General features: G+C 40.4%; 50 protein-coding genes and 12 pseudogenes. 45 read left to right on the forward strand and 17 right to left on the reverse strand.

Annotation, left to right across the window (positions count from 1 at the left end; all coding sequences use genetic code 11):
• Nucleotides 1-223: 223 nt before the first annotated feature.
• From PI20285_RS11940 to PI20285_RS11050, 3 genes and pseudogenes are all read left to right on the forward strand, one after another.
• The gene (locus tag PI20285_RS11940) at nt 224-331 is read left to right on the forward strand and encodes a DUF536 domain-containing protein (RefSeq protein WP_245080727.1); all 108 of its coding nucleotides are present in this window, start codon (nt 224-226) and stop codon (nt 329-331) included.
• 311 nt (nt 332-642) lie between these two features.
• A complete protein-coding gene (locus PI20285_RS11045) occupies nt 643-981 on the forward strand; it encodes a site-specific DNA-methyltransferase (RefSeq protein ID WP_245080744.1) in 339 nt (112 codons plus the stop codon).
• Nucleotides 982-1054: 73 nt separating this feature from the next.
• A pseudogene (locus tag PI20285_RS11050) lies at nt 1055-1872 on the forward strand (glycosyltransferase).
• Between the two features lie 271 nt (nt 1873-2143).
• Here the strand turns inward: PI20285_RS11050 and PI20285_RS11055 are convergent.
• Nucleotides 2144-3895 carry an ABC transporter ATP-binding protein gene (locus PI20285_RS11055; protein ID WP_014386903.1) on the reverse strand — a complete coding sequence of 584 codons (1752 nt, stop codon included), beginning with the start codon at nt 3893-3895 and terminating at the stop codon, nt 2144-2146.
• Nucleotides 3896-4118: 223 nt separating this feature from the next.
• Here PI20285_RS11055 and PI20285_RS11060 point away from each other — a divergent pair, with 223 nt between their 5' ends.
• Genes PI20285_RS11060 through PI20285_RS11070 form a run of 3 tightly spaced genes read left to right on the forward strand, consistent with a single transcriptional unit; the run spans nt 4119 to nt 6722 of the window.
• Nucleotides 4119-4895, forward strand: coding sequence for a lysophospholipid acyltransferase family protein (locus tag PI20285_RS11060; RefSeq protein ID WP_105782281.1), 777 nt, complete (start codon nt 4119-4121; stop codon nt 4893-4895).
• Between the two features lie 17 nt (nt 4896-4912).
• Complete coding sequence (locus PI20285_RS11065) at nt 4913-5863, forward strand: glycosyltransferase family 8 protein (RefSeq protein ID WP_057775586.1); 951 nt, start codon at nt 4913-4915, stop codon at nt 5861-5863.
• Entirely contained in the window at nt 5853-6722 is an 870-nt protein-coding gene (locus PI20285_RS11070) for a lysophospholipid acyltransferase family protein (protein ID WP_236698852.1), read from the forward strand. The genes PI20285_RS11065 and PI20285_RS11070 overlap by 11 nt, the downstream gene beginning before the upstream one ends.
• Before the next feature lie 104 nt (nt 6723-6826).
• On the opposite strand, the pseudogene PI20285_RS11075 reads toward PI20285_RS11070, so the two are convergent.
• The 3 genes and pseudogenes from PI20285_RS11075 to PI20285_RS11085 form a co-directional block, all read right to left on the reverse strand.
• Nucleotides 6827-7345 (reverse strand): annotated as a pseudogene (locus PI20285_RS11075) (IS30-like element ISLpl1 family transposase); the annotation flags it as partial.
• A 94-nt stretch (nt 7346-7439) separates the two neighbouring features.
• Nucleotides 7440-7742, reverse strand: coding sequence for a type II toxin-antitoxin system YafQ family toxin (locus tag PI20285_RS11080; RefSeq protein WP_005917927.1), 303 nt, complete (start codon nt 7740-7742; stop codon nt 7440-7442).
• Nucleotides 7732-8010 carry a plasmid mobilization protein gene (locus PI20285_RS11085; protein WP_057775598.1) on the reverse strand — a complete coding sequence of 93 codons (279 nt, stop codon included), beginning with the start codon at nt 8008-8010 and terminating at the stop codon, nt 7732-7734. The genes PI20285_RS11080 and PI20285_RS11085 overlap by 11 nt, the downstream gene beginning before the upstream one ends.
• Before the next feature lie 103 nt (nt 8011-8113).
• Here PI20285_RS11085 and PI20285_RS11090 point away from each other — a divergent pair, with 103 nt between their 5' ends.
• The 13 genes and pseudogenes from PI20285_RS11090 to PI20285_RS11140 all read left to right on the forward strand — a co-directional run bounded on the left by PI20285_RS11090 (nt 8114) and on the right by PI20285_RS11140 (nt 17189).
• Nucleotides 8114-8701 (forward strand): site-specific integrase, encoded by a 588-nt coding sequence (locus tag PI20285_RS11090; RefSeq protein WP_057775600.1) that lies wholly within the window; start codon nt 8114-8116, stop codon nt 8699-8701.
• 359 nt (nt 8702-9060) lie between these two features.
• Nucleotides 9061-9273 carry a hypothetical protein gene (locus PI20285_RS11095; protein ID WP_025016517.1) on the forward strand — a complete coding sequence of 71 codons (213 nt, stop codon included), beginning with the start codon at nt 9061-9063 and terminating at the stop codon, nt 9271-9273.
• A gap of 718 nt (nt 9274-9991) precedes the next feature.
• Complete coding sequence (locus tag PI20285_RS11100) at nt 9992-10927, forward strand: replication initiation protein (RefSeq protein ID WP_054712681.1); 936 nt, start codon at nt 9992-9994, stop codon at nt 10925-10927.
• Nucleotides 10917-11399: a DUF536 domain-containing protein gene (locus PI20285_RS11105; RefSeq protein WP_420892116.1), complete on the forward strand. Its 483-nt coding sequence runs from the start codon at nt 10917-10919 to the stop codon at nt 11397-11399. The genes PI20285_RS11100 and PI20285_RS11105 overlap by 11 nt, the downstream gene beginning before the upstream one ends.
• A 39-nt stretch (nt 11400-11438) precedes the next feature.
• A complete protein-coding gene (locus PI20285_RS11110) occupies nt 11439-12230 on the forward strand; it encodes a hypothetical protein (protein WP_158694997.1) in 792 nt (263 codons plus the stop codon).
• Nucleotides 12231-12388: 158 nt separating this feature from the next.
• Entirely contained in the window at nt 12389-12559 is a 171-nt protein-coding gene (locus tag PI20285_RS11725; RefSeq protein WP_169790705.1) for a hypothetical protein, read from the forward strand.
• A gap of 53 nt (nt 12560-12612) precedes the next feature.
• A complete protein-coding gene (locus tag PI20285_RS11115) occupies nt 12613-12855 on the forward strand; it encodes a transposase (protein WP_003572054.1) in 243 nt (80 codons plus the stop codon).
• A 45-nt stretch (nt 12856-12900) separates the two neighbouring features.
• On the forward strand, nt 12901-13551 hold the full coding sequence (locus tag PI20285_RS11120) for an ABC transporter ATP-binding protein (protein ID WP_042253113.1): 651 nt from the start codon (nt 12901-12903) through the stop codon (nt 13549-13551).
• Nucleotides 13548-14303, forward strand: coding sequence for an ABC transporter permease (locus PI20285_RS11125; RefSeq protein WP_060391888.1), 756 nt, complete (start codon nt 13548-13550; stop codon nt 14301-14303). Before PI20285_RS11120 ends, PI20285_RS11125 begins: the two co-directional genes overlap by 4 nt.
• A gap of 70 nt (nt 14304-14373) precedes the next feature.
• A pseudogene (locus PI20285_RS12100) lies at nt 14374-14469 on the forward strand (IS30 family transposase); the annotation flags it as partial.
• A gap of 164 nt (nt 14470-14633) precedes the next feature.
• Nucleotides 14634-15128 (forward strand): FMN-binding protein, encoded by a 495-nt coding sequence (locus PI20285_RS11130; RefSeq protein WP_057775622.1) that lies wholly within the window; start codon nt 14634-14636, stop codon nt 15126-15128.
• 20 nt (nt 15129-15148) lie between these two features.
• The gene (locus PI20285_RS11135; RefSeq protein ID WP_105782282.1) at nt 15149-15922 is read left to right on the forward strand and encodes an FAD:protein FMN transferase; all 774 of its coding nucleotides are present in this window, start codon (nt 15149-15151) and stop codon (nt 15920-15922) included.
• Nucleotides 15906-17189, forward strand: coding sequence for an FAD-binding oxidoreductase (locus tag PI20285_RS11140; RefSeq protein ID WP_105782283.1), 1284 nt, complete (start codon nt 15906-15908; stop codon nt 17187-17189). Before PI20285_RS11135 ends, PI20285_RS11140 begins: the two co-directional genes overlap by 17 nt.
• A gap of 79 nt (nt 17190-17268) precedes the next feature.
• Here PI20285_RS11140 and PI20285_RS11945 read toward each other — a convergent pair whose 3' ends face one another.
• Together PI20285_RS11945 and PI20285_RS11145 are read right to left on the reverse strand one after the other, a co-directional pair.
• Nucleotides 17269-17658, reverse strand: a complete 390-nt coding sequence (locus tag PI20285_RS11945) for a GNAT family N-acetyltransferase (RefSeq protein ID WP_245080730.1) — start codon at nt 17656-17658, stop codon at nt 17269-17271.
• Nucleotides 17650-18564 (reverse strand): annotated as a pseudogene (locus tag PI20285_RS11145) (IS30 family transposase); the annotation flags it as partial. The gene PI20285_RS11945 and the pseudogene PI20285_RS11145, both read right to left, overlap by 9 nt.
• A gap of 208 nt (nt 18565-18772) precedes the next feature.
• Between PI20285_RS11145 and PI20285_RS11150 the strand changes: the two are divergent.
• Nucleotides 18773-18901, forward strand: a pseudogene (locus PI20285_RS11150) (DNA-binding protein); the annotation flags it as partial.
• Nucleotides 18902-19212: 311 nt separating this feature from the next.
• Here the strand turns inward: PI20285_RS11150 and PI20285_RS11155 are convergent.
• Together PI20285_RS11155 and PI20285_RS11160 are read right to left on the reverse strand one after the other, a co-directional pair.
• A pseudogene (locus tag PI20285_RS11155) lies at nt 19213-20040 on the reverse strand (IS3 family transposase); the annotation flags it as partial.
• 14 nt (nt 20041-20054) lie between these two features.
• Nucleotides 20055-20315 (reverse strand): transposase, encoded by a 261-nt coding sequence (locus PI20285_RS11160; protein ID WP_057775365.1) that lies wholly within the window; start codon nt 20313-20315, stop codon nt 20055-20057.
• 400 nt (nt 20316-20715) lie between these two features.
• Here PI20285_RS11160 and arsC point away from each other — a divergent pair, with 400 nt between their 5' ends.
• The gene (gene arsC, locus PI20285_RS11170) at nt 20716-21132 is read left to right on the forward strand and encodes an arsenate reductase (thioredoxin) (RefSeq protein ID WP_010276791.1); all 417 of its coding nucleotides are present in this window, start codon (nt 20716-20718) and stop codon (nt 21130-21132) included.
• A gap of 238 nt (nt 21133-21370) precedes the next feature.
• Here the strand turns inward: arsC and PI20285_RS11685 are convergent.
• A pseudogene (locus PI20285_RS11685) lies at nt 21371-21542 on the reverse strand (type II toxin-antitoxin system YafQ family toxin); the annotation flags it as partial.
• A pseudogene (locus tag PI20285_RS11750) lies at nt 21534-21671 on the reverse strand (IS5/IS1182 family transposase); the annotation flags it as partial. The pseudogenes PI20285_RS11750 and PI20285_RS11685, both read right to left, overlap by 9 nt.
• 280 nt (nt 21672-21951) lie before the next feature.
• Between PI20285_RS11750 and PI20285_RS11180 the strand changes: the two are divergent.
• Entirely contained in the window at nt 21952-22383 is a 432-nt protein-coding gene (locus PI20285_RS11180) for a CopY/TcrY family copper transport repressor (RefSeq protein ID WP_002816262.1), read from the forward strand.
• 250 nt (nt 22384-22633) lie between these two features.
• On the forward strand, nt 22634-24829 hold the full coding sequence (locus PI20285_RS11185) for a heavy metal translocating P-type ATPase (RefSeq protein ID WP_057775367.1): 2196 nt from the start codon (nt 22634-22636) through the stop codon (nt 24827-24829).
• Nucleotides 24830-24903: 74 nt separating this feature from the next.
• Here the strand turns inward: PI20285_RS11185 and PI20285_RS11190 are convergent.
• From PI20285_RS11190 to PI20285_RS11200, 3 genes and pseudogenes are all read right to left on the reverse strand, one after another.
• Nucleotides 24904-26116: pseudogene (locus tag PI20285_RS11190) on the reverse strand (MFS transporter).
• Between the two features lie 142 nt (nt 26117-26258).
• The gene (locus PI20285_RS11195) at nt 26259-26615 is read right to left on the reverse strand and encodes a type II toxin-antitoxin system YafQ family toxin (protein ID WP_002834562.1); all 357 of its coding nucleotides are present in this window, start codon (nt 26613-26615) and stop codon (nt 26259-26261) included.
• On the reverse strand, nt 26615-26893 hold the full coding sequence (locus tag PI20285_RS11200) for a type II toxin-antitoxin system Phd/YefM family antitoxin (RefSeq protein ID WP_003586674.1): 279 nt from the start codon (nt 26891-26893) through the stop codon (nt 26615-26617). The genes PI20285_RS11195 and PI20285_RS11200 overlap by 1 nt, the downstream gene beginning before the upstream one ends.
• 76 nt (nt 26894-26969) lie before the next feature.
• On the opposite strand from PI20285_RS11200, the gene PI20285_RS11205 reads away from it, so the two are divergent.
• From PI20285_RS11205 to PI20285_RS11240, 7 genes are all read left to right on the forward strand, one after another.
• The gene (locus PI20285_RS11205) at nt 26970-27557 is read left to right on the forward strand and encodes a site-specific integrase (RefSeq protein WP_105782285.1); all 588 of its coding nucleotides are present in this window, start codon (nt 26970-26972) and stop codon (nt 27555-27557) included.
• A gap of 12 nt (nt 27558-27569) precedes the next feature.
• Nucleotides 27570-27929 carry a hypothetical protein gene (locus PI20285_RS11210; protein ID WP_015474693.1) on the forward strand — a complete coding sequence of 120 codons (360 nt, stop codon included), beginning with the start codon at nt 27570-27572 and terminating at the stop codon, nt 27927-27929.
• Nucleotides 27930-28303: 374 nt separating this feature from the next.
• Complete coding sequence (locus PI20285_RS11215) at nt 28304-28516, forward strand: hypothetical protein (RefSeq protein ID WP_170045922.1); 213 nt, start codon at nt 28304-28306, stop codon at nt 28514-28516.
• Between the two features lie 708 nt (nt 28517-29224).
• Nucleotides 29225-30160, forward strand: a complete 936-nt coding sequence (locus PI20285_RS11220; protein ID WP_057775603.1) for a replication initiation protein — start codon at nt 29225-29227, stop codon at nt 30158-30160.
• Between the two features lie 290 nt (nt 30161-30450).
• On the forward strand, nt 30451-30954 hold the full coding sequence (locus PI20285_RS11230; protein ID WP_046870764.1) for a DUF536 domain-containing protein: 504 nt from the start codon (nt 30451-30453) through the stop codon (nt 30952-30954).
• A gap of 21 nt (nt 30955-30975) precedes the next feature.
• Complete coding sequence (locus tag PI20285_RS11235; RefSeq protein ID WP_052694457.1) at nt 30976-31449, forward strand: site-specific DNA-methyltransferase; 474 nt, start codon at nt 30976-30978, stop codon at nt 31447-31449.
• A gap of 13 nt (nt 31450-31462) precedes the next feature.
• Nucleotides 31463-32341, forward strand: coding sequence for a glycosyltransferase (locus PI20285_RS11240; protein ID WP_105782286.1), 879 nt, complete (start codon nt 31463-31465; stop codon nt 32339-32341).
• A 271-nt stretch (nt 32342-32612) separates the two neighbouring features.
• On the opposite strand, the gene PI20285_RS11245 is transcribed toward PI20285_RS11240, so the two are convergent.
• A complete protein-coding gene (locus PI20285_RS11245; RefSeq protein ID WP_014386903.1) occupies nt 32613-34364 on the reverse strand; it encodes an ABC transporter ATP-binding protein in 1752 nt (583 codons plus the stop codon).
• A 223-nt stretch (nt 34365-34587) separates the two neighbouring features.
• On the opposite strand from PI20285_RS11245, the gene PI20285_RS11250 reads away from it, so the two are divergent.
• Genes PI20285_RS11250 through PI20285_RS11260 form a run of 3 tightly spaced genes read left to right on the forward strand, consistent with a single transcriptional unit; the run spans nt 34588 to nt 37191 of the window.
• Complete coding sequence (locus PI20285_RS11250) at nt 34588-35364, forward strand: lysophospholipid acyltransferase family protein (protein ID WP_105782281.1); 777 nt, start codon at nt 34588-34590, stop codon at nt 35362-35364.
• Between the two features lie 17 nt (nt 35365-35381).
• On the forward strand, nt 35382-36332 hold the full coding sequence (locus tag PI20285_RS11255; RefSeq protein WP_057775586.1) for a glycosyltransferase family 8 protein: 951 nt from the start codon (nt 35382-35384) through the stop codon (nt 36330-36332).
• Nucleotides 36322-37191, forward strand: a complete 870-nt coding sequence (locus tag PI20285_RS11260) for a lysophospholipid acyltransferase family protein (protein WP_236698852.1) — start codon at nt 36322-36324, stop codon at nt 37189-37191. The genes PI20285_RS11255 and PI20285_RS11260 overlap by 11 nt, the downstream gene beginning before the upstream one ends.
• Before the next feature lie 104 nt (nt 37192-37295).
• Here the strand turns inward: PI20285_RS11260 and PI20285_RS11265 are convergent.
• The 3 genes and pseudogenes from PI20285_RS11265 to PI20285_RS11275 all read right to left on the reverse strand — a co-directional run.
• Nucleotides 37296-37814: pseudogene (locus PI20285_RS11265) on the reverse strand (IS30-like element ISLpl1 family transposase); the annotation flags it as partial.
• Between the two features lie 94 nt (nt 37815-37908).
• The gene (locus PI20285_RS11270) at nt 37909-38211 is read right to left on the reverse strand and encodes a type II toxin-antitoxin system YafQ family toxin (protein WP_005917927.1); all 303 of its coding nucleotides are present in this window, start codon (nt 38209-38211) and stop codon (nt 37909-37911) included.
• Nucleotides 38201-38479, reverse strand: a complete 279-nt coding sequence (locus PI20285_RS11275; RefSeq protein ID WP_057775598.1) for a plasmid mobilization protein — start codon at nt 38477-38479, stop codon at nt 38201-38203. The genes PI20285_RS11270 and PI20285_RS11275 overlap by 11 nt, the downstream gene beginning before the upstream one ends.
• A 103-nt stretch (nt 38480-38582) precedes the next feature.
• Here PI20285_RS11275 and PI20285_RS11280 point away from each other — a divergent pair, with 103 nt between their 5' ends.
• From PI20285_RS11280 to PI20285_RS11755, 12 genes and pseudogenes are all read left to right on the forward strand, one after another.
• Nucleotides 38583-39170 carry a site-specific integrase gene (locus tag PI20285_RS11280; RefSeq protein ID WP_057775600.1) on the forward strand — a complete coding sequence of 196 codons (588 nt, stop codon included), beginning with the start codon at nt 38583-38585 and terminating at the stop codon, nt 39168-39170.
• A 359-nt stretch (nt 39171-39529) separates the two neighbouring features.
• Nucleotides 39530-39742 carry a hypothetical protein gene (locus PI20285_RS11285; protein WP_025016517.1) on the forward strand — a complete coding sequence of 71 codons (213 nt, stop codon included), beginning with the start codon at nt 39530-39532 and terminating at the stop codon, nt 39740-39742.
• A 718-nt stretch (nt 39743-40460) separates the two neighbouring features.
• On the forward strand, nt 40461-41396 hold the full coding sequence (locus tag PI20285_RS11290) for a replication initiation protein (RefSeq protein ID WP_054712681.1): 936 nt from the start codon (nt 40461-40463) through the stop codon (nt 41394-41396).
• Nucleotides 41386-41868 (forward strand): DUF536 domain-containing protein, encoded by a 483-nt coding sequence (locus PI20285_RS11295; protein WP_420892116.1) that lies wholly within the window; start codon nt 41386-41388, stop codon nt 41866-41868. Before PI20285_RS11290 ends, PI20285_RS11295 begins: the two co-directional genes overlap by 11 nt.
• 39 nt (nt 41869-41907) lie before the next feature.
• Nucleotides 41908-42699 carry a hypothetical protein gene (locus PI20285_RS11300; RefSeq protein WP_158694997.1) on the forward strand — a complete coding sequence of 264 codons (792 nt, stop codon included), beginning with the start codon at nt 41908-41910 and terminating at the stop codon, nt 42697-42699.
• Between the two features lie 158 nt (nt 42700-42857).
• Nucleotides 42858-43028 (forward strand): hypothetical protein, encoded by a 171-nt coding sequence (locus tag PI20285_RS11730; protein WP_169790705.1) that lies wholly within the window; start codon nt 42858-42860, stop codon nt 43026-43028.
• 53 nt (nt 43029-43081) lie between these two features.
• Nucleotides 43082-43324: a transposase gene (locus PI20285_RS11305; RefSeq protein WP_003572054.1), complete on the forward strand. Its 243-nt coding sequence runs from the start codon at nt 43082-43084 to the stop codon at nt 43322-43324.
• A 45-nt stretch (nt 43325-43369) separates the two neighbouring features.
• Nucleotides 43370-44020, forward strand: coding sequence for an ABC transporter ATP-binding protein (locus PI20285_RS11310; RefSeq protein ID WP_042253113.1), 651 nt, complete (start codon nt 43370-43372; stop codon nt 44018-44020).
• Complete coding sequence (locus tag PI20285_RS11315) at nt 44017-44772, forward strand: ABC transporter permease (RefSeq protein ID WP_060391888.1); 756 nt, start codon at nt 44017-44019, stop codon at nt 44770-44772. The genes PI20285_RS11310 and PI20285_RS11315 overlap by 4 nt, the downstream gene beginning before the upstream one ends.
• A gap of 69 nt (nt 44773-44841) precedes the next feature.
• Nucleotides 44842-44937: pseudogene (locus PI20285_RS12105) on the forward strand (IS30 family transposase); the annotation flags it as partial.
• Between the two features lie 450 nt (nt 44938-45387).
• Nucleotides 45388-45588, forward strand: coding sequence for an FMN-binding protein (locus PI20285_RS11320; RefSeq protein ID WP_280523943.1), 201 nt, complete (start codon nt 45388-45390; stop codon nt 45586-45588).
• A gap of 473 nt (nt 45589-46061) precedes the next feature.
• Nucleotides 46062-46286, forward strand: a pseudogene (locus PI20285_RS11755) (FAD:protein FMN transferase); the annotation flags it as partial.
• Between the last annotated feature and the right edge of the window lie 24 nt (nt 46287-46310).

The raw sequence follows: 46310 nt of genomic DNA on the forward strand, positions 1-46310 counted from the left end.
ATTCGACAACTTTCAGAAGAATTGAAATTATCAAACAAGCTATTAATCAACGTATTAATAGTATTAATGGCTTTCGAAGCAAACACACTTATAAAGTCAAAAACCATCTAGAAATAGACAACCAAGGCGTTAAAATGCTTGCTAACTTTGGCAAGCAAAAACGGCAAGACCGACAACCAAATCAGCAAGATAAAACGACAAGAATGACAAGATTGATCACATCTTGCTGAAACAACTTGATGTTAAAGATCAACAAATTGCAAATTTACAACAAGCCTTAGACCAGCAACAAAAATTACAGATAGCAACGGTAACAGAAACCATCGATTAAAAGAGCACATTCGGAAATTGAGTGGATTGCTTGAACCTTCTAGTGCAACTCAACAGCAACAATCAAACGACAAGCAAGATCAAAGTCATATTGTCGATGAAAAGAAAAAAGAATACATAAAAATAAAGTCAATAAGAGTTGGTGCATTTTTGGTAAAAATTAAAGGTGAATTAAGAATGGAAATAGAACCTAAGATAATGTCTCAAGTCAAAAGTATTTTAGGAGAGTTTGGAAACAAGTATTTAACTAGTAAGGGTTCTCTGAAACGAAATAATGTAATTAATGACTTGGATAAATTTGACCGTGAATTGATGACAAAGCTATTTAAAGATCCTTTAATACATAAAAATTATGTAGAAAAAATTGCTGACACTGAAGTATTTAGACTCAATCAATTTATTGAAATGTTTGAATATAAAGAATTTTGGGAAAACAGTTACACCAAATATACAAATAAAATTGGTTTAACAGCTAATGGAAAATTTATTGATGAATCTGCTGATGTTGTTTTGGATTTTCCCTTTAAAGATACTGTTTTAAAAGCTGGTATGACTAAAGAAGATCTGGATAAAGATGAATCTGCTGATGAACCATTTTTAAACGAAATCATTGCTAAACCTGAATTGGTTGCCATTTCTCTGGAAATATGACACACTTTGATTGATGAGACACGAATTGGGGGATGAATGCGGTTTGGATATTTTATACTGTGGAGATGACCACATGTTTTCGGGTTGATTATTTCAATCCTCTCACTGACAAAACACGCGCAAGAACCACTCAACATCTACATTTTAACTGGACAATTGTATAATCGTCATCAGCAATTTCAAGCGCTGACTGACGATCACGCAGCCTTTTTGAATCAACTGGTCAAGCGGGAAAATGTCGATAGTGGCGTTACCAAAATTGACATTACCACTCAGTTTGAGGCGGATTTGCCCAAGGCGAACATCAACACGTTATGCACGCCCTATAGTATGTTGCGGCTGTATAGTGATTTGGTGCCGCAATTTTCCGATCGGATTCTGTATTTGGACGCTGACGTTGTGTGTCGCCGGCCGTTTGAAGATTTTTATCATCAATCACTGGCAGGAACTGATTTTGTTGGCGTATTGGATCATTACGGTCGTTGGTTCTTCCATCATCAACAGAGAGCATTTGATTACATTAACTCGGGGATGCTCCTGATGAACCTGGATATGATCCGACAAGACAAATTACTGGCCCGCTGCCGGGAATGCTGCCGAAAATGGCCGATGATTATGCCGGACCAGTCCGCGATGAATAAGCTGGCCAAGCACAAGGCTTTTGCCCCTGAAAAATACAATGAGCAACAGGATGTTCAATCTGACACCGTTTTTCAGCATTTCTCCACCCGCTGGAAATTATGGCCGATCGTCCACACGGTTTCGGTCAAGCCTTGGGAAGTTGATAAAGTTCACCAGCAACTTCATTTGCATGAATATGATGATATTTTAGCCGAGTATCAGGAGATTATGGCTGAATTGGATGCTGAAGGGGAATTGGAAACTGAGTGAGGGTGCGATGCGAGATGTGTTGCTCTTAGAATCTTAATGAACGAGCTGATTATTCCTGTTTTTGGAATGATTGGCTCTTTTTATATTTTGTCTTGATTGGATTGGTGTGCAGGAAGTGGAAGAATTATCGATTGGTTGGTGGGGTTAGGGGATTTTGAGATCCCTCCGGCCTTTAAAATACGCTCCGACGCAACTGAGGCTAACTTCTAAGTGCACTTTAATTAAAGTCCCAAACCCAGGGACTTCAATCAAATTACCCTTAGAAACCGCCTCACCCGTTGCTCGTCGCGCTCTGATTTTTCACATACTCCCTATACAAAGGAGTCGTTTTCACTAACTGTTGGTGGGTTCCCTGGCCCGTTACCCTGCCGTTTTCTATGAAATAAATTTCGTCGGCGTTGGTAATTGTGCTTAGCCTGTGGGCGATCACCAATGTTGTTCGATTGGCCATCAACTGGTCCAGCGCTTTTTGGACCATCATTTCGGACTCAGAATCCAGGCTCGCCGTTGCTTCATCCAACATTAAGATTTTTGGATTACGCAGGAAGGCCCGGGCAATCGCCAATCGTTGGCGTTGGCCCCCCGATACCTTGACTCCACGCTCACCGACTTCCGTGTCCAAGCCCCGAGGCATCTTCTGGACAAATTGCGTTGCGTAAGCCATTTCCAAGACATGCCAAAGCTGTTCATCGGAAAAATGCCCCGGCAAACCATAGGTTAAATTGTAACGAATCGTTCCAGACATGATCGCAGCGTCTTGGCCGACCAGGCCGATTTGCTGGCGCCAATCGGCAAGTTGAATATCAGTAATATTGGTATTGCCAATCGTGATGCTGCCCTCGTTAGGTTCATAAAAACGTTCAATTAAGCTGAAAATGGTTGATTTGCCACCGCCGGATGGTCCGGCAAAGGCAATGACCGAATTGGGTTCTGCCGTAAACGACACGTCGGATAAAATGGGGTGATGCTGATCATAAGAAAAACTGACGTGGTTCATCTGAAGTGTTTGATCGCCAATATCCAAATCCGTTCCAGTCAGACGATCTTCTTCATGAGTTTGCAATAATGCCTGGATTCGAGTGGTTGAGCCACTTGCCTTGGCAACATCAGACATGAATTGGCCGAGAACCGCAAATGGACTAATCATTTGAACCAGGTACATCAGAAATGAAAATAAGGTCCCAATATCAATGGCACCTTCCCGAACCCGGATCGCACCATAGCCCAGAATTCCCAGGACCATGGCCATCATGACCATGCCCATTACAGGTCCGGCAATTGAATCATAGATCGCTTCTTTTAACCCGATGCGATAAAGGCGATACATCCGTTTATCGCCGGCTGTTCGTTCTAAGTTTTCTGCGGTAGACGATTTGACTAGACGGACTTCGCCCAGCATTTCACCGGCTTTACCATTGAGATCTGCCAGTGCGTCCTGTCTCGCTCTGGCAACTTTGTGGGATTGGCGGACAATTGGCAGCAGGCAGATCAAGACGAGCGGAACGGCGATAAACATAATGATAGCCATCCGCCAGTCCATGATGAGCATTAAGACCAATGCGCCAACCAGTTGCAGAATCGAAGTTGCGGTTTTGGGAACCGAATTGGCCAACAGTTCCTTGACCTGTGTGGAATCATTGACCAACCTGGACGTTATTTCGCCAGATTTGGTTTGGTCAAAATAACCCACCGGCAGGGTTAAGATTTTATCCCAAAGTGTTGTTCGCAGCTTATAGACGACGTCTTCACCGAAGAAGCCTAAAATACTGCCGGAAAAGGCTCCAATAATGGTACTGAAAACGAATAGTAAAATGACGGCAACGATTAGGCCGACATCCATTGAATGACCGATTGAGTTGATGATCCCCTTGGCGATGCCGGGAACCATCAATTGCATCGCCGTTGCGACAACTCCTAGAAAAAAGCCAAGCAGCAGTTGCCAGTAACGGGGGTGAATTCGGTTGATTAGGCCCATAAATGTTTTAAAGTTAAACTTGGTATTGTTCTTGGACTGAGCTTGCATCAAAATTATCCCCTAAATCCTTCTAATGATGTGTATACATCCATTGTTATCCCAAATATCCTAGCATAGCAAGCCTTAATTTTACACCAATTTCATCATTTAAAGGGCGATTTTTAGTGAATTGCCATTTTTAAACGTCCCGTATGATGAAATAATGTCATATTTGGGGTAGAATGGTTCTGTTCATGATTTTAACTTCTCGGAAGAAAGGATGACATTGGTAATGACTAAACGGACATCAAAAGTGTTTACGTATCATGATTTTGATGATGACGTGGTCTTTACCAAAAATCAAAATGCCACCATTCCTGAGGGCTACATTTGGCTGCATCAAAATTGGTTTTACCGCGTAACGGCGACGGTCGTCTACTGGGTGGCGGTTGTTGTCAGCTTCGTTTATTGTCGGCTGTATTTGCGGACGTCTTTTCGAAACAAACGGTGTCTGCGCACCCAAGGCAAACGGGGCGCCTTCATTTATGCCAACCATACCCAGCCGACGGGGGATGCACTTTTACCGATGCTGGTCGCAATACCCCGGCGGGCGTATCCGATTGCGGAACCTGCCAACCTTGGTATTCCAATCGTCGGTCGTCTCTTGGCGATGGGTGGTGCGTTGATCCTACCCGCGAAATTATCACAAATGATCCAATTCCAGCGGGCGATGAATGCTCGATTGGACCAGCATCAACGAGTGTTTATCTATCCCGAAGCCCATGTTTGGCCGTATTACACCAAGATTCGTCCGTTTCCAGTTGGCGCATTCCATTATCCAGTCGCTGCCGACCTGCCCAGCTACAGCATGACGATTACATATCAAAAAGGCCGACTGTTGAGCCGACCCAAGGAGGTGGTATACTTCGACGGTCCGTTTATGCCGGACAAGTCACTTCCGCGTAAACAACGCCAACAAAAACTCCACGATCAGATTCATGCCCAAATGGTGACCCGCAGTCACCAAAGCAACGTGTCATTTATGACCTACCAGCATCAATCACATTAATTTAAGGGGGATTCATTATGGAAAATCAAACCGTGCCAATTTTTTACGCTGTCGATGACAATTATGCACCTTATCTGGCAGTTTCACTGGCTTCACTGGTCGCGCATACATCACCGGACAGGCATTACCAGGTGATTGTGTTGTGTGATGATCTCAATACCGACAATCAAGGGCGGCTTAAAGCCTTTGAAACGGACAACCTCAAAATTCAGTTTGTTTCAATTAATGACCGCTTGAAGCAAGAAATTACTGATAAGAATAACAAACTACGCAGTGACTACTTTACCTTTACAATTTATTTCCGGCTGTTTATTGCTGAATTGTTCCCCAAATTGGATAAGGCGCTCTACCTGGATGCGGACACGGTGGTTTTAAAGGACGTGGGTGAATTATTTGATACCCAGCTGGGGGATAACCTGGTTGGCGCAGTGCCGGATCACTTCGTCGGCCAAACTCCGGAAACGATTGACTATGTTGAACAAGCCGTTGGGATTGATTCACAGAAATACGTTTGTTCCGGCGTGTTGTTGATGAACCTGGCTGAAATGCGCCGTTTAAAATTCGCTGAACACTTTTTGCAGCTCTTGAACAAGTACCATTTCAAGTGTTTGGCCCCGGATCAGGACTACATGAATGCCATCGCGAGAAATCGAATTTATTATTTGAACCCGTCATGGCACATCCAAATCACCACGCCACAGGATGTTGACCCCTGGCTGATTCACTATAACTTATTTGCCAAGCCGTGGCGCTATGATGATGCCCCTCGACAAAGCTATTTTTGGACCTATGCCAAACAAACCGATTACGAGACCATGTTAAAACAGCAGCTCGCAGATATGAATCCTAAAGAAGTTGCCCGTGATCAGAAGAATCAGTCCGATTTGATTCCATTAGCCGTTGATATTATTAAGACCCCAACGACATTTTACGCCATGGCCAAGCAAGGAGTAAAAATTGCCCTATAACTTTTACTCCTTGGTTGGCGAGCGTGACAAAGTGATTCAAAACATTGCTGAAAACGTCCGTCAGGGAAAATTTAATCAAAAAGTCGAACTACATGATCCAGTACTGACACTTACCGAGCAGCATGAGGTGTTGGACCACTTCTTGAAGCTTCACCAAACTAAACGTTATCATTGGCGGGCAGCCGAAGTCCGGTCGGTCATGAATATGGCTGCGAGGATGATGAATCCCAATTTAAAAGTTGAGGGGACTGACAATTTAAAGGCATTGGAATGGCCGGCAATCATTACCTGTAACCACTTTTTTAGCCCGATTGACAACCTGCTGGTTCGATCAGCCCTGAATCAACCTGATTTGTCGGTTGTCGTTCAGCTCACCAACCTTAAAATGCCCGGGAAGCTGGGATTTTTTATGACATACGCTGATACGATACCTGTCAGCGACAGCGTCAATTACATGGGCAAGGGGTTTATTGCCCTTTTGCAAAGTAGCTTGGCACGCAAACAGTCAATTCTAATTTATCCGGAACGGGAAATGTGGTTCAACTATCGCAAACCGCGGCCGCTTGAACGGGGAGCGTACTACTACGCCGTTAGATTGAATGTGCCAATCGTGTCCTGCTTTGTTTCGATGGTTGACGCCCCGACCAAATCGGATCCGCATGGCATCAATTATACGGTCCATGTGTTACCGCCAATTTATCCGGATGCGGTCGAAAAGTCGGCCACATCACAGCGGGAAGCTACCGAAAAGATGCGCCAAATTGATTACCAACAAAAAGTTGCTGCCTATGAAAAGGCCTATGATCGTCAATTCACTAAGGATTTTAGTCCAGACGACATTGCTGGTCATTATCAATAACTAAATGGACAACAAAAAGGCATGACCGTGAACAAAATGATCTTTCATTCACAGTCATACCTTTTTTAGGGTCGAATAACGAATTAGTTAGGTAGATTGCAAATTTAATCCGAATTTTTGGACAAATTTGTCAGCATAACCTGATACGGTGTTTGCCAGTCGAGTATTTTAAGCGGTCGCTGGTTAATTTGGAGTAACGTCGTCGTTAAATCTTGAGCACTAATGTGCTCAAAACGAGTCCCTTTAGGATAAAAATAACGTAAATTCCGATTAAAGCGTTCATTACTACCACGTTCAGCTGGAGTATAAGCATGGCAGTAATAGGTCTTAATACCATATTGTGATTCAAGTGATACTAGCCCACTAAACTCAGTGCCACGGTCCACAGTAAAGCTGTGCACCGGATCATTAAAAGTGGTTAGGAACTTAGTTAGTGCTTCATTAACAGTCGCTGTCGTCCGATCTTTTAACCGGTATGCCCAAAGGAACCGTGATTTTCGATCGATTAAAGTTAATAAAACTGCCTTACTATGCCCACGAGGACCAACGACTGTATCTAGTTCAAAATCGCCGATGCGATTACGTTGATTAATCATCATGGGACGCTGTTCAATAAATAACCCCTCAAAAACATTGAAAGAATAGCCCCTAATATCTATAATGTAGATATTGGGGGCTATTTTAATTTATTTTTTTATAAGTGCCCCTAAACTATAGCTATTGATTCAAGATTTCATGGGAGCCAGTTGCAACCAATAACAAAATCAATTCATCATGATCTAGCTGATAAATAACAATCCAGTTGTCATAATTTTTACCATAGTTGCCATATCTGGCAGGGTGAAATTCACGATAGCCACGCCAATTTCCTTTTAATGCATGATCTTTAATCTGTTTCAAAACAAGTACATCTTGTTCAACAATTGCTTCTAAACAAGGCTTCAAGACAGTTATTGGGAAATGTTTTTTGACTAGTTTTTTTAATTCACGTTCAAAAGATTTGGTCTGTTTAATTTGCATCTAACTTATCGATCCAATCTTCAAAGTCAGTCAATGAACCCATGTTTTTGACCTGCCCTGTTTCTGCTTCTTTTTTAGCGGCTAAGGCTTCCGGAGAATCTAAAAAGCTGACTAATCGAACTTCATTATTGGCCGCTTTAACTAACGATAAGCGTATATACTCAGAAACGGTTAGCCCTTGTTTTGCTAGATTAGCTTTAGCCCGTTCACTAATGTCAGGTGTTACACGAGTTGAAATTGTCTTGTTTTTAATAATAGTATTACTCATTCTAATCCGCCTCCTTTAAGTTTACCATCGTACTACATTATAATATTCGATTTTTAGGTTTTCTGCAACTAAATTAATTTTAAAGTAAAGGAACTAACAGCTTATGCAACAAATTGTCCTACCCATCAAAGATTCAAACGTTCTTAAAGAGGTTCAAGATACGTTACTCAATAACTTTAAAGCTGGCCGACGTAACTATACGATTTTTCAAGTTGGTAAAGCGACGCTACTGCGAGTGAGTGACGTTATGGGCTTAAAACAGGCCGATATTTTTAATCCGGACGGTTATATTAAACAAGATGCGTTCATTCACGACCGAAAAACAGGCAAGCCTAATACCTTGTACCTTAAACCAGTTCAAACAGAGCTTTTATTGTATCGTCAATGGCTGCTTGATCATAAACTAGAATCTGAATGGCTCTTTCCGTCCATTCAACACCCAGAACGGCATATTACGGAAAAACAGTTCTATAAAATCATGAGCAAAGTCGGCGATCTTTTAAGCATTAATTACCTTGGTACCCACACTATGCGCAAAACTGGGGCTTATCGCGTTTATACGCAATCCAATTACAATATTGGCTTAGTCATGCACTTATTAAATCATTCAAGTGAAGCCATGACTTTAGCTTATTTAGGCTTAGACCAAGCCAGTACCGAAACTATGTTAGATCAAATTGATTTTGGTTAGTTTTATTTGGATTTTTAGTTGTTGCCGAAGGCAACTTCTGAGACAGATTTTAAGCACAAAACCTCCACTAATTTTTAGTGGAGTATAAGTGCGCATTAAACTCATTTCATTCCGTTTAACGACGCTAAAAAATAGCTAACTTGATCATTAAACTAAAAGGTTTTTTTTAGTTCAATGTGCATTTACACGTCAACTAACTTTGACGTGTTTCGATATCCCAAAAATTGTATTAGATTTCGCTGCGCTCAAACAAATCTTTTTAATTGCTTTACACCGTTTTTCTTTCTAAACTTAATCACAATCTTTGAATAACTAACTATAAAAAGATGCCTTTAATTTAAACCTGAAATAATTAGCTAATGTTAGGAGTAACTCAGATGGACGAAAAGAAAGTATTAAAGCCCATTGATGAAATGCTTGCTGATCCATGGCAAGTTGATATTCAAGAATTGTTTGAAGCTTCTGTCAATGAACCTGACGAGATTAAAAAGAATTTGTATGATTCCTTATACACTTATATTTTGCAAAAAAGGCAAGAAGATATTATTAGTCGTCCAGGTTTCGTCATTTAGCCCTCTAAGAGCCTGTTGAGGGCTTTTTATTTTTCCTTTGGTATAAATATATAAACAGTCTTAAAACCGCTAGAAACGAGAAATAAGGCCCTTAAAAACGAACATAGCCGCTAAATTCTTGTTAAGATTCAGAAAAACTAACTGTTTGCTGTCAATGGTAGCGGACGAGCGCAGCGTGGGAGCATAAGGAATTGACAGCTCTAAACCAGTCTTAACACTGAATTGGCGAAAGCCAAAGTTTCTATAAAACTTTGCTTTCCTGCCTAACGGCGAGTGAAAAAGCAGTCAAGCTGGCTCAGCTTGGACGGGGTTCGGGGCGTCAGCGCCCGAATTAATGTGGCTTGCCACACCTTTTAAGCAACGAACAGCGTGAGGCGCAAGGAGCTGTGCGACTGGAGTTTAATGCGAGCCGTTTTTTGGCTCACTCCTTTGTGTTTTTTTTGTTTTAGGTTTGTATCTCGTACAGTGGTGCCTCTTATATACCTCTTTTATAAACCTCTTTTAAACCTCTTTTAGACCCCTCTTGCGCCTTACTCTCCCAAGGCTCACAGAAGGTTATCAAGTACCTTTTGTCTGTTTATCAAGTACCTTTTGTCTGTTTATCAAGTACCTTTTGTCTGTTTATCAAGTACCTTTTGTCTGTTTATCAAGTACCTTTATAAGTTCTGTACTTGATAAAAAGGTACTTTTATTTTAATATGTGTTTGAGGTGATAATCATGTCTAATGAGTTAGTTAAGTATGATCCTGAGTTGAATACTATTCCCTTGAGAAAATTTACCCCAATTGAGATGAATTTATTTTTTTCAATTGTTTCCCGCATGCGGGATCAAGGGAATAAAACTGTTCGTTTCTCTTTTGACCAGTTAAAAGAGCTTAGTAACTATAAACCAACCGCAAATAAACGTTTTATTGATGATATTGAAAATACATACCAAAAGATCCTCAGCCTTAGGTTTGGCCGTAGAAGTAAGAGTGGCTTAAATCGTGAATTTTTTGTTATGTTTACTGAATTTGAAATTAAAGGTGAAGCTGAAGAACCTTATGTTGATATTCAGATTTATCCCAAGGCATTGAAACTTCTAAATAATCTTGAAAGTTGGGTTCGTTATGCCCTAACAGAATTTAGAAATTTAAAAAGCAGTTACGCTAAAACAATGTTTCGTCTAATTAAGCAATTTCGAACTACTGGCTATTCTTATTTCTCTAAAGAAGATTTTTTTGAATTGCTTGATATACCTAAAAGTTATTGGAATAGTCCTTCAAATGTTGACAAAAAGGTTATTAAGCCAATTAGAGAAGAATTAACCCCGCTTTTTAGAGGGCTAACGATTAGAAAAAAATATGGTAAAGGCAGAGGAAAACCAGTTATCGGTTATTCTTTTACTTGGAAACCTGAAAGAAAGGACGCAAATGATTTTTCTCAAGGCAAATTTCAAGATGAGCGTCAAAAACTCTTTAACATTCAGCACAATGATGAATTATCAGATAAAGAAAAGTGGCGTGCAATTGACAAAGTTAAATGCTTGCCTTTAGGAACAACTGAAAAACAGGTACTGGCTGAAAAACAAGCTGAACATGATCAAAAAATCAGAGATCAAGCAAGACAAGAAGCACTTGCTGAACTCCGAAAGGGGTTTGGAAATCATGCCTAAAACTATTAGAGAACTTGCTGACGAATTTGGTGTATCAAAACAAGCCATTAGGAAAAAACTAGATGCAAACTTTAGAGTAAAATATGTGCAAACCGTTCCTAGGAACGGAGTACAAACCTTAGTTGTCAGTAACTCGGGGTATTTGCTGTTAAAACAACATTTTGATGGTGGTAACATCCAAAAACTTGGAGAGAAGAAATTTACTAGTAGCACTGGTAACATGAGTATAAATACAATAGAATTACTCAACCAGCAATTAGCAATTAAAGATAACCAAATTAAAGAAAAAGATGAACAATTAAAATCAATGCAAAAATTATTGGATCAATCACAACAATTGCAATTAATTGCTGAAAGAAAGATTGAAGAATCAAAAGCAATTATTACTAAGCAAAGTCCATTTAATAATACTGAGTGCAATAATAACCGAGTTGATCCAAAACTAAAAAAAACTTGGTGGCGTTTTTGGTAAAAAACTTGAAAGGTTGGAAATATTATGAACAGTGTTCTCATGGTGTTAGCTTCAAAATTATCAGCTCTTATTACAACAACGTCTGAAGAATATGTATCAGCTAAGATGTCAGAGGCTAAAGCTACGAAAGATTTTAATAAAGCACTCCCCATTTATAGTGAGCTTATCAATAAATTACTAAATGATAAACAAGAAGCAATAACAGTTGCTAGCCAATATAGAGCAGAACTTGATAAAACTTTTTTGCCAGATACAGACATTAAATATTTAGAAACCACTTTTTCTAAACTGATCAAACTATTTGAAAAATTTGATAATAAGGAATCACCAACTTTCACTGCAGAACTAGTAGAGCAAATTAATGGTCTTATAAACACTGAGACACTAAAATCTATGCAATTATTAGGTTTTGACTTTAAATCTGCAATTGGTAAACCCGTAACTTTAGGAGTTGAAAAACTAATAAAAAATAAATTTGAGTTAATGATTTCAGATTCAAAGTCTTCAAATGAGTCATCTGATAAACATATTCCAGACATGTATGTTTATCATGCCAATATATATAAAGAAATCGATCAAGGAGGAATTATTGAATATACATTGAAGATTCCTGCGTATAATAATTTTCAAGTAAAAAGTCCCAATCCAGGAGAATTAGAGTCAAGAGCCATAAACTCTTTAGCATTTTTCCTATTTCAAAATGGTTGGACTATTTTCCCATCAGATTTTGCAAATAATTCTGTTATTGATAAAGAAGCATTTACTCATACATTAATTACTATAGACATGAACTATGCTAGACGTAATTATGGCGTACCTGAAACTAAATGAGGAGCTATAATCATCAGCTTTCTCATTCTATATGCCATTAAAAAAGACCGTCAAATTAAAAATGTGAAGTGAACCCCCATAGTTGGATGAAAAATTCTAACTATGGGGGTTGTTTTCTTTATAAAATGATATAATACTCCCTATATAGGAGAAAACGTATGTCTAGACAAAAACGATCGATCAAGGAAAATAATGATAAATTAAAAGTTCAATTAGAACTCCTCCGTAGTTATACGGAACACTTTGACTCAGGTATGATTCATATGGCTTTGCCAATGGCTACACAGGTTCGTGTATTAATACATCAAACAGATATGCTCTTATACTAAAAAAATGGACTATTTTTATTCAGTCCGTAAAATGAAAGTATAGGAGTATTTTTATGCCAATTCGTTATTCACAAGATTTCAAAGATTCATTGGTTAAACTTCACCAAGAAGGCCGTTCACTTAAATCATTAGCAGAAGAATTTGGTCCGTCGAAAGATTCTATTGCTATTTGGGTTAAACAAGCTACCCCAATCATGATCAAGGGTCAGTCAAAGACGTTAAAAGACGTCAAGCAACTAGAGAAGCGCCTCGCTATTTTGGAGGAAGAAAACGAAATTTTATCACGCATAGCCTAACAGTCAGGTTATAATGATTATAAATTAGTAATCGGGGGTGGGCATATGAATTCATTGATTAGTTTAGAAAAAGTTAATTATCAAATCGCTGATCAACATATTTTACATGATGTTGATTGGCAGATTCCAGCTGGGGCTCATATTACATTGACGGGACCATCCGGTGGTGGGAAAAGTACATTATTACGGATCATTGCGGCCATGATTTCTAAAACAAGTGGGACCTTGATTTTTGATGGGCAGCCGATTGAAAGTTATGACCCAATCATGTATCGGCGGCAAGTCTCATATTGTTTCCAACAACCGACGTTATTTGGTGAGACGGTGGCAGATAACTTAGCTTTCCCGTACCAAATTCGTAAGCAAGTCATGGATACGCAACGAGTGGTAACGGCGTTAAATAATGTTGGGCTGTCCGAACGAACCCTGCATCAGCCGATTATCGAGCTTTCCGGTGGTGAACGGCAGCGGGTCGCGCTGATTCGCAACATCTTATTCTTACCAAAAGTGTTGTTATTAGATGAGGTGACAGCTGGTTTGGATGAAAATAATAAGCAAATCGTGCACGCCTGGTTACGACAGTTAAATGAGCAGAATCACGTGACAACGATCATGATTACTCATGACGCGACAGAGATTGCTGCGGCAGATCAATTAGCGAAAGTGGTTGCTGGCAGATTGGAGGTACACGCATGAATTTAGCAGTTAATAATACGTCGCTATTTTTGGCGGCAATGTTAGTGCTCGTCGCGTTAGGAATTAGTTTGTGGCAGAAACTTGGCTTGGATAGGGACATCGTCATTGGTGTCGTGCGGGCTGTTGTACAACTATTTATCGTGGGTTACTTGCTAAAGTATATTTTCCGAGTCAACAATTTGTGGCTAACGCTGGTGATGATAGGCTTCATTATCTTCAATGCGGCTTGGAATGCGAAAAAACGGGGGCCGGGGATTGACCATGCATTAGCCATTTCGTTATTAGCCATTTTTGTTAGTACGGGGATAACACTCGGCGTACTCGTGCTATCTGGTGCGATTAAGTTTGTGCCATCGCAAATGATTCCCATTTCTGGTATGATTGCGTCGAATTCAATGGTCGCAATTGGGCTGGCTTATCGCAGCCTCAATAGTCAGTTTCATGACCAGCGGCAAGGTGTGCTTGAACGGTTGGCGTTAGGGGCTGGTCTACTTGATGCTTCGATTGCCATCGTGCGTGAGGCGATTCGTACGGGGATGTCACCAACCATTGATTCGGCAAAGACCGTGGGTCTAGTCAGTCTGCCAGGGATGATGTCCGGTTTGATCTTTGCAGGGGTCGATCCGGTACGGGCCATTAGGTATCAAATTATGGTCACGTTCATGCTCTTATCAGCGACTAGTTTGGGGTCAATCATTGCGTGCTATTTAGCTTACCGTAATTTCTATAATGAACAAAAACAGTTGAAGTAATGACTCCTGATTGCAGTCCCGCGGGGAGTCCTTTATGATGGAAGCTGAAATAAAACTTAATGCGGGGGTATTGATTCAAATTAACTGGTATTTGAATTCCCGACCACTCAAATGTTTAAATTGGCGAACACCGATTGAGATCTTTTTGCGTGATCTGCGTTACTAAATTTGTTCAAGTTATTTCTTGCAATCTGCCTTTTGCAAATATTTGGTGAAATTATTTTTTTAAGGTTCAGTTAGTGTCCACTTAAGGTTGGGTTAATCCATAGCAGTTAAACTGACAACAGTTAGAAAGCAAATAATATAAAAAGTTAAAAAGAAGGTTCAATTATGAAAAAAATTCTTGCAGTTCTGGTCACAGGTTTAATCGCGGTCGCGATGGTTTTAGATGCTTACTGGTTGTTACAAATGAATAAAGGATCATCGACTGATGCTAGTGCGACCACCACGAGTCAAGCAACGACGACTGACAGCACAAGTGACACCACCAGTGTTAGTTCGAGGTCATCGACGATTTCGACGAGTAGTTCGAGCGGCAAGTATAAGGATGGCACTTATAAGGGCTCATCTGTGAGCACCCAGTGGGGTAACGTCCAGGTTAAAGTGACCATTTCTGGCGGGAAAATCACCGACGTGACGATGGTTCATAGTACAAGTGAAGATGGTGAAGGCCGCAGTCAGGCAATTGACAACCAGGCTGAACCCGTTTACATCTCTAAAACAAAGAAAGCCCAATCCGCTGATATCCAAGCTATCTCTGGGGCAACCGTGACATATGAAGGTTACACCCAATCACTACAATCTGCACTAGATAAAGCAGTATAACAAGGTAGAGGTATAGGCATATGGAAATGCATTCTAAGCGTATCAAAGGGCATACCATGTTGAGTTTTGTGTATCACACAATGAGCACGGTTTTTACTAGCCAAATTGTTTTGGATGAGACAGCCGAGAAGCCGGCGTTGCTCACTAAAATAGAACACTTTCAAAATCTGTTAGAAGTATATTTAGAGCAAATCAATACCCGTTTTTCACCGTATTTAGCTGATTCTGAGGTCAGTCGCTATAATCGTGGTGAGATCACGGCCCTGACGATGTCGCCAGATCTTTATTTCGTCTTTGCCTCAAGTTTAGCAGCTAAGTTAGCAACGCATGATGCTTTTGATGCCAACTACAATGGTGAATTTGAACCCTCTGGTTTTGTGAAGGGCTGGTCGATTGAAGTTGGCTTTTCAAAATTCCTTGTGCCCCTATTCCAATTTCCCAGTGTACAAGCGGTGAACTTGATCGGTGGGGGTGATATGCAGATGGAGACCCGGGAGCAATCGGACTGGGTATTTGACATCGGCATTGTTGATCCGACCGATCGTTATAGCATTATTAAGACGGTCCAGCTAAAAACCGGGGCGATTGCCACATCGGGCATTTCTGAACGGGGGCACCATATTAAGGGAGCTGTCGACGATATCCTACAAACAACGGTGATTGGCCAAGCGCTCCAGGAAGTTGATGTGTGGGCGACGGCCTTAATGGTGAATCCTGACCTAGCACTACCTGACAATTTAAGTGGGTTTATTTTTACAAGACAAGAGGGCGAAACACATGCTAAAATCTCATAAATATTGGCTCGGACTTTTCTGGATGGCAGCTATTTTTGTCTTGCCACTACCGTTAATCCAGACCCTATCACAGGGGATGCAAAACACAATCAATATGTCAAATCTATTCGCTTCACAAATTGGGATCATCGCGTACGTCTGGATGCTTTTTGCCATTGCTATTTCCATCAAACCGAAGTGGATTGACAAATTGATCGGTTTGCCAGAGATGTATTTTGTCCATGGTATCCTGGGTGTCAGTGCGATTGTCTTGGCTTTTACACACAAAATGATGTTGCAATCCTCAGGGTTAATTAAACAGACTGGTGATATCGCTTTAATCATCTTTATTGGGATTGCGGCCTACTCAATTTTCTTCATGTCGGGTTGGTTAACATCAAGAAGTAAAGTGCTCCGAAAGATCAAGACAACCATTGAAAAGATTTTGAGCTATGAAGTCTCGGTATGGCTCCATCGTTTAAATATTGTGGCCACGTTGTTAGTGTTTGCACACGTTATTTTAATACCCTACATTGTGACGATCACGCCATTCATGACATTGTTCTTTGTCTACTCAGGTGTGACCGCGGTGATGTATCTGTATTATCACTTTGGTAAGCCGCTCCTCGCGAGACATGGGCAACTCATCGCCAATAAAAAGTTGGCCCATTCTGTAACTGAGTTGGTCATCCGTCTTAATAAAAATGCGCAGATTCATCCGGGTGATTTTGTCTATATTTCATTTCCAGAAGTTGATGGTTTTAAAGAGATGCACCCATTTTCAATTTTGCGCTATGACCAGGCGCAGCGAGAATTGGTTTTTGCCATCCGTAATTGGGGTGATTTTACCGCAAAGTTAGACAAAATACCAGTGGGTGCCAAGGTCAAGATTGATGGCTCTTATGGGCGATTGTCAGAATCGATTAAGGAAAATGAAGGCAAGCATTTAGTCTTTATCGGCTCAGGGGTGGGATCGGTCCCACTGATTTCACTCACCAGGTCGCTGATCGATAAGCACAAGGTGTCCTTTATCCGTGTGGCGTCGAAACAAGAAGATTTAATCTATGAGAGTGATTTGCAGGATTTAGCGGTGAAAAAACCTAATCTAGATTATGCATCGCAAGTGGGACGCTTAAAAGAAAATCAAGTCAAAACGATTGTTGCTAAAAATCGCAATTCCTTCTATATTGTGGGTGGTTCAACGCCAATGATGGTCGGCACGATGAAGTTGCTCCAAGATGCAGGTGTTCGTAAAGCTGACATCTATGGTGAGAAGTTTAATTTCTAATCATAGTATAACTACATAAAAGGCCCTCAAGGTTGGCAATGCCAATCCTGAGGGCTTTTTACGTAGTTAATCATTTTAATCACAGATGTTTGACCATTAGCAAATCGATTTGGGGTGCATCACCAAGATGAACGGTGCGGCTACCTGCGAATTCAAAACCGTAGTGTTGATAAAATGTGATGGCTGTTTGATTGTATTCCCAAACTCCTAACCAAACTTGTTTTTTACCTAAGAGGGTAGCCTTAGTCTTTGCAAGGTTATATAAGATCTCACCGAGGCCTTGGTTTTGAAAAGCGTGGCGAATGTATATACGTTCAATTTCTAGAGCGTCCTTGAAAGTATTTTCCGATTGTGCATCTGCCGTGTTCAATTTCAGATATCCCACGGCACCGTGGTCATCATCAAATATAAAATAAAAATAGGTGTTTTTGTTTTTTAATTCGGCAGATTGCAAGAAATAACCGAACACTGCAAACTGCTGAAAAACCTTTCGTGGTGATTGCCAGTTGAGTGTTTTCATTGGTCTCGCATTGAGCCAATGATTAATTTGATCTAATTCTTTGGCGCTAACTGTTTCAATTTTGCGTTCTTTCGGTATAAAACGACGGACGTATCGATTTAATATCTCATTACTCCCACGTTCTTCTGGTGAATATGGGTACGCAAAATAGACTGGAATGCCTAGTTTTTGCTCGATTTCGTTATATTTTGCAAATTCTCGCCCACAATCAACAGTGATTGACTTGGCATTTTTGATCCCTTGAAAAAAACGAATTAAGACTGGCGTCACTGCCTGACTATTGCGCCCAGTGACCTGTCTCACGATATGTTGCCGGCTTAGTCTTTCAGTAATTGTCACCAGCACATCGCCACGTCTTTTACCCGATTGCATGGTGTCAACTTCAAAATGTCCAAAGGTTTGTCGTGCTTTCACACTTTCAGGTCTCGTTTCAATCGAACGACCATGCACAAATACTTGTCGTCTACCATCAGATTGACGCTTTTGACGGATACCTTTGTCAGGTAAATCAGCTAATGACAGTTTGAGTCGTCCAGCATTGAGCCAATTATAAATCGTTTTGAAAGGTAACCCTAAAACATGCGCAGCGGTTTCTGGTGACCACTTCAATATACCAATGTGGTGATTCAAAAAGACAGCGATAGCTGGTGTTAGCGTGTCATGACGACCACGTAGATGACGTTTTTTCAATGCCAACGCATGAGCAATCTCAGCTTTATAGGGTGTAACTTGATGAATTTCAATCGAAACGGTTGAAGGAGAGCGTTTAATAAAGCGCGCAATGGCACGAACAGAATAATTCAATTCGAGTAAAGTTTGAATGACAGTGCGTTCTTGAGATGATAAACTAGTCATGAGTCGCAGTTCCTTTATGGTTGTTTTAGACAATTACCATTAAAGGCGCTGCGGCTTTTTTATTCAAGTGTTCGGTTTAATTTTACAATCTACCATATAACGATGTATCTAGGCAAATACAATCTTTTACTGAGTTAGTCTCTATAATTAACTAACTAACAATCAAGATATATGTACGTCCTTTCTGTCAATTATTTAGGGTCCATAATTAGAAAATAGAGATTTGCAAATATCTCAAATGCAAAACTTGTTAGACCAACAACAGAGACTAGCGCTGCAAGATAAAAAATTGTTAGAAGAATACAAATCTGAAATCAAAGACCTGAAATCATTGACGGCGCTGATGTCAAGATTATGGACAGGTTTTTTCGGCACCGAGAGGTGCCGGACTCCGAAAATTTTTCAAAACCCGGATTTCAGCTTAAAACGGCGTGATTTCTGGGTGTTTGTGTAGGTGGAACAGGGCCGAGCCCTGCCGGTGAGAGAAAACGGGTGGTATAGATTGTGAACCAGCCGGATTTCACAAGTTGTATCGTGCAACAAATAAGCCTTCACAAGGCGAATTTTTGAAATTCACAAGTGACGGCTTATAAACGGCGTCGTATCGGCTAGTGCCGATAACCGAGATTAAGTAAACCAAACATTGGTCTAGGCGGCTTGAAGCCATTCAGTGCGTGAATTAATACGTTCGTTGTTGTACCAGTTCACATACCATTCGACAGATGCCCTGACATCATCAATGGTTCTGTATTCTTCGTGATAAATCGGCTCACGCTTGATGAGCGAATGAAAGCTCTCGATACGTGCGTTGTCGTAAGGATGCCCCTTACGCGAGTAAGAATGATCTATCCCAGCGCTTTGCAACGTTTCTTCGAACAGACTTGAAGTGTACTGGCTTCCCATGTCGCTGTGAATCATCTTTGTTTTACCGTTGGCTCTTAGAGATTTCACGACAACAGATGTTGCGAATTCTTTGGTCATCTCTGAACTCAGTCCATATGAGACAACACGGCGTTTTTCTGGGTCATAGACCGTCGCCAGGTAAACCCAGTTTCTATTCATCAGCTGGATGTACGTGATGTCAGTCGTTAGAACGCCACTCAAATCATCCAAATTCTTCATGAGATTGGGCTTTTGTGGTGTGTCAGTGGTCGTCGTCGGCTTCTTATATGACTTCCTGACCATACGAGATTTAAGGCTCATCTCATTCATGAGCTCCCAAGCCAAACGATCACCAACTTCAGTGTTCAAAATGAACCGTAAAAATGCGGCGATGCGGCGGTAGCCATAGATCCCACGATTGGTGTTGTAGACGGCTTTGATTGCCGTTTTTAGAGCGTTGCGACGCGTCTCTTGTTGGCTGGGATGCCAATTTTTCCATTGATAATAAGTGCTTCGAGCTATATTCAAAGCTGATAAAACGCTTGTTATGCGGTGTCCCATTGCGAGCGAACGGTCAATGATTTCCAGTCCTAACTTGCGATTTTGCGTTAGTTGTACTTCGAAAGTAACACCGCGGCTCGTTTTAAAATCTCAAGTTCTTCGCGAAGTTTGTCGTTTTCCTTTTGTAATGCGTTTACATCAACTTGCGTCCATTTTTCGCCGTGCACTTCGTGGACCGCGTACAACTTGACCCAGTTACGGATTGAGTCGACCGAAGGTCCGTATTCAGCGGATAGATCAGTATATGAACGGCCTTGATTGTGCATATCAACAAGAGACTGCTTAAATTCTTTTTTGTATCGAATCATATTAAAAAATGCTCCTATGCTATTAGTTTACAGGGCAGAAGAAAATCTGTCCGTAAATCTAGCATAAGAGCAGACTACACAATCAAAACCTTTTGTAAATGAAGAAGTTAATGATCATAATGATTTAGAAGAGAGCGCCACTCAGGACCAAAATAAATCTAAAAAATGGTGGCCATTTAGCAAACGAGGACGAGAAAATGATTGATTCAAAAATTATGGAGAAAACAGGGGCCATTTTGAAAGATTTTGGTAATACCTATTTTCCAGATAATGGCACTTTAAAGCGCCACAAAGTACATAGAAGACCTTGATACTTATACACCTATGTTGATGAAAGCATTGCATTTAAGTTTATGGTGTATCATGGTGTTATACAAATTAAAATTATAGGTGGTTTAGAATGAAAAAAATTTATTTTTTATGTACAGGAAATTCTTGTCGCAGTCAAATGGCTGAAGGATATGCAAAAAAAATATTGCCGGCAAATGAGTTTCAAATCGAGAGTGCAGGGATTGAAACTCATGGGTTAAATCTAAATGCTGTTAAAGTTATGGCTGAAGATGGAGTAGATATTAGTAGCCACTACTCTAAATTAATTGATCTAAATTATTTGAACACTTCAGATTTAGTTATTACTTTATGTGGTGATGCCAAGGATAAATGTCCTATGCTTCCCCCTCAAACCAAGAGTTTACACTGGCCTTTATCTGACCCAGCGCAAGCCACAGGAACTTTAGAAGAACAACTACAAGAATTCCGTAAGGTTCGTGACGAAATTAAAAAATTAGTTACAAGTTTGAATAACTACGTTCATTAATAAAAAAACGCCATATAGTGCCGCAGTAAAACAGTCCAATTAATTTATTGACTTCTAAGGAAAATACCAGGGCTTTGGTTATGAGCTAGATATGTGACTAGGCACTCACTAAAATACCCTTCCATTCAGGGTCTATAATTAACAAATAACCCCTCGAAAACGTTGAAAGAATAACCCCTAATATCTATAATGTAGATATTAGGGGTTATTTATTTTTATATACCAGAAATAGCTTCTTTTATTCGTTATTTTTTCGATACCTTTTAGAACGATTTTGACCAGGAAATAAACGATCATGCGATCCGACTCGAATGCCAATTAAGACTAGTTCATCTTTATCAATCGTATAAACCACCAGGACATCGTTAGTTTCGCTTGGTGTTTTGTTTTTCGGGGTATCTTCGTAAGTGATAAAGGATGGCATTGAATACGTCATAAAGATCATAACGACGCGGTCTTGTATGCTTGCGGAAGTTTTCTAAATCAGGTTGTATTAACGCAAATTGCGCTCGAGAAATATTGCTTGGATAATCTGGCATGACAAACTCCTCAGTCGGTTTTCCACAATTCTACCAGATTCAGCAGATACTAGACAGGTTCTAAGAGGCATTTCACCATACTAACAAGAAAACCAAAAATTCCCAGATCATTAATTTAACATATCGTATCAAACCACGCCTGGAATATTATCTAGGCGTTTTTTTAATGTCATGGTATTTTCTGGCAGAAAGGTTGCATTATTGTAACTACAGTTGTAAACTAATAAGTGTTAAGAGGCTACAAACGTAAACTTAGAATTCAATTAATGGAGGAAGCCAATTGAAGGATGCAAAGAATGTAACCATCACCGATTCTGAATGGATGGTTATGAGAGCAATTTGGACAATGGGACATGCGACTAGTCGTGAACTAATCGATGCTATGAACGAATTAGAAGGCTGGTCAGCTTCAACAACCAAAACGCTACTTCACAGGTTGATTCAAAAACAGGCGGTTGCGCAGCATGGCGGCAGTCGACCATTCACGTATAAGCCGGTTGTTGGCGAGAAGGAATCAATGGCGGCAGCGGCAGATGATTTGTTTGACCATATGTGTGCGATGCGGGCTGGTTCAACAATTGCCGGCGTTATTCAGTCAAGGGAACTCTCACGGGCGGATATTGCGAACTTACAGGCGATTCTAGCTGAAAAGGCCAAAACAGCGCCCGAGGAAGTTCAGTGTAACTGCTTGCCAGGTGATCAAACGTGTTAAGACTGTGGTGTTCTGTTTACTTTTAGGATTGCTGCACAAAAATCCAGAATCTGGGATTTCTGATGGCGGAAACTTATGAATTTTTGTCGTAATTCTCATTCATATAGTGACATGGTGCTCCGCAAAGCAGAAGCCTAAATATAAGAACCTGGTGGAAAAATCCCGAGCCCGGGGATTTCCACACAAGGAACTTATATTCCGGCTTCTAACCGCTTTGCTACGCACACTTATTTTTAGGGGGTCGATAATCATGGCAAATAAAGAGGACCATATGAACATGAAAAACATGAGTGCTAAGAATATGGAAAATAATGAATCAAATATGAGTCATATGGATCACGATATGACCGAAACGGATCATAATCAAATGAACATGGACCACGATATGGCCGAAATGGATCACAGCCAAATGAACATGAATCATGGTGATATGGATATGGCTGGGACCGACATGATGATGCACGGTGGCTCAATGATGCATATGGGGAATTTGAAAGTTAAATTTTGGGTCTCCGTTGTCTTAGCGATTCCAGTTTTACTGTTAGCACCAATCATGGGTTTAAACGTTTCCATCCTTAGTTTAAGTTCACCGCTAATTGTTGGCATTATCATCGTTTTGTTTGATACAGCACTTTACTTTTATGGCGGAATGCCATTTTTAAAGGGGGCTAAAGCGGAAATTCAGAATAAATCTCCTGAAATGATGACGCTAGTAGCCCTTGGAATTTCCGTTTCGTATTTCTACAGTTTGTACGCATTTATTGCCAACAACTTCTTGAACCCGGCAAATCATGTAATGGATTTTTCGTTCGAACTTGCAACCCTGATTTTAATTATGCTTCTAGGACACTGGATTGAAATGAATGCATTGATGGGGGCTGGGGCTGCCTTACAAAAGATGGCGGCCCTGTTGCCTAAGACGGCCCATCTAGTTACAGATAATGGTGAAACAAAAGAAGTGCCAGTATCTGATTTAAAAGTTGGTCAAGTTTTCCAAGTGCGTTCAGGTGAGAGTATTCCAGCCGATGGTGTTATTACGGCTGGGGAGTCGACCGTGAATGAAGCACTGGTAACCGGTGAATCTGCTGCCGTTACCAAGAACGTTGGCGATAAGGTCATTGGTGGTGCAACCAACAATAACGGGACGCTAACGGTTAAAATTAGTGGTACTGGTGACTCCGGCTATCTTTCTCAAGTAATGAAAATGGTTCAAAATGCCCAGCAAGCTAAATCTAAAGCAGAAGATAAAGCTGATTTAGTTGCCAAGTATCTATTTTACGCGGCATTTGGTGTTGGGATTATTGCTTTCTTTGCCTGGTTACCCCAGGGATTGGCGACTGCAATGACGATCATGGTGACCGTCTTCGTGATTGCTTGCCCGCATGCATTAGGATTAGCGATTCCATTAGTGGTTTCTCGTTCTACTACGATTGGCGCTCAAAATGGGCTATTAGTTCGAAATCGCCAAGCCATTGAAGCAAGTCAACATGTTAGCCACGTTCTCTTGGATAAAACTGGCACGTTAACAGAAGGTAAATTTACGGTGAATGCATTGATTCCAAATGATGGGATTGACGAAACAACGTTATTAAGTCGACTGGCCGCCCTTGAAAATAATTCGACTCATCCGCTGGCCCAAGCAATCATTACTGAAGCCCAAGCGAAGGACATTGAAGTCGTTGCGGCTGAAAAGTCTCAAAATATTCCGGGCGTTGGTATTTCCGGTAATGTTGATGGCACTGACTATACGATTGTTAATGGTAACTATTTAACGAAGCAAGGGATCAGGTTTGACGAGGCCGCTGCTGATAAATGGGCTGCTAAGGGTAATTCCGTCAGCTTCCTATTGCAAGGCACCCAAGTTCAAGGAATGGTTGCTGAAGGCGACACCATCAAAGCGGGTGCTAAGGAATTAATTAGTGGTCTTCAGAGGCGAGGAATTACCCCCGTAATGCTCACTGGCGATAATCCAAAAGCCGCGGAACACGTTGCTAACTTACTAGGATTGACTGAATTCCATGCAGGCCTATTACCAGATGATAAGCAAAAGATTATTGCTGATTATCAAGCAAAGGGCAATCACGTCATCATGGTTGGTGACGGCGTAAATGACGCACCAAGTCTTGCCGCGGCCGATATTGGAATTGCAATTGGCGCCGGAACCGATGTTGCCATTGATTCCGCTGATGTTGTGTTGGTTAAATCAGAACCCAGCGATATTTTACATTTTCTTGATTTGGCTAAAATCACAAATCGGAAAATGGTTCAAAATCTCTGGTGGGGAGCAGGCTACAATATTGTCGCAATTCCACTCGCTGCCGGTGTGTTGTCATTTATTGGAATCATTCTAGACCCAGCCGTTGGTGCTGCGGTCATGGCTATGTCGACAATTATCGTGGCAATTAATGCGATGGGATTGACTGGTGAAAAGATTAAAAACGTGTAATTAAGTGATGACAAAAAGAGGAGAAAGATCAGCTGGTAGTCTGGTCTTTCTCCTCTTTATGATCATCATGTTAATTACTTATCTGGTTGCTCAGTTAATTTCGCCAATTTTTGATGCAGCCTAATGTCATATTGCCTGGTAATTGGCATTAACACCGCGACCACCCCGCAAATGGCAGCACCGATTCCTGCAATCACAAATAGGCGTTCAATGCCAATCACATCAGCTAGGGGACCGGCAAAAATTAAGCCAATTGGTCCAGCTAGATTCAACAAAGAATTCAAAACGCCTAGAATCTGCCCTAACTCTTCTGCTGGATAACTTTGTTGAATCATTGCCATTAAAAGCGTTGTAAAAAATGGGGGTCGCAATTCCTTCAATGATGTTTAAAGCTGCGAACCATAAAAATCCGGTTTGGTTACCTGGCAAAATGCCGCTAATACCGGTTGGAATGCCAACCAGGAAAAACGCGATGATTACGGGCTTCATCCGGTCCTGCCACTTACCAAAGAGGCCAATGATAGTGCCGCCGATTAGCATGCCAGTTGAATAAATGGCTTCAATTAAGCCAGCCTGACTAACGGTTCCCTGAAAGTATTTCATGGTCATGAGTGGATACATGCTGGCAGCAGGCATGTAGGTTAGTGTGAAGACGGCGCCGATCAACGTAATGTACCACAAGCCCTTGTTGTTCGTAAGTTGTTTGATCCCCAAGCGAGTGTTGTGGAGCACATGCATTGGCTGATCAATTTTTTCATTGTTAGGAATTTGAACCCACGTTAAAATACAAATCCCAATGATGGCCCCAAGTACGTCTAACAGAATCAAGTACTCGATGGGGATAAACGCAAATAAAAACGCGCCCAGTGCTGGGGCAATAATCATATTCGCGGATTGCACCATTCCCAGTTGGCCGTTCATACGGGTAATTTCTTTGTCTGGCACCATTGTGGGCATTACCGATTGAATCGTTGGCATCTGGAAGGTTTGCGCACAAGACCGCATCAGTAATGAAATAAAAATGAGCCAAAGTGGAAATACATGAAAGACCGTTCCGGATACGGAAAGAATAATAGCGAAACAGGCAGCAAAAACGTCCGGGAAAATTAGGAGGCCTTTTTTGTTCCACCGATCAACCATAGGACCAACAAACGGACTAAGAATCACCATTGGCAGCATTCCTAAAATAGTAGCAATGCTCAATACCGTTGCTAAACCGGTTTTCTTGGTCAAATACCAAATAGTGGTGGCCTTCTTGATTATCAAATAATTTTTCACCACTTCTATAAGCGGCGTTGGCAATGGCACTGTATCCTTTACCAGCACTAATTATAAAATTGCCCCTAAAAAGCATTGAAAGAATAACCCCTAATATCTATAATGTAGATATTAGGGGTTATTTATTCTCATATTATAAAAATGACTTCTTCTATTCGTCATTTTTTCGATACCTTTTAGAACGATTTTGACCAGGAAATAAACGATCATGCGATCCGACTCGAATGCCAATTAAGACTAGTTCATCTTTATCAATCGTATAAACCACCAGGACATCGTTAGTTTCGCTTGGTGTTTTGTTTTTCGGGGTATCTCGTAAGTGAAATTCATTATAACCGCTCATTCGCCGATTAAGCTCATGATCTTCAAATTCTGGTGGTAATTGTTGTTGCTCAAGCAACAGATCAATGGCTGCTCGAACTTCATCAATAATAGATTTGTCTAAACTGGCTAACCGTTTTAGATCAGCATTAAAGGTTGCACGTGGTTTAAATCTTAGTTTTTTCATTATTTAAACTGACCCCAATAATCATCATCTGATTCAACAATTTCATCGTCAGGTAAAACATGGCGTTTAATTAACTGATCACGTGCAATTGCATATTCTAACGAACCTTCTTTAGCTTTTAATGCTCTTTCTAGCCAGTCCATTTTTTCTTGTGAAACGATGGCTACTGCGCGACTATTTGAACGAGCAATATAAACGGTTTCGTCTTCGTCATTAACTTGATCTAAATATTTTTTTAGGTTAGCGCGAAAATCGCTCTGTGTTAGTGCTAATGTCATATTTACCACCCTTTCATTGTACTTAATATTGTACTTTAATTTGTACTAAAAATCAATTTTTTAAGGAGCTAAAACTATGCAACAAATTGTCTTACCAATCAAAGATTCAAATGTGCTCAAAGAAGTGCAAGATACGTTACTCCATAATTTCAAAGCTGGTTGGCGTAACTATACCGTTTTTCAAGTGGGTAAAGCGACTCTGTTGCGAGTGAGCGACGTTATGAAGCTTCGTTGGACAGATGTCTTTAACGAAAACGGCACCGTGCGTCAGAATGCGTTTATACACGACCAAAAGACCGGTAAAGCTAACCTGCTCTACTTAAAACCCGTGCAAACTGATTTATTAGCCTATCAAGCTTGGTTGCAAGAAAACCATTTGGTTTCTGACTGGTTGTTTCCCTCGATTCAGCACCCAGAACGACATATCACGGAAAAACAGTTCTACAAAATCATGAGCAAGGTTGGCGATCTGTTAGGAATTAATTATCTAGGGACCCATACAATGCGTAAAACCGGGGCTTATCGCGTCTACACACAATCTAATTATAATATTGGTTTGGTCATGCACTTATTAAACCATTCAAGTGAAGCCATGACTTTAGCTTATTTAGGCTTAGACCAGGCTAGTACTGAAACGATGCTGGATAAAATTGATTTTGGTTAGGAGGCTGGCTTTATGGATTTAGATTTTAAATCAAACAAGTATGATCTTTTTGATGATTGGCATCAAAACAAGACTAAACAAGAGTTTACACAAAAGTTGCAGCAACAAGCTCAACTTGAAAAAACACAGCTGCCACAGTTATTGTCGCGTGAAGATTTAAAAATTCGCTGGCAGATGAACTCTCGTCAAAGTGTTCATCAAGTTGCTAGTAAGCCTGATTTTCCGCAACCCGTTTTTGCTTTTAATCATGGTAAGACGCCACTTTACTTAGCAACTGAAATTCAAATTTTCGAAATTAATCACCCCTGGGTAATAACTCCCGGTGCTCGTCTTGCTTATAGTCATTGGATCCTTCGTAATGTGATTGATTAATCTTGAGATTTGGCTCTAGGATTTTTATCGTTGGCGCTAGCCTTCTAATACAAATAATGCCCATCAAAATGGGGATTAAATCTACCCTTGACAAGTGTCAAGGGTGTAAGTGCGCATTGACCTCGTTTCACTCGGTCTGCTGATACCCATAAAATCAATTTTTGTCGTTGTTGAATTGAATGTATTTTTAATTCAATTTATGCTTGCACTTAACTAAGTTTGTTATGCTTTAAATACTTAAAAAATGTTGCAGATACTGCTACTTTCAACCAAAATTTTTAATTGCTTTATGCAGAGAATCTTCATAAACTTGGCAACACAATTTGAATAACTAACTGTAAGAACTGTGTATCTAAACTGAAAGCATTATTTTGATGTTAGGAGTAATTAGGATGGACGAAAAGAAAGTATTAAAACCAATTAATGAAATGCTCGCTGATCCTTGGCAAGTTGATATTCAAGAATTATTTGAAGCTTCCGTCAATGAACCTGACGAGATTAAAAAGAACTTGTATGATTCCTTATACACTTATATTTTGCAAAAAAGGCAAGAAGATATTATTAGTCGTCCAGGTTTCGTCATTTAGCCCTCTAATAGCCTGCTGAGGGCTTTTTATTTTTCCTTTGGTATAAATATATATAAACAGTCTTAAAACCGCTAGAAACGAGAAATAAGGCCCTTAAAAACGAATATAGCAGTTAAAGTCTTGTTAAGATTCAGAAAAACTAACTGTTTGCTGTCAATGGTAGCGGACGAGCGTAGCGTGGGAGCATAAGGAATTGACAGCTCTAAACCAGTCTTAACACTGAATTGGCGAAAGCCAAAGTTTTATAGAAACTTTGCTTTCCTGCCTAACGGCGAGTGAAAAAGCGGTTAAGCTGGCTCAGCTTGGACGGGGTTCGGGGCGTTAGCGCCCGATTAAATGTGGCTTACCACACCTTTTAACCAACGAACAGAGTGAGGTGCAAGGAGCTGTGCGACTGGAGTTTAATGTGAGCCGGTTTTTGGCTCACTCCGTTGTGTTTTTTGTTTCTAGATTTTAATCTCGTACAGCGGTGCCTCTTTTAAACCTCTTTTATAAACCTCTTTTAAACCTCTTTTAGACCCCTATTGCGCCTTACTCCCCCAAGGCGTACAGAAGTTTATCGACTACATTTTGTCTGTTTATCGACTACATTTTGTCTGTTTATCGACTACATTTTGTCTGTTTATCGACTACATTTTGTCTGTTTATCGACTACATTTATTTACTCCTGTATTCAAATAAGGTAGTATTATTCAAGGAGGTTATTTTATGAGCAATGAATTAGTCAAATATGACCCTGAATTAAATACAATCCCCTTGCGAAGGTTTACTCCTGTAGAAATGAACTTGTTCTTTTCTGTAGTTTCTAGAATGCGTGATAAAGGTAATGATACTGTTAGATTTACCTTTGATCAGTTAAAAGAGTTAAGTGCCTATAAGCCAACCGCAAATAATCGGTTTATTGATGACATACAAAGTACATATCAAAAAATACTAGGTCTTAGATTTGGCTCTCGAAGTAAAGATGGTCTTGATAGAGAGATGTTTGTCATGTTCACTCGATTTGAAATTAAGGGATCTGCAGACGTTCCTTATGTTGATATTCAAATTTATCCCAAAGCGTTGAAACTTCTAAATAATCTCGAAAGTTGGGTTCGTTATGCTTTGACAGAGTTCCGAGATTTAAAGAGTAGTTACGCAAAAACAACTTTTCGTATTCTTAAACAATTCCGAACCACTGGTTATGCTTATTTTTCTAAAAATGATTTCTTTGAACTACTAGATATTCCACAAAGCTATTGGAGTAAGCCTGCGAACGTTGAATCTAGGGTTATTCGCCCAATTAAGGAAGAACTAACCCCTTTGTTTAGAGGCCTAACTATACGAAAAAAATATGGTAAAGGTCGTGGGAAACCAGTGATTGGTTATACTTTTACTTGGAAGCCTGAAAGAAAAGACGAAAACGACTTTTCTCAAGGTAAGTTCCAAGATGAGCGTCAAAAACTTTTTAATATCCAGAATAATGGTGAATTAACAGAACAAGAAAAATGGCGTGCCATTGACAAAGTTAAGGGGTTGACTTTAGGCTCCACTGAGAAACAAGCATTGGCTGATAAACAGGCCGAGCACGATAAAAAAATCAGAGATCAAGCAAGACAAGAAGCACTTGCTGAACTCCGAAAGGGGCTTGGAAATAATGCCTAAAACTATTAGAGAACTTGCTGATGAGTTTGGTGTATCAAAACAAGCCATTAGGGAAAAAACTAGATGCAAACTTTAGTTGTTGTTAATTCGGGATATTTGCCGTTAAAGCAACATTCATTGGTGGCAACAACCAGAACCAAATCAATTATAGTTTAGCTTGAAGATTGATACCTAGTTTAAAAAACGACAATAACACCAATCGACAACCAAGTTTAAGCTTTGCTTGTCGATTGGTGTTATTGTCGTTTTTAACTTATAATTTAAGGCGGATTAATTAGGTGGTGAAACTATTGGGCAAGACTATTCGACAACTTTCAGAAGAATTGAAATTATCAAAACAAGCTATTAATCAACGTATTAATAGTATTAATGGCTTTCGAAGCAAACACACTTATAAAGTCAAAAACCATCTAGAAATAGACAACCAAGGCGTTAAAATGCTTGCTAACTTTGGCAAGCAAAAACGGCAAGACCGACAACCAAATCAGCAAGATAAAAACGACAAGAATGACAAGATTGATCACATCTTGCTGAAACAACTTGATGTTAAAGATCAACAAATTGCAAATTTACAACAAGCCTTAGACCAGCAACAAAAATTACAGATAGCAACGGTAACAGAAAACCATCGATTAAAAGAGCACATTCGGAAATTGAGTGGATTGCTTGAACCTTCTAGTGCAACTCAACAGCAACAATCAAACGACAAGCAAGATCAAAGTCATATTGTCGATGAAAAGAAAAAAAGAATACATAAAAATAAAGTCAATAAGAGTTGGTGGCATTTTTGGTAAAAATTAAAGGGTGAATTAAGAATGGAAATAGAACCTAAGATAATGTCTCAAGTCAAAAGTATTTTAGGAGAGTTTGGAAACAAGTATTTAACTAGTAAGGGTTCTCTGAAACGAAATAATGTAATTAATGACTTGGATAAATTTGACCGTGAATTGATGACAAAGCTATTTAAAGATCCTTTAATACATAAAAATTATGTAGAAAAAATTGCTGACACTGAAGTATTTAGACTCAATCAATTTATTGAAATGTTTGAATATAAAGAATTTTGGGAAAACAGTTACACCAAATATACAAATAAAATTGGTTTAACAGCTAATGGAAAATTTATTGATGAATCTGCTGATGTTGTTTTGGATTTTCCCTTTAAAGATACTGTTTTAAAAGCTGGTATGACTAAAGAAGATCTGGATAAAGATGAATCTGCTGATGAACCATTTTTAAACGAAATCATTGCTAAACCTGAATTGGTTGCCATTTCTCTGGAAATATGACACACTTTGATTGATGAGACACGAATTGGGGGATGAATGCGGTTTGGATATTTTATACTGTGGAGATGACCACATGTTTTCGGGGTTGATTATTTCAATCCTCTCACTGACAAAACACGCGCAAGAACCACTCAACATCTACATTTTAACTGGACAATTGTATAATCGTCATCAGCAATTTCAAGCGCTGACTGACGATCACGCAGCCTTTTTGAATCAACTGGTCAAGCGGGAAAATGTCGATAGTGGCGTTACCAAAATTGACATTACCACTCAGTTTGAGGCGGATTTGCCCAAGGCGAACATCAACACGTTATGCACGCCCTATAGTATGTTGCGGCTGTATAGTGATTTGGTGCCGCAATTTTCCGATCGGATTCTGTATTTGGACGCTGACGTTGTGTGTCGCCGGCCGTTTGAAGATTTTTATCATCAATCACTGGCAGGAACTGATTTTGTTGGCGTATTGGATCATTACGGTCGTTGGTTCTTCCATCATCAACAGAGAGCATTTGATTACATTAACTCGGGGATGCTCCTGATGAACCTGGATATGATCCGACAAGACAAATTACTGGCCCGCTGCCGGGAATGCTGCCGAAAATGGCCGATGATTATGCCGGACCAGTCCGCGATGAATAAGCTGGCCAAGCACAAGGCTTTTGCCCCTGAAAAATACAATGAGCAACAGGATGTTCAATCTGACACCGTTTTTCAGCATTTCTCCACCCGCTGGAAATTATGGCCGATCGTCCACACGGTTTCGGTCAAGCCTTGGGAAGTTGATAAAGTTCACCAGCAACTTCATTTGCATGAATATGATGATATTTTAGCCGAGTATCAGGAGATTATGGCTGAATTGGATGCTGAAGGGGAATTGGAAACTGAGTGAGGGTGCGATGCGAGATGTGTTGCTCTTAGAATCTTAATGAACGAGCTGATTATTCCTGTTTTTGGAATGATTGGCTCTTTTTATATTTTGTCTTGATTGGATTGGTGTGCAGGAAGTGGAAGAATTATCGATTGGTTGGTGGGGTTAGGGGATTTTGAGATCCCTCCGGCCTTTAAAATACGCTCCGACGCAACTGAGGCTAACTTCTAAGTGCACTTTAATTAAAGTCCCAAACCCAGGGACTTCAATCAAATTACCCTTAGAAACCGCCTCACCCGTTGCTCGTCGCGCTCTGATTTTTCACATACTCCCTATACAAAGGAGTCGTTTTCACTAACTGTTGGTGGGTTCCCTGGCCCGTTACCCTGCCGTTTTCTATGAAATAAATTTCGTCGGCGTTGGTAATTGTGCTTAGCCTGTGGGCGATCACCAATGTTGTTCGATTGGCCATCAACTGGTCCAGCGCTTTTTGGACCATCATTTCGGACTCAGAATCCAGGCTCGCCGTTGCTTCATCCAACATTAAGATTTTTGGATTACGCAGGAAGGCCCGGGCAATCGCCAATCGTTGGCGTTGGCCCCCCGATACCTTGACTCCACGCTCACCGACTTCCGTGTCCAAGCCCCGAGGCATCTTCTGGACAAATTGCGTTGCGTAAGCCATTTCCAAGACATGCCAAAGCTGTTCATCGGAAAAATGCCCCGGCAAACCATAGGTTAAATTGTAACGAATCGTTCCAGACATGATCGCAGCGTCTTGGCCGACCAGGCCGATTTGCTGGCGCCAATCGGCAAGTTGAATATCAGTAATATTGGTATTGCCAATCGTGATGCTGCCCTCGTTAGGTTCATAAAAACGTTCAATTAAGCTGAAAATGGTTGATTTGCCACCGCCGGATGGTCCGGCAAAGGCAATGACCGAATTGGGTTCTGCCGTAAACGACACGTCGGATAAAATGGGGTGATGCTGATCATAAGAAAAACTGACGTGGTTCATCTGAAGTGTTTGATCGCCAATATCCAAATCCGTTCCAGTCAGACGATCTTCTTCATGAGTTTGCAATAATGCCTGGATTCGAGTGGTTGAGCCACTTGCCTTGGCAACATCAGACATGAATTGGCCGAGAACCGCAAATGGACTAATCATTTGAACCAGGTACATCAGAAATGAAAATAAGGTCCCAATATCAATGGCACCTTCCCGAACCCGGATCGCACCATAGCCCAGAATTCCCAGGACCATGGCCATCATGACCATGCCCATTACAGGTCCGGCAATTGAATCATAGATCGCTTCTTTTAACCCGATGCGATAAAGGCGATACATCCGTTTATCGCCGGCTGTTCGTTCTAAGTTTTCTGCGGTAGACGATTTGACTAGACGGACTTCGCCCAGCATTTCACCGGCTTTACCATTGAGATCTGCCAGTGCGTCCTGTCTCGCTCTGGCAACTTTGTGGGATTGGCGGACAATTGGCAGCAGGCAGATCAAGACGAGCGGAACGGCGATAAACATAATGATAGCCATCCGCCAGTCCATGATGAGCATTAAGACCAATGCGCCAACCAGTTGCAGAATCGAAGTTGCGGTTTTGGGAACCGAATTGGCCAACAGTTCCTTGACCTGTGTGGAATCATTGACCAACCTGGACGTTATTTCGCCAGATTTGGTTTGGTCAAAATAACCCACCGGCAGGGTTAAGATTTTATCCCAAAGTGTTGTTCGCAGCTTATAGACGACGTCTTCACCGAAGAAGCCTAAAATACTGCCGGAAAAGGCTCCAATAATGGTACTGAAAACGAATAGTAAAATGACGGCAACGATTAGGCCGACATCCATTGAATGACCGATTGAGTTGATGATCCCCTTGGCGATGCCGGGAACCATCAATTGCATCGCCGTTGCGACAACTCCTAGAAAAAAGCCAAGCAGCAGTTGCCAGTAACGGGGGTGAATTCGGTTGATTAGGCCCATAAATGTTTTAAAGTTAAACTTGGTATTGTTCTTGGACTGAGCTTGCATCAAAATTATCCCCTAAATCCTTCTAATGATGTGTATACATCCATTGTTATCCCAAATATCCTAGCATAGCAAGCCTTAATTTTACACCAATTTCATCATTTAAAGGGCGATTTTTAGTGAATTGCCATTTTTAAACGTCCCGTATGATGAAATAATGTCATATTTGGGGTAGAATGGTTCTGTTCATGATTTTAACTTCTCGGAAGAAAGGATGACATTGGTAATGACTAAACGGACATCAAAAGTGTTTACGTATCATGATTTTGATGATGACGTGGTCTTTACCAAAAATCAAAATGCCACCATTCCTGAGGGCTACATTTGGCTGCATCAAAATTGGTTTTACCGCGTAACGGCGACGGTCGTCTACTGGGTGGCGGTTGTTGTCAGCTTCGTTTATTGTCGGCTGTATTTGCGGACGTCTTTTCGAAACAAACGGTGTCTGCGCACCCAAGGCAAACGGGGCGCCTTCATTTATGCCAACCATACCCAGCCGACGGGGGATGCACTTTTACCGATGCTGGTCGCAATACCCCGGCGGGCGTATCCGATTGCGGAACCTGCCAACCTTGGTATTCCAATCGTCGGTCGTCTCTTGGCGATGGGTGGTGCGTTGATCCTACCCGCGAAATTATCACAAATGATCCAATTCCAGCGGGCGATGAATGCTCGATTGGACCAGCATCAACGAGTGTTTATCTATCCCGAAGCCCATGTTTGGCCGTATTACACCAAGATTCGTCCGTTTCCAGTTGGCGCATTCCATTATCCAGTCGCTGCCGACCTGCCCAGCTACAGCATGACGATTACATATCAAAAAGGCCGACTGTTGAGCCGACCCAAGGAGGTGGTATACTTCGACGGTCCGTTTATGCCGGACAAGTCACTTCCGCGTAAACAACGCCAACAAAAACTCCACGATCAGATTCATGCCCAAATGGTGACCCGCAGTCACCAAAGCAACGTGTCATTTATGACCTACCAGCATCAATCACATTAATTTAAGGGGGATTCATTATGGAAAATCAAACCGTGCCAATTTTTTACGCTGTCGATGACAATTATGCACCTTATCTGGCAGTTTCACTGGCTTCACTGGTCGCGCATACATCACCGGACAGGCATTACCAGGTGATTGTGTTGTGTGATGATCTCAATACCGACAATCAAGGGCGGCTTAAAGCCTTTGAAACGGACAACCTCAAAATTCAGTTTGTTTCAATTAATGACCGCTTGAAGCAAGAAATTACTGATAAGAATAACAAACTACGCAGTGACTACTTTACCTTTACAATTTATTTCCGGCTGTTTATTGCTGAATTGTTCCCCAAATTGGATAAGGCGCTCTACCTGGATGCGGACACGGTGGTTTTAAAGGACGTGGGTGAATTATTTGATACCCAGCTGGGGGATAACCTGGTTGGCGCAGTGCCGGATCACTTCGTCGGCCAAACTCCGGAAACGATTGACTATGTTGAACAAGCCGTTGGGATTGATTCACAGAAATACGTTTGTTCCGGCGTGTTGTTGATGAACCTGGCTGAAATGCGCCGTTTAAAATTCGCTGAACACTTTTTGCAGCTCTTGAACAAGTACCATTTCAAGTGTTTGGCCCCGGATCAGGACTACATGAATGCCATCGCGAGAAATCGAATTTATTATTTGAACCCGTCATGGCACATCCAAATCACCACGCCACAGGATGTTGACCCCTGGCTGATTCACTATAACTTATTTGCCAAGCCGTGGCGCTATGATGATGCCCCTCGACAAAGCTATTTTTGGACCTATGCCAAACAAACCGATTACGAGACCATGTTAAAACAGCAGCTCGCAGATATGAATCCTAAAGAAGTTGCCCGTGATCAGAAGAATCAGTCCGATTTGATTCCATTAGCCGTTGATATTATTAAGACCCCAACGACATTTTACGCCATGGCCAAGCAAGGAGTAAAAATTGCCCTATAACTTTTACTCCTTGGTTGGCGAGCGTGACAAAGTGATTCAAAACATTGCTGAAAACGTCCGTCAGGGAAAATTTAATCAAAAAGTCGAACTACATGATCCAGTACTGACACTTACCGAGCAGCATGAGGTGTTGGACCACTTCTTGAAGCTTCACCAAACTAAACGTTATCATTGGCGGGCAGCCGAAGTCCGGTCGGTCATGAATATGGCTGCGAGGATGATGAATCCCAATTTAAAAGTTGAGGGGACTGACAATTTAAAGGCATTGGAATGGCCGGCAATCATTACCTGTAACCACTTTTTTAGCCCGATTGACAACCTGCTGGTTCGATCAGCCCTGAATCAACCTGATTTGTCGGTTGTCGTTCAGCTCACCAACCTTAAAATGCCCGGGAAGCTGGGATTTTTTATGACATACGCTGATACGATACCTGTCAGCGACAGCGTCAATTACATGGGCAAGGGGTTTATTGCCCTTTTGCAAAGTAGCTTGGCACGCAAACAGTCAATTCTAATTTATCCGGAACGGGAAATGTGGTTCAACTATCGCAAACCGCGGCCGCTTGAACGGGGAGCGTACTACTACGCCGTTAGATTGAATGTGCCAATCGTGTCCTGCTTTGTTTCGATGGTTGACGCCCCGACCAAATCGGATCCGCATGGCATCAATTATACGGTCCATGTGTTACCGCCAATTTATCCGGATGCGGTCGAAAAGTCGGCCACATCACAGCGGGAAGCTACCGAAAAGATGCGCCAAATTGATTACCAACAAAAAGTTGCTGCCTATGAAAAGGCCTATGATCGTCAATTCACTAAGGATTTTAGTCCAGACGACATTGCTGGTCATTATCAATAACTAAATGGACAACAAAAAGGCATGACCGTGAACAAAATGATCTTTCATTCACAGTCATACCTTTTTTAGGGTCGAATAACGAATTAGTTAGGTAGATTGCAAATTTAATCCGAATTTTTGGACAAATTTGTCAGCATAACCTGATACGGTGTTTGCCAGTCGAGTATTTTAAGCGGTCGCTGGTTAATTTGGAGTAACGTCGTCGTTAAATCTTGAGCACTAATGTGCTCAAAACGAGTCCCTTTAGGATAAAAATAACGTAAATTCCGATTAAAGCGTTCATTACTACCACGTTCAGCTGGAGTATAAGCATGGCAGTAATAGGTCTTAATACCATATTGTGATTCAAGTGATACTAGCCCACTAAACTCAGTGCCACGGTCCACAGTAAAGCTGTGCACCGGATCATTAAAAGTGGTTAGGAACTTAGTTAGTGCTTCATTAACAGTCGCTGTCGTCCGATCTTTTAACCGGTATGCCCAAAGGAACCGTGATTTTCGATCGATTAAAGTTAATAAAACTGCCTTACTATGCCCACGAGGACCAACGACTGTATCTAGTTCAAAATCGCCGATGCGATTACGTTGATTAATCATCATGGGACGCTGTTCAATAAATAACCCCTCAAAAACATTGAAAGAATAGCCCCTAATATCTATAATGTAGATATTGGGGGCTATTTTAATTTATTTTTTTATAAGTGCCCCTAAACTATAGCTATTGATTCAAGATTTCATGGGAGCCAGTTGCAACCAATAACAAAATCAATTCATCATGATCTAGCTGATAAATAACAATCCAGTTGTCATAATTTTTACCATAGTTGCCATATCTGGCAGGGTGAAATTCACGATAGCCACGCCAATTTCCTTTTAATGCATGATCTTTAATCTGTTTCAAAACAAGTACATCTTGTTCAACAATTGCTTCTAAACAAGGCTTCAAGACAGTTATTGGGAAATGTTTTTTGACTAGTTTTTTTAATTCACGTTCAAAAGATTTGGTCTGTTTAATTTGCATCTAACTTATCGATCCAATCTTCAAAGTCAGTCAATGAACCCATGTTTTTGACCTGCCCTGTTTCTGCTTCTTTTTTAGCGGCTAAGGCTTCCGGAGAATCTAAAAAGCTGACTAATCGAACTTCATTATTGGCCGCTTTAACTAACGATAAGCGTATATACTCAGAAACGGTTAGCCCTTGTTTTGCTAGATTAGCTTTAGCCCGTTCACTAATGTCAGGTGTTACACGAGTTGAAATTGTCTTGTTTTTAATAATAGTATTACTCATTCTAATCCGCCTCCTTTAAGTTTACCATCGTACTACATTATAATATTCGATTTTTAGGTTTTCTGCAACTAAATTAATTTTAAAGTAAAGGAACTAACAGCTTATGCAACAAATTGTCCTACCCATCAAAGATTCAAACGTTCTTAAAGAGGTTCAAGATACGTTACTCAATAACTTTAAAGCTGGCCGACGTAACTATACGATTTTTCAAGTTGGTAAAGCGACGCTACTGCGAGTGAGTGACGTTATGGGCTTAAAACAGGCCGATATTTTTAATCCGGACGGTTATATTAAACAAGATGCGTTCATTCACGACCGAAAAACAGGCAAGCCTAATACCTTGTACCTTAAACCAGTTCAAACAGAGCTTTTATTGTATCGTCAATGGCTGCTTGATCATAAACTAGAATCTGAATGGCTCTTTCCGTCCATTCAACACCCAGAACGGCATATTACGGAAAAACAGTTCTATAAAATCATGAGCAAAGTCGGCGATCTTTTAAGCATTAATTACCTTGGTACCCACACTATGCGCAAAACTGGGGCTTATCGCGTTTATACGCAATCCAATTACAATATTGGCTTAGTCATGCACTTATTAAATCATTCAAGTGAAGCCATGACTTTAGCTTATTTAGGCTTAGACCAAGCCAGTACCGAAACTATGTTAGATCAAATTGATTTTGGTTAGTTTTATTTGGATTTTTAGTTGTTGCCGAAGGCAACTTCTGAGACAGATTTTAAGCACAAAACCTCCACTAATTTTTAGTGGAGTATAAGTGCGCATTAAACTCATTTCATTCCGTTTAACGACGCTAAAAAATAGCTAACTTGATCATTAAACTAAAAGGTTTTTTTTAGTTCAATGTGCATTTACACGTCAACTAACTTTGACGTGTTTCGATATCCCAAAAATTGTATTAGATTTCGCTGCGCTCAAACAAATCTTTTTAATTGCTTTACACCGTTTTTCTTTCTAAACTTAATCACAATCTTTGAATAACTAACTATAAAAAGATGCCTTTAATTTAAACCTGAAATAATTAGCTAATGTTAGGAGTAACTCAGATGGACGAAAAGAAAGTATTAAAGCCCATTGATGAAATGCTTGCTGATCCATGGCAAGTTGATATTCAAGAATTGTTTGAAGCTTCTGTCAATGAACCTGACGAGATTAAAAAGAATTTGTATGATTCCTTATACACTTATATTTTGCAAAAAAGGCAAGAAGATATTATTAGTCGTCCAGGTTTCGTCATTTAGCCCTCTAAGAGCCTGTTGAGGGCTTTTTATTTTTCCTTTGGTATAAATATATAAACAGTCTTAAAACCGCTAGAAACGAGAAATAAGGCCCTTAAAAACGAACATAGCCGCTAAATTCTTGTTAAGATTCAGAAAAACTAACTGTTTGCTGTCAATGGTAGCGGACGAGCGCAGCGTGGGAGCATAAGGAATTGACAGCTCTAAACCAGTCTTAACACTGAATTGGCGAAAGCCAAAGTTTCTATAAAACTTTGCTTTCCTGCCTAACGGCGAGTGAAAAAGCAGTCAAGCTGGCTCAGCTTGGACGGGGTTCGGGGCGTCAGCGCCCGAATTAATGTGGCTTGCCACACCTTTTAAGCAACGAACAGCGTGAGGCGCAAGGAGCTGTGCGACTGGAGTTTAATGCGAGCCGTTTTTTGGCTCACTCCTTTGTGTTTTTTTTGTTTTAGGTTTGTATCTCGTACAGTGGTGCCTCTTATATACCTCTTTTATAAACCTCTTTTAAACCTCTTTTAGACCCCTCTTGCGCCTTACTCTCCCAAGGCTCACAGAAGGTTATCAAGTACCTTTTGTCTGTTTATCAAGTACCTTTTGTCTGTTTATCAAGTACCTTTTGTCTGTTTATCAAGTACCTTTTGTCTGTTTATCAAGTACCTTTATAAGTTCTGTACTTGATAAAAAGGTACTTTTATTTTAATATGTGTTTGAGGTGATAATCATGTCTAATGAGTTAGTTAAGTATGATCCTGAGTTGAATACTATTCCCTTGAGAAAATTTACCCCAATTGAGATGAATTTATTTTTTTCAATTGTTTCCCGCATGCGGGATCAAGGGAATAAAACTGTTCGTTTCTCTTTTGACCAGTTAAAAGAGCTTAGTAACTATAAACCAACCGCAAATAAACGTTTTATTGATGATATTGAAAATACATACCAAAAGATCCTCAGCCTTAGGTTTGGCCGTAGAAGTAAGAGTGGCTTAAATCGTGAATTTTTTGTTATGTTTACTGAATTTGAAATTAAAGGTGAAGCTGAAGAACCTTATGTTGATATTCAGATTTATCCCAAGGCATTGAAACTTCTAAATAATCTTGAAAGTTGGGTTCGTTATGCCCTAACAGAATTTAGAAATTTAAAAAGCAGTTACGCTAAAACAATGTTTCGTCTAATTAAGCAATTTCGAACTACTGGCTATTCTTATTTCTCTAAAGAAGATTTTTTTGAATTGCTTGATATACCTAAAAGTTATTGGAATAGTCCTTCAAATGTTGACAAAAAGGTTATTAAGCCAATTAGAGAAGAATTAACCCCGCTTTTTAGAGGGCTAACGATTAGAAAAAAATATGGTAAAGGCAGAGGAAAACCAGTTATCGGTTATTCTTTTACTTGGAAACCTGAAAGAAAGGACGCAAATGATTTTTCTCAAGGCAAATTTCAAGATGAGCGTCAAAAACTCTTTAACATTCAGCACAATGATGAATTATCAGATAAAGAAAAGTGGCGTGCAATTGACAAAGTTAAATGCTTGCCTTTAGGAACAACTGAAAAACAGGTACTGGCTGAAAAACAAGCTGAACATGATCAAAAAATCAGAGATCAAGCAAGACAAGAAGCACTTGCTGAACTCCGAAAGGGGTTTGGAAATCATGCCTAAAACTATTAGAGAACTTGCTGACGAATTTGGTGTATCAAAACAAGCCATTAGGAAAAAACTAGATGCAAACTTTAGAGTAAAATATGTGCAAACCGTTCCTAGGAACGGAGTACAAACCTTAGTTGTCAGTAACTCGGGGTATTTGCTGTTAAAACAACATTTTGATGGTGGTAACATCCAAAAACTTGGAGAGAAGAAATTTACTAGTAGCACTGGTAACATGAGTATAAATACAATAGAATTACTCAACCAGCAATTAGCAATTAAAGATAACCAAATTAAAGAAAAAGATGAACAATTAAAATCAATGCAAAAATTATTGGATCAATCACAACAATTGCAATTAATTGCTGAAAGAAAGATTGAAGAATCAAAAGCAATTATTACTAAGCAAAGTCCATTTAATAATACTGAGTGCAATAATAACCGAGTTGATCCAAAACTAAAAAAAACTTGGTGGCGTTTTTGGTAAAAAACTTGAAAGGTTGGAAATATTATGAACAGTGTTCTCATGGTGTTAGCTTCAAAATTATCAGCTCTTATTACAACAACGTCTGAAGAATATGTATCAGCTAAGATGTCAGAGGCTAAAGCTACGAAAGATTTTAATAAAGCACTCCCCATTTATAGTGAGCTTATCAATAAATTACTAAATGATAAACAAGAAGCAATAACAGTTGCTAGCCAATATAGAGCAGAACTTGATAAAACTTTTTTGCCAGATACAGACATTAAATATTTAGAAACCACTTTTTCTAAACTGATCAAACTATTTGAAAAATTTGATAATAAGGAATCACCAACTTTCACTGCAGAACTAGTAGAGCAAATTAATGGTCTTATAAACACTGAGACACTAAAATCTATGCAATTATTAGGTTTTGACTTTAAATCTGCAATTGGTAAACCCGTAACTTTAGGAGTTGAAAAACTAATAAAAAATAAATTTGAGTTAATGATTTCAGATTCAAAGTCTTCAAATGAGTCATCTGATAAACATATTCCAGACATGTATGTTTATCATGCCAATATATATAAAGAAATCGATCAAGGAGGAATTATTGAATATACATTGAAGATTCCTGCGTATAATAATTTTCAAGTAAAAAGTCCCAATCCAGGAGAATTAGAGTCAAGAGCCATAAACTCTTTAGCATTTTTCCTATTTCAAAATGGTTGGACTATTTTCCCATCAGATTTTGCAAATAATTCTGTTATTGATAAAGAAGCATTTACTCATACATTAATTACTATAGACATGAACTATGCTAGACGTAATTATGGCGTACCTGAAACTAAATGAGGAGCTATAATCATCAGCTTTCTCATTCTATATGCCATTAAAAAAGACCGTCAAATTAAAAATGTGAAGTGAACCCCCATAGTTGGATGAAAAATTCTAACTATGGGGGTTGTTTTCTTTATAAAATGATATAATACTCCCTATATAGGAGAAAACGTATGTCTAGACAAAAACGATCGATCAAGGAAAATAATGATAAATTAAAAGTTCAATTAGAACTCCTCCGTAGTTATACGGAACACTTTGACTCAGGTATGATTCATATGGCTTTGCCAATGGCTACACAGGTTCGTGTATTAATACATCAAACAGATATGCTCTTATACTAAAAAAATGGACTATTTTTATTCAGTCCGTAAAATGAAAGTATAGGAGTATTTTTATGCCAATTCGTTATTCACAAGATTTCAAAGATTCATTGGTTAAACTTCACCAAGAAGGCCGTTCACTTAAATCATTAGCAGAAGAATTTGGTCCGTCGAAAGATTCTATTGCTATTTGGGTTAAACAAGCTACCCCAATCATGATCAAGGGTCAGTCAAAGACGTTAAAAGACGTCAAGCAACTAGAGAAGCGCCTCGCTATTTTGGAGGAAGAAAACGAAATTTTATCACGCATAGCCTAACAGTCAGGTTATAATGATTATAAATTAGTAATCGGGGGTGGGCATATGAATTCATTGATTAGTTTAGAAAAAGTTAATTATCAAATCGCTGATCAACATATTTTACATGATGTTGATTGGCAGATTCCAGCTGGGGCTCATATTACATTGACGGGACCATCCGGTGGTGGGAAAAGTACATTATTACGGATCATTGCGGCCATGATTTCTAAAACAAGTGGGACCTTGATTTTTGATGGGCAGCCGATTGAAAGTTATGACCCAATCATGTATCGGCGGCAAGTCTCATATTGTTTCCAACAACCGACGTTATTTGGTGAGACGGTGGCAGATAACTTAGCTTTCCCGTACCAAATTCGTAAGCAAGTCATGGATACGCAACGAGTGGTAACGGCGTTAAATAATGTTGGGCTGTCCGAACGAACCCTGCATCAGCCGATTATCGAGCTTTCCGGTGGTGAACGGCAGCGGGTCGCGCTGATTCGCAACATCTTATTCTTACCAAAAGTGTTGTTATTAGATGAGGTGACAGCTGGTTTGGATGAAAATAATAAGCAAATCGTGCACGCCTGGTTACGACAGTTAAATGAGCAGAATCACGTGACAACGATCATGATTACTCATGACGCGACAGAGATTGCTGCGGCAGATCAATTAGCGAAAGTGGTTGCTGGCAGATTGGAGGTACACGCATGAATTTAGCAGTTAATAATACGTCGCTATTTTTGGCGGCAATGTTAGTGCTCGTCGCGTTAGGAATTAGTTTGTGGCAGAAACTTGGCTTGGATAGGGACATCGTCATTGGTGTCGTGCGGGCTGTTGTACAACTATTTATCGTGGGTTACTTGCTAAAGTATATTTTCCGAGTCAACAATTTGTGGCTAACGCTGGTGATGATAGGCTTCATTATCTTCAATGCGGCTTGGAATGCGAAAAAACGGGGGCCGGGGATTGACCATGCATTAGCCATTTCGTTATTAGCCATTTTTGTTAGTACGGGGATAACACTCGGCGTACTCGTGCTATCTGGTGCGATTAAGTTTGTGCCATCGCAAATGATTCCCATTTCTGGTATGATTGCGTCGAATTCAATGGTCGCAATTGGGCTGGCTTATCGCAGCCTCAATAGTCAGTTTCATGACCAGCGGCAAGGTGTGCTTGAACGGTTGGCGTTAGGGGCTGGTCTACTTGATGCTTCGATTGCCATCGTGCGTGAGGCGATTCGTACGGGGATGTCACCAACCATTGATTCGGCAAAGACCGTGGGTCTAGTCAGTCTGCCAGGGATGATGTCCGGTTTGATCTTTGCAGGGGTCGATCCGGTACGGGCCATTAGGTATCAAATTATGGTCACGTTCATGCTCTTATCAGCGACTAGTTTGGGGTCAATCATTGCGTGCTATTTAGCTTACCGTAATTTCTATAATGAACAAAAACAGTTGAAGTAATGACTCCTGATTGCAGTCCCGCGGGGAGTCCTTTATGATGGAAGCTGAAATAAACTTAATGCGGGGGTATTGATTCAAATTAACTGGTATTTGAATTCCCGACCACTCAAATGTTTAAATTGGCGAACACCGATTGAGATCTTTTTGCGTGATCTGCGTTACTAAATTTGTTCAAGTTATTTCTTGCAATCTGCCTTTTGCAAATATTTGGTGAAATTATTTTTTAAGGTTCAGTTAGTGTCCACTTAAGGTTGGGTTATCCATAGCAGTTAAACTGACAACAGTTAGAAGCAAATAATATAAAAGTTAAAAAGAAGGTTCAATTATGAAAAAATTCTTGCAGTTCTGGTCACAGGTTTAATCGCGGTCGCGATGGTTTTAGATGCTTACTGGTTGTTACAAATGAATAAGGATCATCGACTGATGCTAGTGCGACCACCACGAGTCAAGCAACGACGACTGACAGCACAAGTGACACCACCAGTGTTAGTTCGAGGTCATCGACGATTTCGACGAGTAGTTCGAGCGGCAAGTATAAGGATGGCACTTATAAGGGCTCATCTGTGAGCACCCAGTGGGTAACGTCCAGGTTAAAGTGACCATTTCTGCGGGAAAATCACCGACGTGACGATGGTTCATAGTACAAGTGAAGATGGTGAAGGCCGCAGTCAGGCAATTGACAACCAGGCTGAACCCGTTTACATCTCTAAAACAAAGAAAGCCCAATCCGCTGATATCCAAGCTATCTCTGGGGCAACCGTGACATATGAAGGTTACACCCAATCACTACAATCTGCACTAGATAAAGCAGTATAACAAGGTAGAGGTATAGGCATATGGAAATGCATTCTAAGCGTATCAAAGGGCATACCATGTTGAGTTTTGTGTATCACACAATGAGCACGGTTTTTACTAGCCAAATTGTTTTGGATGAGACAGCCGAGAAGCCGGCGTTGCTCACTAAAATAGAACACTTTCAAAATCTGTTAGAAGTATATTTAGAGCAAATCAATACCCGTTTTCACCGTATTTAGCTGATTCTGAGGTCAGTCGCTATAATCGTGGTGAGATCACGGCCCTGACGATGTCGCCAGATCTTTATTCGTCTTTGCCTCAAGTTTAGCAGCTAAGTAGCAACGCATGATGCTTTTTGATGCCAACTACAATGGTGAATTTGAACCCTCTGGTTTTGTGAAGGCTGGTCGATTGAAGTTGGCTTTTCAAAATTCCTTGTGCCCCTATTCCAATTTCCCAGTGTACAAGCGGTGAACTTGATCGGTGGGGGTGATATGCAGATGGAGACCCGGGAGCAATCGGACTGGGTATTTGACATCGGCATTGTTGATCCGACCGATCGTTATAGCATTATTAAGACGGTCCAGCTAAAAACCGGGGCGATTGCCACATCGGGCATTTCTGAACGGGGGCACCATATTAAGGGAGCTGTCGACGATATCCTACAAACAACGGTGATTGGCCAAGCGCTCCAGGAAGTTGATGTGTGGGCGACGGCCTTAATGGTGAATCCTGACCTAGCA

This window comes from Pediococcus inopinatus (assembly GCF_002982135.1).
GTDB lineage: Bacteria > Bacillota > Bacilli > Lactobacillales > Lactobacillaceae > Pediococcus > Pediococcus inopinatus.

Bases quoted from the DNA above. Each gene is read 5' to 3' on its own strand.
- PI20285_RS11045 (WP_245080744.1), top strand. From the start codon at position 643: ATGACAAAGCTATTTAAAGATCCTTTAATACATAAAAATTATGTAGAA.
- PI20285_RS11055 (WP_014386903.1), bottom strand. From the start codon at position 3,895: ATGCAAGCTCAGTCCAAGAACAATACCAAGTTTAACTTTAAAACATTT.
- PI20285_RS11060 (WP_105782281.1), top strand. From the start codon at position 4,119: ATGACTAAACGGACATCAAAAGTGTTTACGTATCATGATTTTGATGAT.
- PI20285_RS11065 (WP_057775586.1), top strand. From the start codon at position 4,913: ATGGAAAATCAAACCGTGCCAATTTTTTACGCTGTCGATGACAATTAT.
- PI20285_RS11080 (WP_005917927.1), bottom strand. From the start codon at position 7,742: ATGCAAATTAAACAGACCAAATCTTTTGAACGTGAATTAAAAAAACTA.
- PI20285_RS11085 (WP_057775598.1), bottom strand. From the start codon at position 8,010: ATGAGTAATACTATTATTAAAAACAAGACAATTTCAACTCGTGTAACA.
- PI20285_RS11090 (WP_057775600.1), top strand. From the start codon at position 8,114: ATGCAACAAATTGTCCTACCCATCAAAGATTCAAACGTTCTTAAAGAG.
- PI20285_RS11095 (WP_025016517.1), top strand. From the start codon at position 9,061: ATGTTAGGAGTAACTCAGATGGACGAAAAGAAAGTATTAAAGCCCATT.
- PI20285_RS11100 (WP_054712681.1), top strand. From the start codon at position 9,992: ATGTCTAATGAGTTAGTTAAGTATGATCCTGAGTTGAATACTATTCCC.
- PI20285_RS11110 (WP_158694997.1), top strand. From the start codon at position 11,439: ATGGTGTTAGCTTCAAAATTATCAGCTCTTATTACAACAACGTCTGAA.
- PI20285_RS11725 (WP_169790705.1), top strand. From the start codon at position 12,389: ATGTCTAGACAAAAACGATCGATCAAGGAAAATAATGATAAATTAAAA.
- PI20285_RS11115 (WP_003572054.1), top strand. From the start codon at position 12,613: ATGCCAATTCGTTATTCACAAGATTTCAAAGATTCATTGGTTAAACTT.
- PI20285_RS11120 (WP_042253113.1), top strand. From the start codon at position 12,901: ATGAATTCATTGATTAGTTTAGAAAAAGTTAATTATCAAATCGCTGAT.
- PI20285_RS11125 (WP_060391888.1), top strand. From the start codon at position 13,548: ATGAATTTAGCAGTTAATAATACGTCGCTATTTTTGGCGGCAATGTTA.
- PI20285_RS11130 (WP_057775622.1), top strand. From the start codon at position 14,634: ATGAAAAAAATTCTTGCAGTTCTGGTCACAGGTTTAATCGCGGTCGCG.
- PI20285_RS11135 (WP_105782282.1), top strand. From the start codon at position 15,149: ATGGAAATGCATTCTAAGCGTATCAAAGGGCATACCATGTTGAGTTTT.
- PI20285_RS11140 (WP_105782283.1), top strand. From the start codon at position 15,906: ATGCTAAAATCTCATAAATATTGGCTCGGACTTTTCTGGATGGCAGCT.
- PI20285_RS11160 (WP_057775365.1), bottom strand. From the start codon at position 20,315: ATGATTCGATACAAAAAAGAATTTAAGCAGTCTCTTGTTGATATGCAC.
- arsC (WP_010276791.1), top strand. From the start codon at position 20,716: ATGAAAAAAATTTATTTTTTATGTACAGGAAATTCTTGTCGCAGTCAA.
- PI20285_RS11185 (WP_057775367.1), top strand. From the start codon at position 22,634: ATGGCAAATAAAGAGGACCATATGAACATGAAAAACATGAGTGCTAAG.
- PI20285_RS11195 (WP_002834562.1), bottom strand. From the start codon at position 26,615: ATGAAAAAACTAAGATTTAAACCACGTGCAACCTTTAATGCTGATCTA.
- PI20285_RS11200 (WP_003586674.1), bottom strand. From the start codon at position 26,893: ATGACATTAGCACTAACACAGAGCGATTTTCGCGCTAACCTAAAAAAA.
- PI20285_RS11205 (WP_105782285.1), top strand. From the start codon at position 26,970: ATGCAACAAATTGTCTTACCAATCAAAGATTCAAATGTGCTCAAAGAA.
- PI20285_RS11210 (WP_015474693.1), top strand. From the start codon at position 27,570: ATGGATTTAGATTTTAAATCAAACAAGTATGATCTTTTTGATGATTGG.
- PI20285_RS11215 (WP_170045922.1), top strand. From the start codon at position 28,304: ATGTTAGGAGTAATTAGGATGGACGAAAAGAAAGTATTAAAACCAATT.
- PI20285_RS11220 (WP_057775603.1), top strand. From the start codon at position 29,225: ATGAGCAATGAATTAGTCAAATATGACCCTGAATTAAATACAATCCCC.
- PI20285_RS11235 (WP_052694457.1), top strand. From the start codon at position 30,976: ATGGAAATAGAACCTAAGATAATGTCTCAAGTCAAAAGTATTTTAGGA.
- PI20285_RS11240 (WP_105782286.1), top strand. From the start codon at position 31,463: ATGAGACACGAATTGGGGGATGAATGCGGTTTGGATATTTTATACTGT.
- PI20285_RS11245 (WP_014386903.1), bottom strand. From the start codon at position 34,364: ATGCAAGCTCAGTCCAAGAACAATACCAAGTTTAACTTTAAAACATTT.
- PI20285_RS11250 (WP_105782281.1), top strand. From the start codon at position 34,588: ATGACTAAACGGACATCAAAAGTGTTTACGTATCATGATTTTGATGAT.
- PI20285_RS11255 (WP_057775586.1), top strand. From the start codon at position 35,382: ATGGAAAATCAAACCGTGCCAATTTTTTACGCTGTCGATGACAATTAT.
- PI20285_RS11270 (WP_005917927.1), bottom strand. From the start codon at position 38,211: ATGCAAATTAAACAGACCAAATCTTTTGAACGTGAATTAAAAAAACTA.
- PI20285_RS11275 (WP_057775598.1), bottom strand. From the start codon at position 38,479: ATGAGTAATACTATTATTAAAAACAAGACAATTTCAACTCGTGTAACA.
- PI20285_RS11280 (WP_057775600.1), top strand. From the start codon at position 38,583: ATGCAACAAATTGTCCTACCCATCAAAGATTCAAACGTTCTTAAAGAG.
- PI20285_RS11285 (WP_025016517.1), top strand. From the start codon at position 39,530: ATGTTAGGAGTAACTCAGATGGACGAAAAGAAAGTATTAAAGCCCATT.
- PI20285_RS11290 (WP_054712681.1), top strand. From the start codon at position 40,461: ATGTCTAATGAGTTAGTTAAGTATGATCCTGAGTTGAATACTATTCCC.
- PI20285_RS11300 (WP_158694997.1), top strand. From the start codon at position 41,908: ATGGTGTTAGCTTCAAAATTATCAGCTCTTATTACAACAACGTCTGAA.
- PI20285_RS11730 (WP_169790705.1), top strand. From the start codon at position 42,858: ATGTCTAGACAAAAACGATCGATCAAGGAAAATAATGATAAATTAAAA.
- PI20285_RS11305 (WP_003572054.1), top strand. From the start codon at position 43,082: ATGCCAATTCGTTATTCACAAGATTTCAAAGATTCATTGGTTAAACTT.
- PI20285_RS11310 (WP_042253113.1), top strand. From the start codon at position 43,370: ATGAATTCATTGATTAGTTTAGAAAAAGTTAATTATCAAATCGCTGAT.
- PI20285_RS11315 (WP_060391888.1), top strand. From the start codon at position 44,017: ATGAATTTAGCAGTTAATAATACGTCGCTATTTTTGGCGGCAATGTTA.